General features: G+C 46.4%; 48 protein-coding genes, 1 tRNA gene and 1 pseudogene (1 of these 50 running past the window's edge). 21 read left to right on the forward strand and 29 right to left on the reverse strand.

Annotated elements, in window-relative coordinates; translation table 11 throughout:
* Positions 1 to 137: 137 nt before the first annotated feature.
* Positions 138 to 1,268, reverse strand: coding sequence for a peptidase C39 family protein (locus tag ACYVIC_RS03235; protein WP_460857233.1), 1,131 nt, complete (start codon positions 1,266 to 1,268; stop codon positions 138 to 140).
* Positions 1,269 to 1,432: 164 nt separating this feature from the next.
* Here ACYVIC_RS03235 and ACYVIC_RS03240 point away from each other — a divergent pair, with 164 nt between their 5' ends.
* Entirely contained in the window at positions 1,433 to 2,899 is a 1,467-nt protein-coding gene (locus ACYVIC_RS03240) for a RimK family protein (RefSeq protein WP_460857234.1), read from the forward strand.
* An 80-nt stretch (positions 2,900 to 2,979) separates the two neighbouring features.
* Here ACYVIC_RS03240 and ACYVIC_RS03245 read toward each other — a convergent pair.
* The 5 genes from ACYVIC_RS03245 to ACYVIC_RS03265 all read right to left on the reverse strand — a co-directional run bounded on the left by ACYVIC_RS03245 (position 2,980) and on the right by ACYVIC_RS03265 (position 9,267).
* Positions 2,980 to 3,065: transfer RNA gene (locus tag ACYVIC_RS03245), tRNA-Leu, on the reverse strand.
* Positions 3,066 to 3,187: 122 nt separating this feature from the next.
* Complete coding sequence (locus tag ACYVIC_RS03250) at positions 3,188 to 4,138, reverse strand: isopenicillin N synthase family dioxygenase (protein WP_460857236.1); 951 nt, start codon at positions 4,136 to 4,138, stop codon at positions 3,188 to 3,190.
* 16 nt (positions 4,139 to 4,154) lie between these two features.
* On the reverse strand, positions 4,155 to 5,363 hold the full coding sequence (locus tag ACYVIC_RS03255) for a NupC/NupG family nucleoside CNT transporter (RefSeq protein ID WP_460857238.1): 1,209 nt from the start codon (positions 5,361 to 5,363) through the stop codon (positions 4,155 to 4,157).
* 20 nt (positions 5,364 to 5,383) lie between these two features.
* Positions 5,384 to 6,016 (reverse strand): uridine kinase, encoded by a 633-nt coding sequence (gene udk / locus ACYVIC_RS03260; protein WP_460857240.1) that lies wholly within the window; start codon positions 6,014 to 6,016, stop codon positions 5,384 to 5,386.
* Positions 6,017 to 6,129: 113 nt separating this feature from the next.
* The gene (locus ACYVIC_RS03265; protein ID WP_460857242.1) at positions 6,130 to 9,267 is read right to left on the reverse strand and encodes a TonB-dependent receptor; all 3,138 of its coding nucleotides are present in this window, start codon (positions 9,265 to 9,267) and stop codon (positions 6,130 to 6,132) included.
* A gap of 315 nt (positions 9,268 to 9,582) precedes the next feature.
* Between ACYVIC_RS03265 and ACYVIC_RS03270 the strand changes: the two genes are divergently transcribed.
* Positions 9,583 to 10,770, forward strand: a complete 1,188-nt coding sequence (locus ACYVIC_RS03270; protein ID WP_460857244.1) for an endonuclease/exonuclease/phosphatase family protein — start codon at positions 9,583 to 9,585, stop codon at positions 10,768 to 10,770.
* 25 nt (positions 10,771 to 10,795) lie between these two features.
* Here ACYVIC_RS03270 and rlmM read toward each other — a convergent pair whose 3' ends face one another.
* From rlmM to mutY, 6 genes are all read right to left on the reverse strand, one after another.
* Positions 10,796 to 11,878 carry a 23S rRNA (cytidine(2498)-2'-O)-methyltransferase RlmM gene (rlmM, locus tag ACYVIC_RS03275; RefSeq protein WP_460857246.1) on the reverse strand — a complete coding sequence of 361 codons (1,083 nt, stop codon included), beginning with the start codon at positions 11,876 to 11,878 and terminating at the stop codon, positions 10,796 to 10,798.
* 1 nt (position 11,879) lies between these two features.
* Positions 11,880 to 12,254 carry a DUF423 domain-containing protein gene (locus ACYVIC_RS03280; protein WP_460857248.1) on the reverse strand — a complete coding sequence of 125 codons (375 nt, stop codon included), beginning with the start codon at positions 12,252 to 12,254 and terminating at the stop codon, positions 11,880 to 11,882.
* The gene (locus ACYVIC_RS03285; protein ID WP_460857250.1) at positions 12,229 to 12,867 is read right to left on the reverse strand and encodes an alpha/beta family hydrolase; all 639 of its coding nucleotides are present in this window, start codon (positions 12,865 to 12,867) and stop codon (positions 12,229 to 12,231) included. The genes ACYVIC_RS03280 and ACYVIC_RS03285 overlap by 26 nt, the downstream gene beginning before the upstream one ends.
* Entirely contained in the window at positions 12,848 to 13,783 is a 936-nt protein-coding gene (locus ACYVIC_RS03290) for a transcriptional regulator GcvA (RefSeq protein WP_460857252.1), read from the reverse strand. The genes ACYVIC_RS03285 and ACYVIC_RS03290 overlap by 20 nt, the downstream gene beginning before the upstream one ends.
* Before the next feature lie 94 nt (positions 13,784 to 13,877).
* Positions 13,878 to 14,150, reverse strand: coding sequence for an oxidative damage protection protein (locus ACYVIC_RS03295; RefSeq protein ID WP_460857254.1), 273 nt, complete (start codon positions 14,148 to 14,150; stop codon positions 13,878 to 13,880).
* Positions 14,147 to 15,232: an A/G-specific adenine glycosylase gene (mutY, locus tag ACYVIC_RS03300; RefSeq protein ID WP_460857255.1), complete on the reverse strand. Its 1,086-nt coding sequence runs from the start codon at positions 15,230 to 15,232 to the stop codon at positions 14,147 to 14,149. The genes ACYVIC_RS03295 and mutY overlap by 4 nt, the downstream gene beginning before the upstream one ends.
* Positions 15,233 to 15,361: 129 nt before the next feature.
* Here mutY and trmB point away from each other — a divergent pair, with 129 nt between their 5' ends.
* From trmB to ACYVIC_RS03315, 3 genes are read left to right on the forward strand one after another with little or no spacing between them, the layout of a single operon-like run.
* On the forward strand, positions 15,362 to 16,087 hold the full coding sequence (gene trmB, locus ACYVIC_RS03305) for a tRNA (guanosine(46)-N7)-methyltransferase TrmB (protein ID WP_460857257.1): 726 nt from the start codon (positions 15,362 to 15,364) through the stop codon (positions 16,085 to 16,087).
* Positions 16,088 to 17,098: a methyltransferase gene (locus tag ACYVIC_RS03310; protein ID WP_460857258.1), complete on the forward strand. Its 1,011-nt coding sequence runs from the start codon at positions 16,088 to 16,090 to the stop codon at positions 17,096 to 17,098.
* Between the two features lie 19 nt (positions 17,099 to 17,117).
* Positions 17,118 to 17,426, forward strand: a complete 309-nt coding sequence (locus ACYVIC_RS03315) for a hypothetical protein (RefSeq protein WP_460857260.1) — start codon at positions 17,118 to 17,120, stop codon at positions 17,424 to 17,426.
* Here the strand turns inward: ACYVIC_RS03315 and ACYVIC_RS03320 are convergent.
* A complete protein-coding gene (locus tag ACYVIC_RS03320; protein WP_460857262.1) occupies positions 17,423 to 17,821 on the reverse strand; it encodes a DUF3293 domain-containing protein in 399 nt (132 codons plus the stop codon). The genes ACYVIC_RS03315 and ACYVIC_RS03320 overlap by 4 nt on opposite strands.
* Before the next feature lie 255 nt (positions 17,822 to 18,076).
* Here ACYVIC_RS03320 and ACYVIC_RS03325 point away from each other — a divergent pair, with 255 nt between their 5' ends.
* Both ACYVIC_RS03325 and arcA read left to right on the forward strand, forming a co-directional pair.
* Entirely contained in the window at positions 18,077 to 19,594 is a 1,518-nt protein-coding gene (locus tag ACYVIC_RS03325) for a sensor histidine kinase (protein WP_460857562.1), read from the forward strand.
* Positions 19,595 to 19,771: 177 nt separating this feature from the next.
* A complete protein-coding gene (arcA, locus tag ACYVIC_RS03330; protein WP_335734792.1) occupies positions 19,772 to 20,479 on the forward strand; it encodes a two-component system response regulator ArcA in 708 nt (235 codons plus the stop codon).
* A gap of 4 nt (positions 20,480 to 20,483) precedes the next feature.
* On the opposite strand, the gene ACYVIC_RS03335 is transcribed toward arcA, so the two are convergent.
* Positions 20,484 to 22,772, reverse strand: coding sequence for an ATP-binding protein (locus tag ACYVIC_RS03335; protein ID WP_460857264.1), 2,289 nt, complete (start codon positions 22,770 to 22,772; stop codon positions 20,484 to 20,486).
* Between the two features lie 24 nt (positions 22,773 to 22,796).
* Positions 22,797 to 24,440, reverse strand: coding sequence for a cyanophycinase (locus ACYVIC_RS03340; RefSeq protein WP_460857266.1), 1,644 nt, complete (start codon positions 24,438 to 24,440; stop codon positions 22,797 to 22,799).
* 570 nt (positions 24,441 to 25,010) lie between these two features.
* Between ACYVIC_RS03340 and ACYVIC_RS03345 the strand changes: the two genes are divergently transcribed.
* The 8 genes from ACYVIC_RS03345 (at position 25,011) to rraA (ending at position 39,035) form a co-directional block, all read left to right on the forward strand.
* Positions 25,011 to 27,944, forward strand: coding sequence for a TonB-dependent receptor domain-containing protein (locus tag ACYVIC_RS03345; protein ID WP_460857268.1), 2,934 nt, complete (start codon positions 25,011 to 25,013; stop codon positions 27,942 to 27,944).
* A 60-nt stretch (positions 27,945 to 28,004) separates the two neighbouring features.
* Positions 28,005 to 29,489, forward strand: coding sequence for a putative basic amino acid antiporter YfcC (gene yfcC / locus ACYVIC_RS03350; protein WP_460857270.1), 1,485 nt, complete (start codon positions 28,005 to 28,007; stop codon positions 29,487 to 29,489).
* Positions 29,490 to 29,519: 30 nt separating this feature from the next.
* A complete protein-coding gene (iadA, locus tag ACYVIC_RS03355) occupies positions 29,520 to 30,701 on the forward strand; it encodes a beta-aspartyl-peptidase (protein WP_460857272.1) in 1,182 nt (393 codons plus the stop codon).
* Positions 30,702 to 31,121: 420 nt separating this feature from the next.
* Positions 31,122 to 35,582, forward strand: a complete 4,461-nt coding sequence (gltB, locus tag ACYVIC_RS03360) for a glutamate synthase large subunit (protein WP_460857274.1) — start codon at positions 31,122 to 31,124, stop codon at positions 35,580 to 35,582.
* Between the two features lie 9 nt (positions 35,583 to 35,591).
* On the forward strand, positions 35,592 to 37,004 hold the full coding sequence (locus ACYVIC_RS03365; protein WP_460857275.1) for an FAD-dependent oxidoreductase: 1,413 nt from the start codon (positions 35,592 to 35,594) through the stop codon (positions 37,002 to 37,004).
* Positions 37,005 to 37,163: 159 nt separating this feature from the next.
* Positions 37,164 to 38,228, forward strand: coding sequence for a sodium-dependent bicarbonate transport family permease (locus tag ACYVIC_RS03370; RefSeq protein ID WP_460857277.1), 1,065 nt, complete (start codon positions 37,164 to 37,166; stop codon positions 38,226 to 38,228).
* Complete coding sequence (locus ACYVIC_RS03375; RefSeq protein WP_460857279.1) at positions 38,225 to 38,539, forward strand: P-II family nitrogen regulator; 315 nt, start codon at positions 38,225 to 38,227, stop codon at positions 38,537 to 38,539. Before ACYVIC_RS03370 ends, ACYVIC_RS03375 begins: the two co-directional genes overlap by 4 nt.
* Positions 38,540 to 38,552: 13 nt before the next feature.
* Complete coding sequence (rraA, locus tag ACYVIC_RS03380; RefSeq protein ID WP_460857281.1) at positions 38,553 to 39,035, forward strand: ribonuclease E activity regulator RraA; 483 nt, start codon at positions 38,553 to 38,555, stop codon at positions 39,033 to 39,035.
* A gap of 51 nt (positions 39,036 to 39,086) precedes the next feature.
* Here rraA and ACYVIC_RS03385 read toward each other — a convergent pair whose 3' ends face one another.
* Positions 39,087 to 40,472, reverse strand: a complete 1,386-nt coding sequence (locus ACYVIC_RS03385; RefSeq protein ID WP_460857282.1) for a hypothetical protein — start codon at positions 40,470 to 40,472, stop codon at positions 39,087 to 39,089.
* Between the two features lie 142 nt (positions 40,473 to 40,614).
* On the opposite strand from ACYVIC_RS03385, the gene ACYVIC_RS03390 reads away from it, so the two are divergent.
* The gene (locus ACYVIC_RS03390; RefSeq protein WP_460857564.1) at positions 40,615 to 40,752 is read left to right on the forward strand and encodes an RraA family protein; all 138 of its coding nucleotides are present in this window, start codon (positions 40,615 to 40,617) and stop codon (positions 40,750 to 40,752) included.
* Between the two features lie 141 nt (positions 40,753 to 40,893).
* The gene (locus ACYVIC_RS03395) at positions 40,894 to 41,895 is read left to right on the forward strand and encodes a hypothetical protein (protein WP_460857284.1); all 1,002 of its coding nucleotides are present in this window, start codon (positions 40,894 to 40,896) and stop codon (positions 41,893 to 41,895) included.
* 68 nt (positions 41,896 to 41,963) lie between these two features.
* Here ACYVIC_RS03395 and ACYVIC_RS03400 read toward each other — a convergent pair whose 3' ends face one another.
* A complete protein-coding gene (locus ACYVIC_RS03400; RefSeq protein WP_460857286.1) occupies positions 41,964 to 42,338 on the reverse strand; it encodes a nuclear transport factor 2 family protein in 375 nt (124 codons plus the stop codon).
* Between the two features lie 186 nt (positions 42,339 to 42,524).
* On the opposite strand from ACYVIC_RS03400, the gene ACYVIC_RS03405 reads away from it, so the two are divergent.
* Positions 42,525 to 42,746: an addiction module protein gene (locus ACYVIC_RS03405; RefSeq protein ID WP_460857288.1), complete on the forward strand. Its 222-nt coding sequence runs from the start codon at positions 42,525 to 42,527 to the stop codon at positions 42,744 to 42,746.
* 262 nt (positions 42,747 to 43,008) lie between these two features.
* Here the strand turns inward: ACYVIC_RS03405 and drt3b are convergent, their stop codons facing one another.
* Both drt3b and drt3a read right to left on the reverse strand, forming a co-directional pair.
* Positions 43,009 to 44,952: an antiviral reverse transcriptase Drt3b gene (gene drt3b, locus ACYVIC_RS03410; RefSeq protein ID WP_460857289.1), complete on the reverse strand. Its 1,944-nt coding sequence runs from the start codon at positions 44,950 to 44,952 to the stop codon at positions 43,009 to 43,011.
* Positions 44,953 to 44,954: 2 nt separating this feature from the next.
* Positions 44,955 to 46,217, reverse strand: coding sequence for an antiviral reverse transcriptase Drt3a (gene drt3a, locus ACYVIC_RS03415; protein WP_460857291.1), 1,263 nt, complete (start codon positions 46,215 to 46,217; stop codon positions 44,955 to 44,957).
* Between the two features lie 455 nt (positions 46,218 to 46,672).
* On the opposite strand from drt3a, the gene ACYVIC_RS03420 reads away from it, so the two are divergent.
* Positions 46,673 to 46,846, forward strand: a complete 174-nt coding sequence (locus ACYVIC_RS03420) for a hypothetical protein (RefSeq protein WP_460857292.1) — start codon at positions 46,673 to 46,675, stop codon at positions 46,844 to 46,846.
* Here the strand turns inward: ACYVIC_RS03420 and ACYVIC_RS03425 are convergent, their stop codons facing one another.
* The 4 genes from ACYVIC_RS03425 to ACYVIC_RS03440 all read right to left on the reverse strand — a co-directional run bounded on the left by ACYVIC_RS03425 (position 46,847) and on the right by ACYVIC_RS03440 (position 48,642).
* On the reverse strand, positions 46,847 to 47,545 hold the full coding sequence (locus ACYVIC_RS03425; RefSeq protein WP_460857294.1) for a transposase: 699 nt from the start codon (positions 47,543 to 47,545) through the stop codon (positions 46,847 to 46,849). It lies immediately after the preceding gene.
* 105 nt (positions 47,546 to 47,650) lie between these two features.
* A complete protein-coding gene (locus ACYVIC_RS03430; RefSeq protein ID WP_460857296.1) occupies positions 47,651 to 47,944 on the reverse strand; it encodes an addiction module antidote protein in 294 nt (97 codons plus the stop codon).
* Positions 47,945 to 47,982: 38 nt separating this feature from the next.
* Positions 47,983 to 48,297, reverse strand: coding sequence for a helix-turn-helix transcriptional regulator (locus tag ACYVIC_RS03435; RefSeq protein WP_460857298.1), 315 nt, complete (start codon positions 48,295 to 48,297; stop codon positions 47,983 to 47,985).
* Between the two features lie 66 nt (positions 48,298 to 48,363).
* Positions 48,364 to 48,642, reverse strand: coding sequence for a hypothetical protein (locus tag ACYVIC_RS03440; RefSeq protein ID WP_460857300.1), 279 nt, complete (start codon positions 48,640 to 48,642; stop codon positions 48,364 to 48,366).
* A 258-nt stretch (positions 48,643 to 48,900) separates the two neighbouring features.
* On the opposite strand from ACYVIC_RS03440, the gene ACYVIC_RS03445 reads away from it, so the two are divergent.
* Positions 48,901 to 49,659: an alpha/beta hydrolase gene (locus tag ACYVIC_RS03445; protein WP_460857301.1), complete on the forward strand. Its 759-nt coding sequence runs from the start codon at positions 48,901 to 48,903 to the stop codon at positions 49,657 to 49,659.
* Positions 49,660 to 49,687: 28 nt separating this feature from the next.
* On the opposite strand, the pseudogene ACYVIC_RS03450 reads toward ACYVIC_RS03445, so the two are convergent.
* From ACYVIC_RS03450 to ACYVIC_RS03470, 5 genes and pseudogenes are all read right to left on the reverse strand, one after another.
* Positions 49,688 to 49,918 (reverse strand): annotated as a pseudogene (locus ACYVIC_RS03450) (DUF6500 family protein).
* A complete protein-coding gene (locus ACYVIC_RS03455; protein WP_460857303.1) occupies positions 49,903 to 50,502 on the reverse strand; it encodes a dienelactone hydrolase family protein in 600 nt (199 codons plus the stop codon). Before ACYVIC_RS03455 ends, ACYVIC_RS03450 begins: the two are co-directional and overlap by 16 nt.
* A gap of 60 nt (positions 50,503 to 50,562) precedes the next feature.
* Complete coding sequence (locus ACYVIC_RS03460) at positions 50,563 to 53,115, reverse strand: TonB-dependent receptor (protein WP_460857305.1); 2,553 nt, start codon at positions 53,113 to 53,115, stop codon at positions 50,563 to 50,565.
* A 63-nt stretch (positions 53,116 to 53,178) separates the two neighbouring features.
* The gene (locus ACYVIC_RS03465) at positions 53,179 to 55,671 is read right to left on the reverse strand and encodes a bifunctional diguanylate cyclase/phosphodiesterase (protein ID WP_460857307.1); all 2,493 of its coding nucleotides are present in this window, start codon (positions 55,669 to 55,671) and stop codon (positions 53,179 to 53,181) included.
* Positions 55,672 to 55,878: 207 nt separating this feature from the next.
* Positions 55,879 to 56,322, reverse strand: a complete 444-nt coding sequence (locus tag ACYVIC_RS03470; RefSeq protein ID WP_460857309.1) for a cache domain-containing protein — start codon at positions 56,320 to 56,322, stop codon at positions 55,879 to 55,881.
* A 376-nt stretch (positions 56,323 to 56,698) separates the two neighbouring features.
* Between ACYVIC_RS03470 and ACYVIC_RS03475 the strand changes: the two genes are divergently transcribed.
* Positions 56,699 to 57,319 carry an SOUL family heme-binding protein gene (locus ACYVIC_RS03475; protein ID WP_460857310.1) on the forward strand — a complete coding sequence of 207 codons (621 nt, stop codon included), beginning with the start codon at positions 56,699 to 56,701 and terminating at the stop codon, positions 57,317 to 57,319.
* A 111-nt stretch (positions 57,320 to 57,430) separates the two neighbouring features.
* On the opposite strand, the gene ACYVIC_RS03480 is transcribed toward ACYVIC_RS03475, so the two are convergent.
* Positions 57,431 to 57,671, reverse strand: partial view of a lysostaphin resistance A-like protein gene (locus ACYVIC_RS03480; protein WP_460857314.1) — the 3' end only. Its footprint extends 638 nt past the window's final position; only the last 241 of its 879 coding nucleotides appear in the window; the start codon falls outside the window, past its right edge — the gene reads right to left on this strand; the stop codon is at positions 57,431 to 57,433.

Genomic DNA, 57,671 nt, shown 5'->3' on the forward strand with positions numbered 1-57,671 from the left:
AACCGCAGCACCCCGTGGCATGGCGCGCATTATAGGGCGTTTTTAAACTGGCGCAAGCGGTTATTTGCGAAAAATGACAATCTCAATATCGTTCGCCGATTAATTGCACAAAACGCTATGAAAGCAGACAAAAAACGCTACTTTTTAGCCGCTCTGATTACAACAGCAGCCTTAAGCCGGTTTTTACCGTAACTGAAAGCTTTGATAAACACGCTGTGCTCTACCGGAATATATTGCCGCTCGGCAGTAGACAGCCAGGGGATATCTTCAGTGTCGGGATCATTAATATAGACAAAGTGCTCATTCACTGCACATACCACCACCCAATGTGGTGCTTTGCTTCTATCAAACTGCCAAGTGCTTATTAACACCAACAGCAGAGCAGCTTCCTGCAACAACTGTTTGATCTTGCTGATACCAAGCTCGCTAAGATGTATAGGTATAGCACTTTGTTCAACCTTTTGCCGGTATGAATCATGCACGCGCTGCAAAATTGTTTTTTTTACTTCGCTGCGCACGGTATCGGTAAACAAGGGCCCCTCTTTGTTTAAATAAATCTCTACATCAAAACCTCTGTTATAAGCAGCCAATGCCAAGCCTCTTGGCCCACAACAGCCATGGCCAGAGGTCATAAAGATGGTAGTTGCCTCGCGCCAGATATCTATTTCCAATGATAGCGGGTCATATTTTCCTGGCTCAAAGTAATTAAACGCCATCAACAGGCAAGCAGGCCCGCAGGTAAAAGGCGTGGTTTGCGCTATATAAGGTACTTGGCGACTTACTGACTCAGTATCAAACTGAATAATCTGCTTTTGCATGCAGATGGCATCAGAGTGATCCTCGTAGAAATCGTGCTTAACGGCAAACTCCTGGTAGTTCAGTTTTTGATATAAGTGAATAGCAGCAGCATTGTCATAGCGAACTTCCAGGCGCAGCAACACGCAACGTCGTTCTGCTGCAATTTGCTCAGCATTGTGCATAAGAAATTCAGCTATACCTTGTTTACGACAATCCGGGTCTACCGCCAGAGAATACAGACGGGCTAAACTGGTTCCTCTCCTATATATAAGAAGAAAGTATCCAACCACCTGCCCTGCGCGCTCGACCAACAGCAGATCGCTACGCTTTTCTGTGATAAAACGCTTAAAGCTACGCAAACTAATGCGATCAGCAGTAAAACATTTTTGCTCCAACGCTACTAAGTTAGCAGCATCGGACAAAATGGCATTTCTAATACACAACATAGCCGCAGCTGCGGTTGATACCATAACTACACTCACTATTGCCTTTGGCTGGTTTTTAACTAAGTTTAGGATAACAAGAGCTAAACAAATGAAAAGCCAACAAGAAATTTAACTGTTGTGGTAAAGATTTCTTCGCTTTCTTTTTTGATCACACCACGACATGCTTCAACAAACTTACAGGAGTGGCGATGGCCAAGCTAATAATCGTCGTCGACAAAGCACAGGATTGGGCACCTTTTCACCAATACGATGGCGTAATGACATTACCCGCCTATTTAAAATGGTCAGCGAAAAACAAACAGCGTACCCGCGTGATCAACTTATGCCGTCAAGCACAATATTTGGGCAGCGGCTACTATTGTTCCCTGCTGGCAGAGGCTCGCGGCCACAACGTGGTACCTTCGGTAAGAGCATTTAATAAATTTAACCGCCATGAAATCGCCGACATCGCCGAAGACATTCCAGGCAGCATTCTTAGCCAGCTAAACAAAGCGCTTATAGATGAGACTAGCACACAGCTGGTTTTTAACATTTACTTTGGTGAAACCGAACACAAGGCACTAAAAAAAGTGTCCGGTTATCTGTTTGACGCCTTTTCCGTACCTATACTACGCGTTGAGCTGCAAAAAAGAGCAAACTGGCAAGTTAAGACATTAAAAATTGGCAGCGTGCATAAACTGAATGACCAAGAACAAAGCTTGTTTGGTAATACATTAGAGCGCTACAGCCACAAGATTTGGCGGGTTGAGCCGACTAATCGTAAATACAAATATGATCTGGCAGTATTGGTTGATCCGAAAGAGAAATTCCCGCCCTGTACACCTAAATCTCTTGAGCTGTTTAGTAAAGCAGCAAAAAGAGCCGCAATGGACACCGAGCAAATTGCCGCCAAAGATATTCACCGGTTAGCAGAATTCGATGGTTTGTTTATTCGCGAGACCACAGGTGTAAACCATCACACCTTTCATATGGCACTAAAAGCCGAGCGCGAGGGCTTAGCAGTAATTGACGATCCTAACTCGATATTACGCTGTGGCAATAAGGTGTATCTGCAAACCTTATTCGAACAACATAAAGTACCTATGCCCGACGGCATTATGCTGTTTAAGCAAGATGAAGATAACTTAGAGCGCGCCGCCGACACTCTGGGGTTGCCCTTGGTGTTGAAAATTCCGGATGGTAGCTTTTCCCGTGGCGTGGTGAAAGTAAAAACGCTGACCGAGCTGCGCTCACAACTTGACGCCCTGTTTGAGCAAAGCGCTATTATTCTGGCGCAGCGCTACACCTTTACCGAATACGACTGGCGTATTGGTGTGTTAAACGGTATGGCCATTTTTGCCTGTAAGTACTTTATGGCGCGCAACCACTGGCAAATTTATAAACACGGCAAAGCCAAAACAGAAAGCGGTGGCTTTAGCACCTGCGCTATTACTGAAGTGCCGGCGCATGTACTGGATGCCGCTATTCGCGCCTGCGCCCCTATCGGCGATAGTTTATACGGCGTAGATATAAAACAAGACGGCGATAAAGTTTACGTTATCGAAGTAAACGACAATCCGAACATCGATGATGGTGTAGAAGATTTATACTTGGGTAATAAACTGTATGACATGCTGGTGGAAGATTTTATCCGCCGCATAGAACTAAAAAGATAGAATCTACAGCCGAAGGCTGGTCCCGAAGGGATGCCTGCAGGGATTGCAGGCACAAAAAAACCGGCCTTAGCCGGTTGATTTGGTGCAGATGGAGAGACTCGAACTCTCACGCCTTGTGGGCACAAACACCTGAAGCTTGCGTGTCTACCAATTCCACCACATCTGCGCTATGTTTACGCTACCGCGTTAACATGGCGTGCAGTATAGCGACTTTATAAAAGCAGTCAACTATGAAACTGCACATTTTGTATCGTTTTGCACCGTTCGGATAAATACTAAGCAAGATGCTTAGTATTTGCTCTTTTTCAGTAAACCAATCTCCTCTAAACGCTGCATTAAGTAGTCGTTAGAGTTAATCGGCTCAGGGTAACGATTGGGCCTTTCAGCACTGATACAGCTATCCAGAGTTTTTATTACGTAATCCGGGTTCGGGTGCATAAAAAACGGAATAGAATAACGCGGCTCACCTGCGGCTGCACCTGCCGGGTTCACCACCCGATGCGTGGTGGATGGCAATACATGGTTGGTCAAGCGCTGCAACATATCCCCAATGTTCACCACTATGGTGCCTTCAATGGTGGTTACCGGCAGCCAGCTGCCATCGCGGCGCAGAATTTCCAGCCCGGCTTCATTAGACCCTACCAGCAAAGTAATAAGGTTAATATCTTCATGCTGGCCGGCGCGGATAGACTGCGTACTGGTATCTTTAATCGGCGGATAATGGATCGGCCGCAAAATGGAGTTGCCGTAATTTACTTTATCGGCAAAGTAGCTTTGCTGTTGGCCTAAAAACAACGCCAGCGCTTCTAATACCGTATTGCCAAGCTTTTCCAACTCGCTATACAGCGCGTAAGTAGCTTGCTTAAAACCTTCTACCTCAGTCGGCCATACGTTAGGGTATAAACTCGGATGCGGCGCAGGACCATCCAGCTCACGACCAACATGCCAGAATTCTTTTAAATCCGGATGATTAGAGTCTTTGGCTTTTTCGACGCCAACCGCAGTATAACCGCGCGCGCCGCCCTGCCCCGGCTTATGGTATTTGGCTTTAACCTCATTGGGTAAAGCAAAAAACTGCTTAATTGCTGTGTAAGTATTTGCTACCACTTCATCCGGAATACCGTGGCCACTAATGCCGCAGAATCCAAACTCAGTGTAGGCCTTGCCAATTTCGGCAACAAAGTTATCTTTGTCGGTGGCAAACCGTCTTATATCTAACGTTGGAACTTGCTGTGTCATATAAAAGACCTGTTTTTTAGCCTAAAGAAAAAAAGAACCCTGCAATAGCAGCGCTCATTAAGTTGGCCAATGTTGCTGCTAGCAAGGCTTTTAAACCCAGCTCTGCAATATCAGCCCGGCGACCAGGAGCCATACCGCCCAAGCCGCCCAATAAAATAGCAATGGAAGAAAAGTTAGCAAAACCACACAGGGCGATAGTCACTATCACCTGAGTATGAGCGCTTAACTGCTCTTTCACTTGCACAAAGTCGAGGTATGCGACAAATTCATTAATTACCAACTTTTGGCCGATAAAACTGCCGGCAAGCCGCGCTTCATCCCAGGATACGCCAAGGATAAATGCCAGTGGCTGGAACACATAACCAAAAATTAGCTGCAGCGTTAAGTCATCTTTGCCAAACCAGCCGCCAATGCCGCCGACAATGCCATTAACCAGCGCGATTAAACCGACAAAGGCTAACAGCATAGCGCCAACATTCAGCGCCAGTTGCATGCCACTGGAAGCACCAGCTGCGGCGGCGTCGATCACATTAGTGTGCGGCTTATCAGCACTTATCTCAGTTAGCTCGTTTTTAGGCTGCTCAGTTTCCGGCAAAATTAACTTTGCCATTAAAAAACCGCCAGGCGCCGCCATAAAGCTGGCGGCAATAAGATACTTTAGCTCAATACCTAAACCGGCATAGCCAGCCAGTACCGAGCCGGCAACAGAGGCTAAACCTCCTACCATAACGGCAAACAGCTCAGAACGCGTCATAGTCGGAATAAAAGGCCGAACTATTAACGGTGCTTCGGTTTGGCCAACAAAGATATTTGCCGCCGCCGACATCGACTCCGGCCGGCTGGTGCCCAGCAGCTTTTGTAAGCCACCGCCAATAATACGGATAACCCAGGTCATAATGCCAACGTGATACAACACAGCTATCAATGACGAGAAGAAGATAATAATGGTAAGTACATGAATAGCGAAAATAAAGCCTTGCGAGAACCGGCCTAAATCCCCAAACAAAAATTGGATACCGGCGTTAGCATAGCCAATCACATTGGCCACCACCTGCGAAATGCTGTATAGCACGTCCTGACCAAAAGGCACGTACAATACAAATGCACCTATCGCCAATTGGATACTGAACGCACCGCCAACGGTGCGCCAGTTGATACGGCTGCGATTGGCAGACGCCACATACGCAACCAGTAACAGGGCGAAAATGCCCACTAATCCCATCATATGTTATTCCCTGATTATTATTATTCTGCCAGCAACTGGCGAATTTTTGCTTTTATAATGTCAATTGCAATCTGATTTTTACCACCGCGGGTCACCACCAAATCGGCATATTGCTTGGAAGGGGCGATAAACTCAAAAAAAGCCGGTCGCACTGAGGTTTCATATTGCTCTGTTACCGAGCTTAAGCTGCGGCCCCGGTCCTCTAAATCCCGCTTAATACGCCGCAACAAGCAAACATCTAATGGCGTATCCATAAACACGGTTATATCAAACTGCTCACGCAACTGTTCATCAGTCAGCAGTAAAATGCCTTCTACCAATATCACTTTGGCCGGTTGCACTGTTATGGTTTCGTCAGTACGGGTATGGTTTTTATAACTGTACTGCGGCATTTGTATGGCTTTACCGCTACGCAGTGCCCGCAAATGCGCCGCCAGTAATTCATGCTCAAACGCTGCCGGGTGGTCGTAGTTAGTTAAGGTACGCTGCTCAAACGATAAATGGCTTTGGTCGCGGTAATAGGCATCTTCAGACAAAATAGCGATACGCTCACCGCCTAATTCAGCCACCAATTCCTGGTATACCGTTGAAGCAAATAGGCTTTTACCTGATGCTGAAGCACCGGCAATAGCTATGATAGTGTTTTTTCCCACGGAGTAATTCACTTTGGCAAAATTAGCCGGTAATTATCGCTAAAAAACACTGATTATGAAATAAAAAAATGCCCGCATAACGCGGGCATTTCAATGTTTAACGCAGAATCAGATTAGAACTTGTATTCAATACCTATCTTCATGCGCCACAGCGAAGGTGTCGCGCGACGACCTTGAGGGTCACGGTTGGTAAACTGATTGAACACATACTGCCCCTGCTGGTTAACTGTTGCCGCAACCACTGATGTAGTCTGTGGGAAGTTTGCTTCGTACAATACGCCCCAGTCATCATTCAGCAGGTTAGTCAGGTTATCAATAACAAAGAAAGCCTTAGCTTTATGACCTTGCATGAAGCCTGGTAACTCCTGGGTGATACGCAAGTCAACCTTGGTCCACCAATCGCTGTAGAACTCGTTACGATCTGCAATACCACCAGCGAATTTGCTTAAACCACTTTCATTAACCAGCTTGAAGAAACCTTCGGTATCAAATGGTGTGTAGTTACCACTTCTGTCAGTTACACCACCCCATACTACGTTTGGATCATCCATACCAGTTGGCACATAAAGTAATTGGCGACCAGCTGTAGTATCACCAGCAACGTTACCTTCAAAAGTATAGCTGTAAGGGCGGCCTTTGTTATGCGAACCTAACAAGCTGAATGTCGTAGCATAACCATCAAAAAACTCATGCTTATAGCTGGTGCGCAACGTAAAGCGATGTGGTGTTTCATAGTTTGATGTTGCCGGCCGTGGGTCATTAAAGTCGGTACGTGCATAGCTGCCGAAGTTAGAACCTGCTACCGAGCTGGTCATTGGGTTAGAGTCTTCAGCTTGGATATAAGCGTAAGCTAACTGCATTTTAACGCCAGAATCAAAATCCTTCGTTACCGAAGTACTGAAAGATAATGTTTTAGCATCACTTGAAGCATTAGTTAGCAGGAAGTCACCGCTACGCCCACCAGTGCGGCTATATACCGGCCGGCCGTCAAACAAAGTACCCACTTTACCCAGTGCTAAGTCTTTAACTATTGACTGGTTCTGCGCCACCGAGTACATCAAATCTGCCATCACTATATAGCCAGAATCAAAGCTATAAGTACCGCCGAATGCGTACTTCCACTCACTTGGTAACTTGAATGATGGGTCAACAGCATTTACACCGCTATCAGCAGAAGCATTTGCTACCTGATCAAAGTAAGTCTGAGGGATATCAAACAAAGGACGACCTGCACCACTTAAAGGCTGCTCGAACACATTGCCTGGCGCACGGTCTTCGATCTGTATTTGGGTAATGCCGTCGTTTTGATAGCCGTTAGCTAACCAAACATTAGGATTGCCGCCTGAATATAAACCAACGCCACCACGTAGTTCTAACTCGTCACTCACGTTCCAGTTAATGCCTAAACGCGGCTGAATCAAGCCTTCGCCGTCAAAAGTCGTGTCGTTAGCAAAACCGTAGCGATTTACGAAATTATCATTAACGCGCGGCTTGTCACTGCTGCTGTACCAGTCGTAGCGCAAACCAAAGGTGACTGTCATATCCATATCATAGATATAATATTCATCCTGTGCATAAAGTGTGTGGTTGGCGTAGCCAAAATCAGCTGCAGCATCAGCGGCTACGTTAGTACCTGCGCCACTACCATAATAAATACGAGCTGGCTGACCGGCTTCAAAGTCATCTATGTCATCAAAACGATATTCACCGATTGAGTGCTGCACAAACATGTTGAATACATTGTATTCTTCGAACTCGTAACCAGCATAAATTACATGGTCGCCCGTGCTATAAGTACCAGCTAATTTAAGGAAAGTAGTATCATATTTGAGTTTGTTAGACTGACGCGAGTCATCAACGCCTAAAAATACAGTAGCAGCACGACCGTTGTTAACGGTGATTTGCACTTCACCCATCCCGCCTGGGCCAATATTAGCCTGACGGTTATCCAGCTCTGAGTAACCAGCACGAACTTCAGTAGAGAAGTTATCCGTCCAGTCAGAGAAGAACTGGGCTACGTAAGACGTGAACTCAGCACCACGATCATAGTAGTGGTCAGAGAACTCATAAGACCCTGCAAAAGTATCTGACTCACGAACAGAACCACCATCATTATAGTTGTATGTCAGAGCAGCACGATGCATATCATTGATATACCAGTCTAACTTCAGCATTAACTTTTCATCTTCTACCGGTGAAGAGCCTATAGGCGCTCCAACCTGATAGCCGTAAACATCAGCCGCAATTTGTGCAATACGATCTAAGTCGGCCTGATTTAAGCCGGCTACTGGCGTACCAGCATTGCTATCTTGCGGGCCGCGGGTAAAAGTATCAGCACCTTCGTATTTTTCGTAGGCAGCAAACCAGAACAATTTATCTGCAACTAAAGCTCCGCCCACATTCAAACCGTAGTTTTTTACGGTAAAGTCATCATTAGTCAGCTTAGTGCCTTCTAACTTGTCGCCGAGCATATCCTGGTTAGTATAATCAATGAAAACTGAACCTTTAACTTCGTTTGTACCAGATTTAGTTACAGCGTTGATGTTACAGGCAGTGAAACCACCGTACTTAACGTCAAACGGAGCGAACTCAACTGAAACCTGCTCCAATGCATCATACGAGAACGGCATACGCTCAGTCGGATAACCATTGTTATTTAAACCAAAGTTATCGTTCATTTTCACGCCGTCAACTGTCAGGCTGTTAAAGCGCGGGCTAGCGCCGTTACACTGAATACCACGCGAGAAACCAGCGTCAATATAAATACGCGGGTCTGCAGCAACAACGTCTGACAAATCACGGTTAATGGATGGAATGGTTTGTAAATCAGTCAAACTAAAGTTAGCTACCGGGCTTTTGCTGCCATAAGAAGAATTACTGATTGATGAACCAGTTACGGCTATACGCTCAATACCAGGCTGCTGAATGACCACGTTCAGATTTTGCGTATCACCTAACGTTAGAAAAACGTTGTCTATAGTCTCCGTGCGGCCTTCAGGACCTACCACCGTTAACAAATATGGACCACCGACTTGCAAACCGCGCGCAGAAAACGTACCAGTTTCATTAGTAGTTAATGTTCTTGTTGTACCGTTACGTTTATCTGTTATTTTTACAGTCGCATTTGTAACTGTGGTACCAGCTTCAGTGGTAACAACACCGCGCACAGCGGATGAGGTTTCTTGCGCCAAAGCAATATTGCTGACACCTAAGGCGAGCGTAACCGCAAGAGCTAGACTTTTAATTTTCATATCGTTTTTCACCTGGTAGTTGTAGGTATTTATCTAAATCCATTTGAATACAAAAGCTGCGTTCAATTTGGGTGATAATGGTAACTAAACCATATTACATTTTTCTTACGCCGATCCAAATAATGGGAACTTTTTATTCCTCTTGTTGTCGTAGGCGATTGCCACACAAGTGTAACATAGCTGGTCTGAGTTGCGCACTATGTAGCTGAATTTTGCTCATAAAATGGCACTTTATGAATTTTCATCTACACACTGGCTTTTCACAAGGCTTTGCCTTTATGCTAGGCGCCGGTTTAACACGTACCCACAGGTCTAATGAAAAAATTATCTGCTATCACCATACTTAGCGCCTTATTTAGCATTGGAGGTTCGCCTGTCATGCATGCCAAAGAAGTCACTTTTGCTACCTTTAATGTCAGCATGGAAGCGCAAAATTATTTGCCTTCAGGTGAACCTGGTGATGGCACTGTGCTGGCGTCGCTACTGCAAAATGGCGAACAGCCTCAAATTAAAAACATCGCTCATATTATCCAGTTGGTGCGCCCGGATGTGCTGCTGTTAAATGAATTTGATTATATTGCCGATGCCGATAATGGCATTACGGCTTTTATTAATAACTATCTGAAGCAGCCTCAAGGCTCTGCTGCTGCAATTGACTACCCATACTTCTATTACAGTACGGTAAATACCGGCCAGCCCAGCCCTTATGATCTGGATAACGACGGCAAAGCAACAGGCGTTGGAGCTGATGCCTGGGGTTATGGTTTTTACCCGGGCCAATACGGCATGGTACTGCTATCTAAATACCCGATAGACACCGCCAATGTACGCACCTTTGGGCAATTTAAATGGCAAGATATGCCAGGCTACATACCAACGAAAAAAGCCGATGGCGGCCCATGGTACAGCCCGGATGCCTGGGCAGAGTTTCCGCTATCGTCAAAAAGCCACTGGGACATTCCACTGAATATCAATGGAAAAACGATACACATACTGGCCAGCCACCCGACACCACCGGTGTTTGATGGCGCAGAAAACCGTAACGGCATCCGTAACCATGATGAAATCCGTTTGTGGGTAGATTATTTAACGCCGCAAAACGCCGGCTATATCTATGATTACAACGGCAATAAAGGTGGTTTAGCTGCCGATGCAAGCTTTGTATTGCTGGGCGATTTAAATGCTTCTGCCGATGGCGAAGGCGATGCATTAAATGCTGCTATCAGTGCCCTTTACAACCATCCACGCATTAACAATGGCATGCCGCCACAAAGTAAAGGCGCTGCTGAAAATGCACCAGGCAACCCAAAAGCCGCCTTTCATACCGCCGGTTGGCGCATGCGGGCAGATTACGTACTGCCATCTAAAGCAGGTTTTGTAATAAAAGACAGTGGCGTATTTTGGCCGGAAAAAGCCAGCCCGTTGTATCCGTTGGTAGGGTCGCGAGGCGCCAGCTCAGATCATCGTTTGGTATGGGTTAAGCTTGAACTCAGCGCTGAATAGTCAGCACTGAGTCATCAGACAAGTTTCAGAACTTCAGTACCAGGTTTTGCACATGTACCGTAACTTCTTCACGGTCATGGTATAGGTGCTTAACTTGTAAGCGGAATTTAATATCGGCATCTACCAGACGCTGCTCAAGCTGCGCCAATATCTCGGTTACCGTTTCATAGCGTTTTTTCATTGGCAGTTTTAAATTGAATATCGTTTCCTGACACCAGCCGTTAATCAGCCAATCGCCCATTCGCTCTGCCACCCGCTGCGGCTGTTCAATCATATCGCAGACAACCCAATACACATTTTTCTTTTGCGGTTCAAACTTAAACCCATCAACCGTTAAATGCTTAACCTGGCCGGTTTCCAGCAACGACTCTGCCATAGGGCCGTTGTCGATAGCGGTAACCATCATGCTGCGCTTGACCAGTTGATAAGTCCAGCCGCCTGGGCTGGCGCCCAAATCAACCGCATTTAAACCACCGCCCAAACGTTTGTCCCATTCCTGTTTTGGAATAAACTGCAAAAAAGCTTCTTCGAGCTTTAAGGTACTGCGACTTGGTGCCTCGTTAGGAAATTTAAGCCGCATAATGCCGTTTTCCAGCGAGCTGTTATTCTCCGGATAGGACAAACCAATATAACCCTGCTGGCCGGTTAATAAAAACACATGCAGCACCGGTGCGCGTTTTTGCTCTTTCGCCAGCATTACGCCAGCCTGACGCAGTGTCTGGCGCAGCGGTACTGTTAGTTTGCGCGCCAGCGTAGACAATGTTTTGCCGTCGTTAGTTTCCGGATACTCTACTCTTAGTTCGCCACAGCCAGTCAATTCAGCTGCAACTAACGCGTCGAGTACCGGCGCGATACGATCAGCAGGCGGCAGCTCAAGCAATTCTGCCTGTAGCAAACACCACTGACGGATAAAAATAAACTGCTCAAACGGATAATCTCGGTAAAACTGCGCCAAACTATCGGCATCGTAGGCTTCAAAAATGACAAAAGCACTGTTGGCGCTGAGCTTACAAAAGCCAAACACATCATACTGGCCGGCCTTATCTTGAATTTCTGCCGCACATTCTTTTTCAAAACCGGCGCGACAGTATAGTAATAGTTGTTTCATGTTAACTCCGCCGCCAGGCGCTTATTGCAAGCAACAGCCAGGCAGCTATAAGGAGCTGGCCACCTATTGGCGCCAACTGTGAATAATAAAACGGCAAGGCAAATACGCCCGCCAGTATAGTCCAGACAAAACACCACAGCCCCAGATGCCAGACAACAGCAACTAACTGTGTCAATTTTGCCCCGCTGTGTTGCCGGCCCAGCGCCAACAGCGCCAGACAATGAAATGCCAGCATGCCCAAAGCGCTCAATACGCGGGCCAAAGCCTCTGCACTTAACTGCCCCTGCCACAAATGCATCACTAGCGCGCTTAAGCCGACTACGGCAGCGCCATACAAAGCGGTTACGCTGTTACTGCTTTGCCAAAAGTACTTCATCAATTTTCCTGCTACAAAATTGTGCCGCCTGCGCTATCAATTTTTGCTGTGTCAGGCCGCTTTTAACTCTGGGTTTAAAATCATGATCGCCATCTGTCAGCCAGTGCAATGACACTTTGGGCCATTGCATGGATGCCAGTTCAGTTTTAGTGCCAAAAGCATCCCGCTCCCCCTGCGCAATAAACAACGGGCAAGCCAAAGCGGCAAAATGCTCAGTACGCCAACTGTGCTTTTTCGGCGGGTGAAACGGATAACCAAAAGCAAATACCGCCTGCACGCCAGGCTGAGCACTCAAAAAACTAGCGACCCGCCCGCCCATAGACTTACCGCCGACAAATAAAGCTAAATCAGCCGGGCATTTGCCGAGCTGTTGCATAAACTCTTGCTGCAACAGCGGCATTTTCGCCGGTAAGCTACGCTTGCCGGTATCAATAAAACGCTGCATGTAAGCAAAGTCAAAGCGCCATACTTCTATATTGTGCGCAGCCAACTGCCGCGCCAATTGCTGCAGAAACTCACTCTGTGCACCGGCACCGGCGCCATGCGCCAGCAGCAAGCGGGCTTTGGGCTCGCGGGTGTGATCAATAATTACGTCAGTCAAGCGCCACCGCATTGGTAAACTGCTGCTCGGCAAAAGCAGCTTGCTCAGCTTCTACCATCGACACCATCCACTGGCGGAAGGCGGTTATTTTACCCAGTTCAGTTTGGCTTTCACGACAGACTAAATAATAGGCATCTTTTGAAATCAACACATGATTAAACGGCACTATTAAACGGCCGGAGTTAATATCCGGCCGCGCCAGCACGTTGTGCGCCAGTGCCACGCCCTGGCCATGAATGGCAGCTTGCAACACCATAGAAGAGTGGCTGAATATCGGCCCCTGATTCACATTGAAATGTTTAAAGTTTTGCGTGGTAAACCATGCCTTCCATGCCCGGCGAGAGCCATCATGCAATAAATTATGGTATTGCAGATCGGTTGGCTCCTGCAGCGGCTTAGTGCTGTTTAATAACAGCGGCGAACATACCGGCAATAAATACTCCGTGTGTAGCTTATCAGCGTGCAAATTGCGCCAACTGCCGCGGCCATAGTAAATGGCGACGTCGACATCGTCAGTTAACGAGCCTTCGTCTAAATCAACTGCCTTGATACGCACATCAATATCCGGGTGTTGCTCACTAAACTGATTTAGCCGGGGTACTAGCCACTGAATAGCAAAACTCGGCTGCAGGCTTACTGTTAACGAACCTTTGGCGCCGCGAGCCAGCAGCTTTTCGGTCGATTCATGCAGCTGCAGGAATATTTCTTTAATATCCAGAAAATAGCTTTGCCCCTCTTCGGTAAGCAACAAAGAGCGGTTTTTGCGCATAAACAGTTTCAGGCCCAGATGATCTTCCAGCGCTTTAATCTGATGGCTGATAGCAGCCTGAGTAACGTACATTTCTTCTGCTGCCTTGGTAAAACTCAAATGCCGGGCGGCAGTTTCAAAGGCTTTTAAAGCATTTAGCGGAGGCAGGCGACGCGCCATAATATCTCTTAGATGAATAAATCAGTGATTAAATTTTCTAATCCGAATTATAGCGCCGCTGTCGCCACGACGCCAGCAAAGAGCTAAGCTAAGTTTACTTCTCTACCGGCTTGTAACCCTCGATTTCAACGTCTTCACCTTTAAACAGGAAGGCTTCCATTTGCGTTTCCAAAAACTGACGATGCTCAGTATTCATCATGTTCAGCTTTTTTTCATTAATCAGCATAATCTGTTTTGCCTGCCACAGGGCAAAGGCTTCTTTGCTAATACTGTTAAAAATCTTCTTGCCTAAATCGCCTGGATACAGCTGAAAATCCAGCCCCGGGGCTTCTTTTTTAAGGTATTCGCAAAATACGCTACGGCTCATAATTGTTTATCCTTGTTACCCGTGCTTGCAGCTAATAACTGCTGAAACAGTTGTTTTGCCGGTGCCGACAAACCAACCTGTGGAATGCGCTCTATTGTAAACCAAGTCGCCCCTGATTGCTCCTGTACTATATCAGGCTTGCATTTAAGCTTTAGCAATTGTGGTTGGATCCATAAATGAAAATGGCTAAAAGTATGCCGAAAGCCTGTCAGCTCTTCGCTGCTTGTGGTCTGCAAGGCATTTAGCGTGACATACTGATCGCGCTCAGCTGCTGAGGCAAACTCGATAAAACCAAACAGCCCGCCCCACAGCCCCGATGCCGGGCGCTGTGCCAACAACACTTGTGTGTCATGCTGCAACAACAGCCAGAAACTCTGCTTTTCCGGCAGAGCTTTTTTCGCTCTTTTGCCAGGATACAACGTCTGATCACCAGCTAATGCAGCCTGGCATTTTAGTTTCAGTGGGCACTCTACGCAGCGCGGTTTACTGCGGCTGCAAAGTGTTGCCCCCAGGTCCATCATTGCCTGGTTAAATTCCCCTACGCTGCCTTTTGGCGTTAACTGCTCTGCCAGTTGCCATAACTGTTGCTCGGTTTTCTTTTCACCGGGCCAACCGGATACAGCAGCAAAGCGCGCCAGTACCCTTTTGCAGTTTCCATCTAAAATCGGATAATGCTGCCCCAAGGCCAAAGACAACACCGCACCGGCAGTCGAACGCCCTATGCCGGGCAGCGCCAGCACCTGGTCAAACTGTGTCGGAAAGACGCCGTTATACTGCGCCGCTATAGTTTGCGCAGCTTTATGTAAATTACGCGCCCTGGCGTAATAGCCAAGCCCGGTCCATAAATGCAGCACCTCATCCAGCGGCGCTGCGGCCAGCGCATTAATATCTCTAAAGCGTTCTGTAAAGCGCTCAAAGTAAGGAATAACAGTAGCAACCTGGGTTTGCTGCAGCATCACTTCACTGAGCCAGGTTTTATACGGGCTTTTATTCAACTGCCAGGGTAGTGTTTTGCGCCCGTGTTGCTGATACCAGCTAACCAACTGATTTGAAAACCAAACTGCGTCCTCTTGCGGCAACATAGCAGCCCCTGTATAAACATTTGCGCGCAGTATAAGCAGCACGCTTTAGCTTGCCAACCATAATCGCGGTTGAGCAAAGCAGCTAATACAAGGATAATACGCGCCGTTAACGATTATGCGGAGCAACAGATGACAGACACTACCGGCCACCAGCAAGATGATCAGGCTGAAAACACCACCTACATGCGCAGGATTCGCTCTTTTGTGCTGCGTGAAGGCCGACTGACCAAAGGCCAGCAACATGCACTTGATACTTACTGGGCCGATTACGGCTTAAGCTATCAGGCACAGCCGCTGCAATTAGCTGAGGTATTTGGCCGCGACAACCACAAGGTGCTGGAAATTGGCTTTGGTATGGGTAAATCGCTGGTGCAAATGGCAAAAGAAGCGCCGGAAAAAGATTTTATTGGCATTGAAGTACACCGGCCGGGTGTGGGCGCCTGCTTATCTGAAGCCATAGCACAGCAGGTTAAGAACTTAAAAGTATTTGAGCACGACGCCGTAGAAGTACTGGAGCACAGTATTGCCGACAATAGCCTGGACACCGTGCAGCTGTTTTTCCCCGACCCGTGGCATAAAAAGCGCCACCATAAGCGCCGCATAGTGCAGGGCGAATTTGTACAACTGCTCAGGCGTAAGCTAAAACCAGGTGGTGTGTTTCATATGGCTACCGACTGGCAAAACTACGCTGAACATATGCTCGAAGTGATGTCAGCTGCTGAGGGGTTCAGCAATTTATCTGCCGACAATACCTATGTCGAGCGGCCAGAGCAGCGGCCACTGACTAAATTCGAGCAGCGTGGCCAGCGTTTGGGCCATGGTGTTTGGGATCTGATGTTTAAAAAGGAAAGCTAAATGCTAGCAACAGCCAGTCAACTGGTATTACGTAACATCGACGATCTAACAGGCAAAGTACTGCTGGTTGAACCCTTAGCCGATAGTTTAGCCACTGAACTGCAACATTTGGCACCACAGCTTACACTGAGCTGTTACAGCACTGATGCAGCCGTAGCAGCCAGCTGGAGTCACGACAAGGTAACGCTGTACCGCGACGTTAGCCCGGCATTTAGCGACAGCTTTGACACCGTGGTGCTGTTTTACCCGAAAAGCAAAGAGCAGCTGGCCTTTACCCTGGCTCAACTTAAACCGGTGCTTAGCGCAACCACTGCAGTGTTTGTTACCGGCGACAATAAAGGCGGCATTAAGAGCCTGAGCAGCCATGCTCAAAAGCTTGGCTTAAATGCCAATAAATTGGACAACGCCAAGCACTGTTTATGGTTTGCCTTGCATGGTGATTTTCAGCAGTTGCCACAAGCTAAGGCAGTAAGTTTTGACATTACTGCTGCCGGTGAAACCTTAACACTGCATTCACTGCCGGGCGTATTTAACCACGGTAAGCTGGATATTGGCACCGCACTGTTGCTGGATAATCTACCGGATGTCAGCAAAGGCAAAGTACTCGACTTCGCCTGTGGTTGTGGTGTGGTCGGTGCTATGTTAAAACGCAAACAGCCTGGAATTGAGCTGTTTTGTTCTGATATCAGCCAGTTGGCAGTTAAGGCCACTGAACTGACTTTGGCTGCTAATGACTTAAGCGGTACCGTTATCGCCGCCGATGGCTTACCTGCACAGCCAAAACAGTTCGACTGTATTGTCAGCAACCCGCCGTTTCACACGGGCATAAAAACCGACTACAGTATTGTTGAGACTTTTATCCGCGACAGCGCTGCCCGCTTAACCAGCAATGGCAGTTTAACCATAGTCGCTAATAGCCATCTGGCTTACCTGGAATTACTCCAAAAGGTATTTAAAAAAGTCAGCATTATCGCCAAAGCTAACGGTTTTACCGTATATAAAGCGAGCTAACACAGCAAAGGAAAAGCACATGCAAAAACTGTCTGTCTTGCTACTACTGATCTGGTTGACGCCAGCTACAGCGGCAGACAGTTTAGGCTGTATTCAGGCGCCGAAGCGGCAAAAAGCTTGTCCAAATTTGTTGTATCGGGTAGCCCAACTACCGACAATGCCAACGCCTGCAGTAATCTGTATTTGCGCCACTGACTTCGCCCCGTTGTTAACGCAACCCGTTACCGAAGCAGAGAAAGTAAAACAGAATATGGCCAGGCGCCAAATGGAAGTGGTACACGGTGAAAAACTACAAAGCGTCTTGGACATTCTGCAACGGCGTCTTTAGTCATTTAATAACACCAGTCGCGAGCTAAAAGCGCCCAGGCTTTCTTCTTGTTGCAACATTAACACCGGCACCAAAAATAACTCGCCCTGCTCTACCCAATAAATCGCATTTTGCTCAAACTGCAATGCCAACTGAATGGCAAGCGCTTTATCACATAACACAATCCAGCTTTTTTCCTGAAAGGTTAAATCTGGCGCACTGCCGATTACCGAGCGATAAGGCAAGCGTTGCTGATTAAGATAAGCCTGTAATTCATTGTCACGACGTAGATTAAGATAAGGGTGTTCGGTGTTTCCGGCGGGGTTTTGTGCACTGATAATAGCAAAATCGATATCACATTTAAGTGCCTGATGGCACAGGAAGATACTCGTTTTATAGCTTTCCCACAGGCTCATAACCACACCCAAAACAAACAAGTGTTCTTACTATAAACGGCTTTATTAATTTTGCCACTGCAGTTTGCTAAAAACATCTAATGTGCATAACATCAATGTAGCCGCATAATTTTGCGCGTAATACAGTAGGACTAAGATAAGCAGATGATTGCAATAGATAAAACCACATCGATAAAAAGCGCATTAATTTGGGTCATCATGCTGATATGCAGCCTGACTCTATGTCTTGCTATGATGGTCTCAACCCTACAGGATGTGAAATTGCAACGCAGCAAACTGGTATCTCAGTTGCAGGGCTATGCCAGTATTATTGCCTTTAATGCCCGCGACAGCATCCAAAAAGACGATGCTGACATAGAAGACAATCGGCTTAATTCTTTTAAAGCCGTGACTATGCTGCACAATATACATATTTATAAATTGCTACCTGACAGCAATGAGCTAAGCTTTTTTGCCAGTTACAATCGCGACGGCATTGGCCCTTTTCCGGTACAATTTGGCCGTATTGAGCAATTTGCCAAACCCTATATCAGTGACAACCATATTGAGCTTATCCGCGAAGTAAAACAAGACGAGACCATTATCGGCTATATCTATGTTCGGGCTAATCAGGAAGAACTAAACAGCTATATCCAGACCCGGATCCTCTTAGATATCCTTATTGCCCTGATAGCGCTGGGCAGTGCTTACTTTATCAGTTCCAGATTGCAGCAACGCTTTACCACACCGATTGATACACTGTTAAATCTGGTGCAAAAAGTTGCCAAAGAAAAAGACTACCGCATTCGCGCGCCTGTTGCGCCAATCAAAGAATACAATATGCTCAGTCGCGCTTTTAACATCATGCTGGACAGAATTGAACAGCAAATTAGCAAGTTACAACAAGCCGAACAAGAAAATCGCCAGCTAACACTCAGTTTGGAGCAAAAAATTGAGCAACGCACCGATGCGCTTAAAACGTCCAACCAGGAGCTGCTAAATACCTTAGCCACCTTACATCAGTATCAAAATCAAATAGTTGAAACTGAAAAAATGGCCAGTCTCGGCCAAATGGTCGCTGGCGTGGCGCATGAGGTTAATACGCCGATTGGCCTTGGTGTTACAGCCTCTACTTTAATGCAAGACAAACTGACAGACATCCAGAAAGCGTTTGATGAAAAAAAACTAACGTCATCTCAACTGGCTAAATTTCTGGCAGAAAGCAAAGAAAACCTGGGCATTATTTATCGCAATATGGAGCGTGCTGCCAGCCTGATCTCCAGCTTTAAACGGGTAGCAGTAGACCAGTCAAATGATAACCGCCGTCAATTTAATATGCTGCAGCTTATCAACGAAGTATTGCTGTCGTTGCGGCCAAATTTAAAGAAAACCCAACATCAGCTTGTGGTTAATTGTGCAGCAGAGTTGGAGCTTGACAGCAAACCCGGGCCGATAAATCAGATCCTGATTAATTTAATTATGAATAGCCTTATCCATGCTTTTGAGCATACCGAGCAGGGCACAATGACCATCGATGTGGCAGTAAAAGATAATAACTGCATTTTGCAATATTCTGATAATGGCACCGGCGTTCCGGAAAACATTAAAAAACGTATTTTCGATCCCTTTGTTACCACCAAACGCGGTGAAGGCGGCAGCGGCCTTGGACTGCATTTAGTATACAACCTGGTTACTCAGGCACTAAACGGAAAAATCTTGTTGGAAAGCACATTGGGCCAAGGTGTTAGTATAAAAATTGAATTTCCGGTGATCGTAATAAGCAAAACGGCGTAAGCAAAGCAAACCGCTGCTAGCCAGCCACAACAGATAACCAGCAGTCCAATTGTTAACAAAAAACTTGTTAACAATTGGACTGCTGGTTATAATCACGTATTATTTGACAAGTGCAAGTCATCTATAAAACGCAATTTCGCCATAAAACCAACAAAATTTACATAAGGTTTAAATCCTATGCAAACACCTGTGATTCTTATCGTTGAAGACGAAGAAGTAACCCGGTTAAATCTGGTCAGTCTGTTCCAAGGTGAAGGTTATGACGTCATTGAAGCCATAAACGGCGAAGAAATGAACCAGAAACTTACAGACAATAAAGTAAATTTGGTGGTGATGGATATTAATCTGCCTGGCAAAAACGGCCTTATCCTAGCCCGGGAACTGCGTCAGAAAGAAAATATCGGCCTTATTTTCTTAACCGGTCGCGACAGTGAAGTCGACCGCATTCTAGGCCTGGAAATCGGTGCAGATGACTATTTAACCAAACCATTTAACCCGCGTGAACTTACTATCCGTGCCCGTAACTTGCTAAGCCGCACTGTAGCTCAGCCAGTGGTAGAAGAGCATAAAAGCATCGTTAAATTTAATGGTTGGACGCTGGATGAAAATAGCCGCAATCTGACCTCGCCAAAAGGTGTTGCCCGTCGTTTGCCAAAAGGCGAATACCGTGCATTACGTTTAATGCTGGATACACCGGGTAAAATATTCACCCGTGAACAGTTAATCCGCCACATGACTGGCCGCGATTTGCGCCCGAACGACCGTACAGTAGATGTTACTATCCGCCGCATTCGTAAGCATTTTGAATCGGACATCGATAGCCCTGAATTAATCAGCACTATTCACGGTGAAGGCTACCGCTTCGTAGGTAAGTTAGAAAAATAAGCGCTTACGCCATTTCAATATAATCAGACAGAGCAGCCAGGTGCTGCTCTGTTTTTAAATGAAAATCAACCAGCTGTCGCTCCATCCCTTGCCAGTTAACTTCTTCGTGCTCTAATCTTTTTGCCTGCTGTTGCACCCACAATAAACCAACTGATGCAGCCGCACCCTTAAGTTTATGTGCCGCTTCCTGAAACTCTTTTAACTGACGTTGCACCGCTGTTTCCATCAGACGGTTCATATATCCGGGCAATAACTGAGCAAACAATTGAGTACTGCGTTTAACCGTATCCTTACCCAATGATTGCAGATAGTCATTTAGAATATGGGTGTCCAGCGCCGCTGATTCGGTGGTTTTTTGTTCTGTTACCGACCTTTGTAATTTAACTGCACTGGGCGAAAACAACTGCGCCAGTACAGCATCAAGTTTGCTGGTACTAATGGGTTTAGCCAATGCGTTATCAATATGCAGCCCCTGTAACTGCTGTTCTGCTTTACGCACATTAGCACTTAACACCACTATCGGCAGTGCTGCTAAGCGTGGCTCCTGACGGATAAACTGTGCTATCTGTTCACCACTCATATCAGGCAATTGCATATCCAGCAGCACCAGGTCTATATCGTCCTCAGTTTCCAGCAATGCCATGGCATCCTCGCCTGTTTCCGCGTGTATTACGGTATGGCCGCGCTGCTCCAGCAAGCCGGTGGCTATTTCTGCATTTAACGGTACATCTTCTATCAGTAAGATAGTCAGCTCAGGGCAGCTTATCTGTGTCTGCGGCTCTGACGCTGAGCGCTCAGCAGGCAATCTGACTTCAAAACAACTGCCCTGGCCAAGCTCGCTGCTTAAAACAATATTGCCTTTCATTGCTTCAACCAACGCACGCGAAACTGACAAACCAATACCTGAGCCTATGATACTTAAACGGCGCCCATCGCTGGACTTGTAGTACATATCAAAGATCCGTTCTTGCTCCTTTTCAGCAATACCAATACCAGTATCAGTTACCAGAAAGATTAACTCAGATTTTTCCGGCGCAACTTTACAGGTTAATGCTACCCGCCCGGCGGCAGTAAACTTGACGGCATTATTTAGCAGATTCCACAATACCTGACGTAAACGGGTAGGGTCCAAACGTAAATCCAGTTCAGTATCACCCTGGCAGTTTAATTCAAATGTCAGGCCTTTTTGCTGACACAGTAACTCAGCAAAATTAGCAATGTCGTTGATAAACTGACGCAATGACACGCTCTGATAGACAATGTCGAGGTCCTGGCGGTCAATTTTATCCAGATCGATAATATCGTTGAAAATATTACCCAGCGTCTCTGCGCTGCTAAAAATAGTATTAGCCCAGCCATGCTGTTGTTTTGTCAGCTTACTTTCCAGCAAACGCCGGCTTAAACCCACAATACCGTTTAGCGGAGTGCGCAGTTCATGGCTTAAGGTAGCAATAAACTGGCCTTTATCCTGATAGGCTTTTTCCAAAGCCTGCTCTGCCAGCTTACGTGAGGTGATATCGCGGCCAAAGCCCAACAAGCCGATGTAGCGGCCGTGCCGGTCATAAAAGGGTACCTTACGCATTTCCAGCCATAATATCTGGCCGTCTTCTTTAACAAACTCAACGTCAAGGGTTAGCTCTGATGGCGGCATATTGACTTCATATTCAGTCAATATCACGGCTTGTGCGCTTTTAGCGCTGTAAATTTCTGCCGGATACCGACCAAGTAGTTCAGTGGCAGATTTGCCCATAATCTGTTCAAACATCTTATTACAGCTGGCAAAACGGCCGGTTTCATCGCGGTAGTAAAATAAATCCGGCGAGCTATCGACGATAGAGCGTATCAATAAACTTTGCTCTTCCAGCTCTATCTGGGCTTTTTTGCGTTCGGCAATTTCTTTACGCAGTTCATCAATAGCTCTGCGTTTGGCTTGAAACGCTTTTTTTCTCTCTTCTATTTCGTAGTTTAATTGGCGGATATTTTCCTGCATGCCTTCGTTTAACAAGCGTTCCTGATGGGCAGAATCTTCCAGGTATGACAGTGCCGCATCTAAATGCAACACCAGATAGAACAGAAAGGCAATAGACACAGGGCCCAGCACTGCTGCAGCTAAGGTTGCGCCTCTAACCCACTCCCAATCAATTTGGTTGTTCAGCACCACCGACACTACAGCCGAAAAAACAGCCAAGCCAACAGACAGAAACAGCTGACACAACAATGCCAACTTTAGCTTGCCCCAGTTGCGTATCCATCTGGCGAAGGTTTTAACCTGAGGATGAACAGGTCCTTGCATCAGGTATTACCTCGCATTTTACGCTCAGTTGGCAGGCGTAATATCCAACATCAAATTGCTGTAAGAGCAATACTGGATCTCAGCATTTTGCAAGCGTTGCAAGCCTTGCCGGGTGTGAGACGTCGTACTTTTATACAGCATGATACTGTGGCCCTGACCAACCTTTACCGCTCGGCCATCAGCCTGACGGCTTTGCGTAGTGCACAACAATTGGGCCAGCTGTCTGTAATTATCCCGTTCAAACAGATCGCCGGAACTTAGTAGCGGTGTCAGACTATTATTTGTCGCAAACTTCCAATCGGCAAAGCGGGTACGCATCACACCATCTTTAATATCCAGACGATCGTCGCGGGTAAGGTAGTGTGTTGCCACTTGAGTTATGTTAGCCACTGCGCCTTCACCAGCTCGCCCAACCTCAGCCGTGTCAACAATAAAAACACCATTGGCACCAATAACCTGCATATTTACTTGCGGGGCATTATCGCTGTCGGTAAAGCCAACCAGCAGGGCGGTGTTTTCGTCAATGCCAAAACCATACCGGCTTTGTGTATCATTCAGCAACCGCACCAGCCGGCCCTGCCTGCCGCGCTCTGAGAAATGGGTATCCAAGACCCCAAAGTTGAACAGGCCCAAACCGCCTGCTGACGAATAAGTAAGGTGACCTTCTGCCAGGCCATTGCTGCAGCTTTGATCTTTATCACAGCCGCGTTTAGGCGCCGGTAAGTCGAAAGCACCAAATTGCATCGCACTGTAGCTGTCACCATTAGTGATCATGGGTATTCTGCTGCCGGCAAAACTGCCGCCACTCATCACCGCAGTACCTGCACTGGTACCGGCAATTATCATATCGCCATTTCTTAACATGGTTTCAATCTGCTGCAGCTCTGGGCTGGCGCGGCCATCTTCAAAGCGCAATGCCTGTAGCGTCAAACTCTGATCGCCGCCATTGAAGAATATCACATCTGAACGCCGGATCAATTCTACAGCGTCTTCCGTGCCTTGCTGACAAAACTTAGTTAGCTGCTGCATCAAATCAGGGTAGATCCGTGCTCGCTGATAACTGCCATGGTATTGCTCAAGATACTGCGGCAGCTTGTCACAGGAGGCCTTCCCCGCTGTTTTATTGGCCTGCGCAGCCTGATAGGCAGCGTTAATAGGCAACCAGCTAACATCTGCACCGGCTTCTTCAAATAAGTTGGTGTAAAAATCTACTGCGGCAAAAGGGTCACGACCAGAAGCAGTAACTACCAGCAACCTCGGCTTACGCTGTGGCCCAGCGACTTGCTGTGCCAAACTGACAATTTTTTGATAAATTTCAACACTAAATGGATCTGCCGTTCTGGCTAAATCAGCAAATTCTTTTTGCCGTGGCGGCGAAGATCGCCGACCGGTATTTGGCGAGATAGCCATAACCTGCAACTGATCCAGTACAAAATTCAGCTCACGCTCAGTCAAAGAGCCGTAATTAGTCCGGCCGGATACCCAAATACCATCCATCTCGGTCTCAGCAGAGCGCCACAAACGTAATAACTCACGTTCGGAGATGCGCTCTGACGACACTCTACTGCGCATAAACTCTAACACCGCCAGCGTTTGTTGCTGTTCGATGACGCGTTCTTCTCCCCAGAATAGCTTGTCACTGACATTAGCAATATTTTCAGCAGACAATTGAAACAAATCTGCTGACTTAGCTGCAGCAGAAAAAATGTCTGGTTCGCTACAATGCCTTACATTTGTTGAACTGCAGGTTTTGAGCCCACCGCCAACTAATACCATAGAGTAGTCGGGAAATTTATTGCTATTTGCATGTGCTGCGAAAACAGAGCAGGCCAATGCGGCTGCAGATATATAAAAGCTCAGTGATTTCATTAATCTAGTTCTTATCATTTGAGTACAGAAGTGTTCAACTACCAATACTACAGATAGCGGCCAAAATTCAAAGGCTATAGATTAGCCTGTATTGACTTCATTGCCAATTAGCAGTATTTGTATTAGTAATGATTTATTAAGCAGCAATTCATTTTTGGTAGCGGTATGTTGAAAAAAGCCTTTACGCTAAGTTCATATCACTACTCGTCTTACTACCTGTCAGAGTGGTTTAACGAGTAGACACACGTCAGACACTAAACCGTGTCTGGCAGGCGTTTATTCCTGCACCACAACAACTAACATCAATAATTGTAAGCACACCAATGCGGACTATACCGCAGGCTGTGCCATGTTAAGACAGGTGTATCTATGCGCAAATTATCTCCTTTAGCGCTGGCGGTTGCCGGCAGCTTTTTTGCAACTCCGCTGGTTTTCGCTGCTGAAGAAGTAGTAAAAGAAGAGCAGAAAATTGAAAAAATTCAGGTAACTGGCTCGCGTATACGCGGTGTAGATTTAGAAGGCACCCAGCCACTTACGGTTATTTCCGCCGACGATATTAAAAACTCTGGCGCCAGCTCAGTGTATGAACTGCTTAAAGACTTAGGCCAGGTGCGCGGCGGTAACGGCACGTTTTCTACGTCAGAAAGCGGCGCAACATCTACATCGACCCCAGCAGGCCAGGCCGCCGCGTCTTTAAGGGGTTTAGGCCCCTCATCTACTCTTACTCTGATTAACGGACGCCGGGTCGCGGCATCGTCGTTTGCAGCCGGCACGCAAAACTTTGTTGATATAAACAGTATCCCGCTGGCAGCCATTGAGCGGGTTGAAATTCTGGCTACCGGCGCCTCAGCAATTTACGGCGCTGATGCGGTTGCCGGTGTCATAAACTACATTTTGAAAAAAGACTACGAAGGGGCCGAAGTTAGCCTGTCTTATGCCAACAGCACGGCATCGTCAAATGATGCCAAAGTTAATGCTAACCTGTTATTTGGTACCACCTTTGCCGGTGGTAACCTAACCTTGTTTGCCGATCTTTTCGATCGTAAAGGCTATATGGCCACAGACCGGGCCTTTACGTCACAAACGGCTTTGCAAAGCAATTATTCCTATTTGCCCAAATTGCGCGATGGCGCCAATATCAATTTCTTCTCAGCCCGCAGCGGTAATGAAATTGGCAATCCAAATTGTACCAGCCCGTTAGTCACGACCGAATTTGGTGAAGACATTTGTGCGTACTATGCCAATCAGGACGACCAACTGGAAAGCCCGTTTGAAAGCCAATCTGCTGGCTTTATTTTTACCAAAGATGTAAACGGTTTAGTTTGGAACACCGACTTTTTCTACAGCACAACGGATTCTACCGCCGTCTCCTCGCCGGCACCTATAGAGCAGGTAGAGCAAATCAACGCGGATCATGGTGCCTGGATACCAGAAACCGCGCTGGATATTTACCCATCTGACTATGTAGACTTTTTATATGACGAACTGTGGATAGACCCGTTTGACACTGTCGCAGGACAACGCTTGTGGGGGTTCCAGTACAGTGCCCGCTTTAACGACCCGCGCACCATACAAAACAAAACCGATTCATTCCGTTTAACCAGTTCAATTGCCGGCGACCTGGCTAATTGGCAGTGGGAGGCAGCTATTCTGCTGTCACAATCGCAATCTAAGCAAAAAGCCATAGCCGGCGTTTACAACCGTTATAAATACAGTGCTCTGGTGCATGGTGAATTATGCAGCAACGGCACTATCGCCAGCTTTGACGCAGATAACGGTTTAACCTGTTCAGCGGGTAACCTGCTGGCCGCTTTTAATCCGCTGCTGCAAAATGACCCGACTAATGACGCCTTGTTAGCCAATGCGCAAGAAGTACCCACCCGCGATGGTAAGAGCACCGTTTACGGTTGGGACCTGCGCTTTAGCGGCGATTTAATGCAGTTCAATGATGACGTTATCCGCGCTGCCTTTGGTATTGAAGCACGTAAAGAAGAAATTACTGATACACCATCATTAAACGCCCGTGCCCGGCCGGAAAATCGCTACCTGGTTGACGTCTTAGGCTTTGGCTCCAGTGTATCTGCCGCAGACCGAACCCAGGCTGCTGCCTATGCCGAGATTTATGCGCCGTTAAGCAGTACGGTTGAACTGCAACTGGCCGGACGGTATGACTATTACGACGACTTTGGCAGCACCTTTAACCCCAAAGTAGGCCTGACCTGGCGCCCGCTGGACAGCTTAGTGGTGCGCGGTTCCTGGGCAACCTCATTCAGAGCACCGTCGCTTACGCAAGCAGGGGTAAAACTCAGAACCACTACTGCTACCTATGACTGCAGTGCCAATCAAACAGTTTCCGATTTGTACTGTGAAGGCTTTGGCGATGTACGCCGGCCAAATGTGCTGGAGCTGGGTAACCCGGATTTACAGGCAGAGACCTCAGAATCAGTCAGCGTAGGTTTTGCCTGGAGCCCAACTCAGGATACCACCTTAACGGTAGATTATTGGCAGTTTAGCCATGAAAAGCTGGTAGACACCGACCTTACCGCCATGTTGGCAAGAACAGCAACCGACGCATCAGTGCGCCATTGCGGCTTAGTGCCTGAAGGTGAAACAGGCATCGCCTATAACCCGGATTTATGTCTGGTAACTGATAACGCTGGCCTCACCATAGAAGACGACGGCGCCAATATGCAGCAAATACTCGATGCCTGGGTAGACTTCGATGCGCCTCGTTTTGACGAATTGCCATTGCTACGTGACCATGTAATCCAGCTAGAAAACGTTGGTCAGCAAGATGTCAAAGGCGTGGATGTACGCTTTTCACACACCTTTGATTTTGTCGGCGGGCGCTTAGGCTTAGATGCCGACTGGACACATTACGTTAGTTTTAAACGTAACAAAGCCGGCTCAGATGAAATCGAATCACTGATTGGCAGCTTCCGTTACCCCCAAAACATCGCCAGCGCACGTATTTCCTGGAGCGGCGAAGCGCTTTATTTAGGGCTAACGGCACTTTATACCTCGTCTTACAACGACGACATCAGCAGACTAAGAGGCCGCAATATTGCTGAGTTAACTGACCTTGGCTTGTTAGATGAGAATGGTGAGCGTGAAGTTGCCGCCTGGACAATTTTACGCGCCAATATAGGTTACGACTTTGAAAATGCCAGTATTAACCTTAGCATCGACAATCTGCTGGATCGTGATCCGCCAGCGGTTTATGGCTCTGCACGCGGTTTTGATTCACTAAACCACAACGCTTTTGGCCGCAACTATAAACTATCTTTTAGTTACTTTTTTTAAGCTTTCGTAGCAAAGGGAGAGTTCGCTCTCCCTTTTTTCAAGCTTGATATAGGTTAAGTTATGACGATAACAAATAAAAAACCGGTCTCGATGCCGGACGCCTTTGTCATCCTGTTCTTTGTGATGATATTGGCTGCTGTGGCATCGCATCTGGTACCCGCCGGCTCTTTTGCACTTACTGAACCCGCACCAGTGGCAGAAGGTGCGGCTAAGCTTAAAGGTAAAATAGACCCGAACAGCTTTACGCTGCACACCGACAGCCAGCAAGGCGTGCCTTTATTTGCTGAGGGCGGCGGCATTGGCTTTTTTAACTATGCCTTTGAAGGTTTAGTGTCGGGCAATAAATGGGGCTCGGCCATTGGCGTAGTGGCTTTTATTCTGCTTACCGGTGGTGCCTTTGGCATTATCATGAAAACCGGTGCTATCCATAACGGCATACTGGCGCTGATAGCCAAAACCCAAAGCATGCAGTTTTTATTTATTCCGCTGATGTTTGGCTTGTTTTCCTTAGGCGGCGCCGTGTTTGGTATGGGCGAAGAAGCCATCGCTTTTTGTATTGTGCTGTTGCCGCTAATGCTGGCATTAGGCTATGACGCCATTACCACAGTGCTGGTTACTTATGTTGCCACCCAAATTGGCTTTGCCACCTCCTGGATGAACCCGTTTAACGTAGCTATTGCGCAGGGAATTGCCGAAATACCGCTGCTGTCAGGCAGTGATTTACGCATTGTTATGTGGGCAGTATTTACCCTGTTTGGCATTATTTTTACCATGCGCTATGCCGCAAAAGTGAAAGCCACGCCTGAGCTGTCATTAAGTTACGCTACAGATCAAAAACTGCGGGCCCAGCAAAGCGCTGAAGCGAAAAACAGCTATAGCCGGCTTGATTCAGTGATCCTGCTGGCATTTTTTGCCGGTTTAATTTGGATTATCTGGGGCGTAACAACGCGCCAGTATTACATTCCGGAAATTGCCAGCCAGTTTTTTACCATCGGTATTGTGATTGCCGTGATTGCCGTACTGGGTAAACGCCTGAGCATGAACGACGCTGCCGATGGTTTTAAACATGGCGCCGCCGAGTTATTGCCAGCAGCGCTTATTGTCGGTATGGCCAAAGGCATAGTGTTGTTGCTCGGTGGCGATAACCCTGAGTCACCCTCAGTATTAAACACCCTGCTGTATTACAGTGGCCAGGCGCTGGGCGATTTACCGGCGTTTTTATCCGCCTGGTTAATGCTGATTATCCAATCGGTGATTAACTTCTTTGTCGCCTCCGGCTCCGGTCAGGCGGCGCTGACTATGCCACTTATTGCACCACTGGCCGATTTAGTCGGACTTTCGCGCCAAATTGCGGTATTGGCTTTTCAACTAGGCGATGGCTTAACCAACTGCATTATCCCCACGTCGGCGGCGTTAATCGGCTGTTTGGGCGTGGTGCGGGTTGACTGGACAGTGTGGTTCCGCTTTGTCTGGAAATTACAACTATGGCTATTCGCGTTAGCTAGCGCCTTTATGTTTCTGGCCGTGGCCATAGGTTATCAATAGCCACAGTGTGGCTGTTTTGAGGTTACTATTTTGAATAATATTATACTTATAAAAAATGCTGAGCTGATTGCACCGCAGCGACTTGGCAAAATGGACGTAGTGATAGCCGGTGGCCGAATTGCCGCCGTCGGCAGCGACTTTAACCTGGCGGGCAGCAACTTGCCGGTAACGGTAATAGACGCCGGCGATTTTTATTTAACACCGGGCTTTGTAGATTCGTTAGTGCACTTTATCGGCGGTGGCGGTGAAGGTGGCTTTGCTACCCGCACACCGGAGATGCAACTCACCGATGCGACTTTGGGCGGTGTTACCACTGCCATAGGCGTATTGGGCACCGATGCTACAACGCGCACCCTAACTAACTTACTGGCCAAAGCCCATGCACTGGATAGTGAAGGTATTACCACTTACTGCCATACCGGCTCGTACGAAATCCCCTGTCGCACCCTGACCGGCAATATCACTGATGATCTGATCCTGATTGACAAGTTTATCGGTGTCGGCGAGATAGCCATCAGCGATCACCGCTCATCACAACCTACCACCGATGAAATTCGTAAAGTGGCTGCCGCAGCCCGCGTCGGTGGCATTTTGTCCGGTAAAAGCGGCATAGTCAGCGTGCATATGGGCGCTGGCGAGCGTATTTTACAGCCGATTTATCAGGCCGTAGCCGGTACCGAGCTAAAGCTGAAACAGTTTTACCCCACCCATATGAACCGCAACCGCCGGGTATTTGAGGCCGCGCTGGAATTTGCCACTAAAGGCGGCGTCATTGACTTTACCACCAGCACCACCGACTTTGACTTAAAGCACGGTGAAGTGGCCGCTGCGGCGGCGCTGGCAGAAGCGCTGGCATTTGGTGTTAAGCCAATGCAGCTGACATTAAGCTCAGATGGCAACGCCAGTCTGCCGATTTACAATGACGATGGCGACTTACTCGGTTTACAGGTAGGCAGTGTACAAAGCCTGTATCAGTCGGCGCGCGAGGCAATAACCCAGCATAAGGTCAGTATCAGTGACGCTATCTGTAGTATTAGCGCGGCGCCGGCAGCCATACTGGGCTTAAAGCAAAAAGGTCGTATTGCCGCCGGGTTGGATGCTGATATGGTATTGCTGCGCCGTGATGATCTGGCCATCGACAGTGTTATCGCCAAAGGTAAGCTGTTGGTACAACAAGGCGAAGCCCTGGTAAAAGGCACTTTTGAGCAATAAGTGTTTGTGGCAGCATAAAAGCAAATAAGACAAATTCGCATAAATATGGCGCATCGCACCATAGCTATCGAGGCTAAAAAGCTGCTACGGCAGCTTTTTTTATTGCCGGCAAGGGTATTAATGGCAAAAATATCGCCAATTCATGTAATTTATTTTCATTTTCAAAAGTTAGCTTTCTGCGACATTCGCACACTACAACACTGCAAAGTCAGCTTGCTTTTTATCGCAAATAACGGTATACCTGTACGCTCTTGAACGTTTAGATGGCTAAACATTTCCAGAGCAAATACTCTACAACGCATTGACCTCTGAAAGAGTAACCGTTATTTTCTTTCAGCAGCAGCAAAAACCAAATAAAAGAATAATAATTCACAAATAATAAATATTTATTAAATATCAGGACAAGTGTGGAGGTTAGTCATGGCGTTGTACCAGCACAGTCAGGCAAGAGAAAACTGTGGCTTCGGTCTGATAGCGCATCTGGAAGGCGCTGCCAGCCACCGGATCGTCAGAACCGCAATTAACGGCCTTGACCGTATGCAGCACCGCGGCGGTATTTCTGCCGACGGTAAAACCGGTGATGGTTGTGGTTTATTAATGCAAAAACCAGACAGTTTCTTTCGTGCTATCGCCGAAGAAAACGGTTGGAATCTGGCAAAGAAATACGGCGTCGGCATGATTTTCTTCAGCCAGGACCCGGTAAAAGCCGCCTTAGCAAAAAAGATTATCGCACAGGAAATTGCCCGCGAAACCCTGACTTTAGTGGCCTGGCGCACAGTGCCGGTAGACAGCAGCGTGTTGGGCCCGTTAGCGCTCAGCTCTATGCCCACTATTGAGCAGGTTATAGTAAATGCGCCGCACGGCTGGGGCGATCACGACTTAGAGCGCCGCCTGTATATGGTGCGCCGCCGCATTGAAAAACAACTAAGCGACGATGCCGATTTTTATATCCCCAGCTTCTCATCCTTGGTTACCGTATTTAAAGGCCTGATGATGCCGGCAGATTTGCCGCGTTATTATCTCGACTTAGCCGATATTCGTATGGAAACCGCCATTTGCGTGTTCCACCAGCGTTTTTCTACCAACACCATGCCGCGCTGGCAGTTGGCACAGCCGTTTCGCTTTTTAGCCCATAACGGTGAAATTAATACTATTACCGGCAACCGCCAATGGGCCCGGGCCCGGCAGTACAAGTTTTCCTCGCCGCTGTTAAGCGATTTACAAGATGCCGCGCCCTTTGTCAGCCAAAGCGGCTCAGACTCCAGCTCGCTGGACAATATGCTGGAGCTGTTATTAGCCGGCGGTATGGACTTATTCCGCGCCATGCGTTTGTTAGTGCCACCAGCCTGGCAAGGCAACCGCGTAATGGATGACAACTTAAAGGCGTTTTACGAATTTAACTCCATGCATATGGAGCCGTGGGACGGCCCTGCCGGTATTGTAATGACCAACGGGCAACACGTAGCCTGTAACCTGGACCGTAACGGCCTGCGCCCTGCCCGCTTTGTTATTACCCGCGATAAATTAATTACACTGGCGTCAGAAGTGGGCATTTGGGATTACACCCCGGACGAAGTGGTCGAAAAAGGCCGCGTGGGCCCGGGCGAAATGCTGGCGGTAGACACGACCACCGGCAAAATCTGGCGCTCCAATGAAATAGACAGCGACTTAATGGCACGCCACACCTACCGTGATTGGCTAAATAGCAACGTGCAGCGGCTGGTACCCTACGAGCAGTACGAAACCGACTTAATCGGCAAGCGTGTATTCTCCGATGACGATATGCTGGTGTACCACAAGCTGTTTAACTACAGCTATGAAGAAATTGATCAGGTAATGACCGTCCTGGCCAAAGACGCTCAGGAAGCGGTGGGCTCTATGGGCGACGATACGCCGATGGCGGTATTATCGCGCAAGCCGCGCACCCTATACGATTATTTCCGCCAGCAGTTCGCCCAGGTGACTAACCCGCCTATCGATCCGCTGCGCGAGTCACACGTAATGTCACTGGCCACCAGTATCGGCCGCGAGCACAACGTATTTAAAGAAACCGCCGGTTACGCCCGCCGTATTCAGTTTGAATCGCCTGTGATGATGTACTCCGACTTAAAGCAGTTAAAACAAGCTGACGAGAAGTACTACAAGCATCAGATTTTTTCGCTTAACTTCGACCCGGCACAGCACAGCCTGCAACAAGCGGTAGAGCAATTGTGCGCCGACGTTATTACTGCCGTGCGCGATAACAACGTGGTGCTGGTAATGTTAACAGACCGGCGTATTGAGCAAGGCAAGTTACCCATTCCGGCCGCGATGGCAGTGGGTGCGGTGCAGCATGCGCTGGTTAATGCCCAGCTGCGCTGCGATTCCAACATTATTGTTGAAACCGCCTCAGCGCGTGACTCACACCACTTTGCCGTACTGATTGGTCTGGGCGCCACCGGCGTTTATCCTTTTATGGCCTACGAAACAGTAGAGCAACTGGTCGAAAAAGGTGTTATTACCTTAACCGCACGTCAGGCGGTGCTGAATTACCGTAAAGGCATTAATAAAGGCCTGTACAAAATTATGTCGAAAATGGGCATTTCAACAGTGGCCAGCTACCGCTGCTCCAATCTGTTTGAAGCCGTCGGCATCGATAAAGCGGTAATGCGGCAGTGTTTTGCCGATATCCCATCGCGTTTGGGCGGTGCCGGCTTTACTGACTTTGAACAAGACATACAGCAACTGGCCAAAGTCGCCTGGTTAAAACGTAAACCGTTGAACCACGGTGGCTTATTAAAATACGTGCACGACGGCGAATACCACGCCTACAACCCGGATGTGGTGCAAACCCTGCAAAAGGCCGTGCGCTCGGGCAAGTACGAAGATTATCAGCAGTACAGCAGTATTGTGAACCAGCGCCCGGTGGCACATTTACGTGACTTATTTAAACTGGCTGACAGCACTCCGGTAGCGCTGGATCAGGTGGAGAGCGAGCAAAACCTGTACCCACGCTTTGACAGCGCAGCCATGTCTATCGGCGCCTTAAGCCCGGAAGCACATGAAGCCTTAGCGATTGCAATGAACCGTTTGGGCGGGCGCTCAAACTCGGGTGAAGGTGGTGAAGATCCACGCCGCTTTGGCACCGAGAAAAACTCGAAAATTAAACAAGTCGCCTCCGGCCGTTTTGGTGTTACGCCGCATTACCTGGTTAATGCTGAAGTGATCCAGATTAAAGTGGCTCAGGGCGCCAAGCCCGGCGAAGGCGGCCAGTTACCCGGCGAGAAAGTGACTGCCGAAATTGCCCGCTTACGCTATTCAGTGCCTGGGGTAACCTTAATCTCGCCACCGCCACACCATGATATTTACTCAATTGAAGATTTAGCCCAGCTGATTTTCGATTTAAAGCAGGTGAATCCGCAGGCGCTGATCTCGGTAAAACTGGTATCAGAGCCCGGCATCGGCACCATCGCTGCCGGTGTGGCCAAAGCTTATGCCGATCTGATTACCGTATCCGGTTATGACGGCGGCACCGGTGCCAGCCCGTTAACTTCAGTAAAATACGCCGGCAGCCCGTGGGAGCTTGGCCTTGCCGAAGTACACCAGGCCTTAGTAGAAAACGGCCTGCGCGACCGCGTAAGGCTGCAGGTAGACGGCGGCTTAAAAACAGGGTTGGATGTGATTAAAGCGGCTATTTTAGGCGCAGAAAGCTTCGGCTTTGGTACCGGCCCTATGGTGGCGCTGGGCTGTAAGTTCCTGCGTATTTGCCATTTAAATAACTGCGCCACCGGTGTAGCAACCCAGGATGCCACCCTGCGCCGCGATCATTTTACCGGCTTGCCGGAAATGGTAATGAACTACTTTAAGTTCTTAGCCTTTGAAGTGCGCGAGTTGATGGCACAGCTGGGGGTAACTGAGCTTACCCAGCTGATTGGCCGCACTGATTTGTTGGCGGTAAAAGACAGCGAAACGCAAAAACAAGCCCGCTTAGATTTAACACCAATACTGCAGGCCAGCGGCGTGCAATCAGACAAGGCGCTGTACTGTGTGCAAAACAATACGCCGTTTGATGAGGGCGCCCTTAACCAGCAACTGCTGAAAAGCTGCGAGCAAATGGTACTGAACAAAAGCGGCGGCCAGCTTAACCTGAGTATCCGCAATACCGACCGCTCGGTTGGCGCGGCGCTGTCGGGCTTTATTGCCCGCCAGCACGGTAATCAGGGTATGGCAACCGATCCTATCCGCATCCGTTTTACCGGCACCGCCGGCCAAAGCTTTGGTGTATGGAATGCCGGCGGCCTGCATATGTCGCTGCAGGGCGATGCTAACGATTATGTCGGTAAAGGCATGACCGGCGGCCAGTTAGCTATATTCCCCGCCAAGGGCGCCAGCTTTGCCAAAAACGGCTTTACCATTGCCGGTAATACCTGTTTATACGGCGCCACCGGCGGCCGTTTATATGCAGCAGGCCAGGTCGGCGAGCGTTTTGCCGTGCGAAATTCGGGCGCCTTAGCGGTGGTAGAAGGCACCGGCGATAACTGCTGCGAATATATGACCGGCGGCGTGGTAGTGGTATTGGGCTGCACCGGGGTGAACTTTGGTGCCGGTATGACCGGCGGCTTTGCCTACCTGCTGGATGAGCAAAATGACTTAGAGCTGAGGTTAAACCCCGAGCTGGTAGAGGCGCTGGAAGTCAGTACGCCAATACTGCAGGAACACCTGCGCAGCTTATTGCACCAGCACGTAGAAGAAACCGGCAGCGAAAAAGCGCAGAAGATCTTAAACGACTTTAACCGTTACTTAAGCCAATTTAAGCTGGTTAAACCAAAAACCAGCGATGTAAACACCTTGCTGGGACACCGCGCACGCTCGTCAGCCGAGCTGCGGGTTCAGGCGATGTAGGGAGGCGTTATGGCACAGAATGTATACCAGTTTATTGACGTAAAACGGATTGATCCGCCAAAACGCTCGCATAGTGAACGTACCATCGAGTTTGTTGAAATTTATCAGCCGATGACCCACACCCAGGTTGAAGGCCAGGCCGATCGTTGCCTGGACTGCGGTAACCCTTACTGCGAATGGAAGTGCCCGGTGCACAACTATATTCCGCAGTGGTTAAAGCTGGCCAACGAAGGCAAAATTATTGAAGCGGCCGAGCTGGCGCATAAAACCAACAGCCTGCCGGAAGTATGCGGCCGGGTATGCCCGCAGGATCGTTTATGCGAAGGCGCCTGTACGCTAAACGAAGGCTTTGGCGCGGTAACCATCGGCAGTATTGAAAAATACATTACCGATAAAGCCTTTGAAATGGGCTGGCGGCCGGATTTATCCGCGGTAGTAAAAACCGAACGTCGCGTTGCCGTTATCGGCGCCGGCCCGGCCGGCCTCGCCTGTGCCGATGTGCTGGTACGCAATGGCGTAACCCCGGTGGTGTTCGACCGCTACCCGGAAATCGGCGGCCTGTTAACCTTTGGTATTCCGCCGTTTAAGCTGGAAAAAAGCGTACTGAGCCTGCGCCGTGAAATTTTTACCGATATGGGTATCGAGTTTCGCTTAAACACTAACGTCGGTGTCGATGTCAGCTTTGACAGCTTACTCAGCGAATACGACGCAGTGTTTTTAGCACTTGGTACCTATACGCCGATGAAAGGCGGTTTAACCAATGAAGACGCGCCTGGCGTATACGAAGCCCTGCCGTTTTTAATCGGTAATATCAATAATTTAATGGGCTGGCAAACCGAGCACCCGTACGTTAGCTTAAAAGATAAAACCGTAGTGGTATTAGGCGGTGGCGACACGGCAATGGACTGCGTACGCACCTCCATTCGCCAGGGCGCAACCAAGGTAAGCTGCGCCTACCGGCGCGACGAAGCCAATATGCCGGGCTCACGTAAGGAAGTACAAAACGCGCGCGAAGAAGGCGTGGAGTTTTTGTTTAACTTACAACCATTGGGTATCGAAGTAGACAGCAGCGGCAAGGTGTGTGGCGTTAAGGTAGTCACTACCGAGATGGGCGCGCCGGATAGCAAAGGCCGCAGAAGCCCGCAGCCGGTAGAGGGCTCCGAGCAAATACTGCCGGCCGATGCAGTGGTAATCGCCTTTGGTTTCCAACCCAGCCCGCCACAGTGGTTAGTAGACATGGGTGTTGAGCTGGACGCTAAAGGCCGTGTTATCGCCAGTGAAAAGAGTACCTATGCTATGCAAACCAACGAGCATAAAATCTTCGCCGGCGGCGATATGGTATTAGGCTCAGACTTAGTAGTAACCGCTATCGCTCAGGGCCGTAAGGCTGCTGAAGGTATTTTAGATTACCTGGAAGTGTAATAGCAGCCAACGGGCCCACAGCTGTGGCAAGGCCTTGGCTTAAAACAGATAATAGCTCCGATTGGGGCTATTTTTTTGCTGCCACAACAGAGTGTCAGACCAGTTTGCGCATTGTTGGCTTTAGCTATACCCTTGCGCCAGGTAAAAACAGAGGTAACTATGGAACAGATACTTAGCGTGGTCGATTTTTTTATTGCCAGCCTGCAAAAGCCCACCCTGGGCTTTTTGCTTGGCGGTATGCTTATCGCTGCGATGGGCAGCCGCTTAAGCATTCCCGAGCAGGTATATAAGTTTATTGTCATTGTGCTGCTGCTGAAAATTGGCTTGCAAGGCGGTATGGAAATTCGCAATGCCAATCTTACAGAGCTGCTGCTACCCGCATTTTTAGCCATGGTGACCGGTATTATTATTGTTGGTATTGGTAAATTTACCCTGGCAAAATTGCCCGGCGTAAAGGAGGCTGATGCCATTGCTACCGCAGGCTTATTTGGCGCGGTGTCAGCCTCTACCTTCGCAGCTGCCATGCTACACCTTGACGACGTCGGCATGAAATATGAAGCCTGGGTATCGGCACTTTATCCCTTTATGGATATACCGGCGCTGGTACTGGCTATTGTATTAGGCCGCCTGGCGAGCGAGCGCGATAAAGCCAAAACCAACAGCCAGTCAACACCGGGTACGGCTACAAAGCACAGTGAGCGCAAGCCGGTAAAAATTAAAGACATCATCGTTGAGAGTTTACAAGGTTCGGCGTTATCGGCTTTGGTGCTGGGTCTGTTTTTAGGTTTATTAACCAAACCAGAGCCGGTATTTGCATCGTTTTATGAGCCGCTATTTCGTGGTTTTCTATCAATACTGATGCTGATCATGGGCATCGAAGCCTGGCAGCGTTTAAGTGAACTGCGCCGCGTGGCCCACTGGTACGCCGTATATGCTTTAATCGCACCAATACTGCATGGTTTTGTTGGGTTTGGTTTAGGTATTATCGCCCACTACTTAACCGGTTTTAGCGCGGGTGGCACAGTTTTACTAGCAGTAATGGCCGCATCCAGTTCTGACATTTCCGGCCCGCCAACCCTGCGTGCCGGTATTCCTAAAGCAAACCCGTCAGCGTATATTGGTTCATCGACCAGTATTGGTACCCCTATCGCTATCGCCATTTGTATTCCGCTTTTTACGGCATTAGCAGAATGGTTTTTTAACACCCCGGGAGTGTCGCAATGAAACACAGTGCTTACCAGGTAAATATTCTGGCTGAAAAAATACTTGAAGAAGACATTATCGCCATGCTTGATGAAGAAGGTGCCAAGGGCTATACGGTATTAGAAGCCGGAGGTAACAGCGCATTGCATTTGCATCCTGCACAGCACGCATCCTTGATGGATGCCCTGCACATTATGAAAATTGAAGTAATAGTGCGTGAACCAGCCAAAGCCGAACATATAGCCGAGCGCCTGATGGACGAGTTTTTCAGTGATCAGCCCGGCATTGTTACCTTGTCTGAAGTTTGGGTGTACCGCACACAAAAATTCTAACCCGGAGCAACCTATGGCCAACTTTACCCTACCCGACCTCTGCGACGCCCATGCAGCTTTCATCCGTGTAGCTGAGCCTGTATTTCAAAACTACGGTGGCAAAACCGCCTTTGGTGGGCAAATTGTTACGGTGAAATGCTTTGAAGATAACTCCAAAGTAAAACAGCTGGTGGCGACACCGGGCCGGGGCAAGGTGCTGGTGGTTGACGGTGGCGGCTCTAAACGCCATGCACTGCTCGGCGATATGCTGGCCGAACAAGCGGCAGCCAATGGCTGGGAAGGTATTATTATCAACGGCTGTATTCGCGATATAGACGAGATACGCCAAACCCCGCTCGGCGTGCAGGCGCTGGGTATTCACCCGATGAAAACCGATAAGCGGGACTTAGGCGATATTAACGTAACAGTGACCTTCGCCGGGGTAGATTTTATCCCCGGCCAGTTTGTTTATGCCGATAATAATGGCGTGCTGGTGGCGACCAAACAGTTGGTGTAAGTAGTTACTTTAGCGCGTTAATACGCGCTAAAACCTGCCCAGTCCCGATGTCTACTGTTCATTCACAACGCGCAAATATACAGAGTTTTGTTCTGTCCACCTCCCGGCAAGGCGTTGTATACGAGGCAGTTTACTACGCGTAACATTATCCTTTAAATATTGTTCATAATCTTGCGATTGCTTATATCCCGTTAGACCAACCGAAAACTGCATAGGTTGAGCTGTGTTTATCTCGTTAAACACACTACCGTCTTCAGGCATCGGATCACGCGGGAACAAACTTTGCTTAGGGCCTGTAAACGTCCAACTAAACTCGCTGCCATCGTTTAATGTTGTTGTTAGCGATGTATAGACTGCAACATAATTAGTCATGTTACGTAAATCGTAATCAGCGCCATTTAATAAAACTATCTCCGTCAACAACTGTTCTAATTCAGTTTGCGGATTATCGTCCAGCAGAGATATTTCTAATTGCTCGGTTAGTGGCAAAGCATAATTGCGTATTTGAGTACGGTTGAACCAAAACCTAAACTTTTCAAAGTCATGACCAAATATATTGACGTTTTCTCTAACTGCCTGTTCATCATTAGCTAACGCGAATAAGCTGAGTACCTTATCTCCGTCTAATTCATCAAAAACCATAATTTTAGATTCCCAAAATGGAACATCTTGGCTTGAGCTTCCGTTTACAACGTTGTGTGATTGACGAACCCAGTTTAAGTTTGAGCCAGAGTCTATCGCAACATCAACAAACTTGGCATTTTGATTTAGATTTATTTCAAGTAGTTGACCAGGCTGATACCCTTTAAGATTACCTGCTGCTCCCACATATGAACCAGCACCCGATGTAGCTGTAAGAAGGGGCCAGTTTTTGCCAATTTCTCTGCAGATTGATACATCATCAGCTCTTTTCTGTCCAGGCATACCAGGCACAGTAAGATAGAAATTGTCTGTGCCTTTTACATGCCCTACTAATTGAGTATTCAAAAAAAGATCCGTCAAATCTGAGGTTAGCTGAATGCTTGTTTTGACACATTCACAACCTTCAGTCGCTGTTCCCGGGATAACAAATACTCCCAAGTCTCCTACTGGGTGTTGGGCAAAGGTGTTAACCAAAATATTGCGAACATCATTGCTGGTATTTTCGCTGATTATGCTGAAATTAATAACACTAGTTTGCTTAGGTATCGATACGCTAATTTGCCCCGCGGGGTCAGCCTGAGTTGTGCTAATAATTTGCCAATCATTATCGTATATAACTAGCTCAGCATTAGATGTCGGACGCTGAGTTTCACACACCGTGTTTTGCATTATTCTTGCGGTCAAATTTATAGTATCTGTTCCGGTTCCTGTTCCTGTTCCTGCGCCAGCATCTGGGCTTGAACCGCCGCAAGCTGTTAACAGCAATACAGCAAATGCAACTATAATTTTATTCATTAAGCTCACACTATCCCTGGTTGGTAAAAAAAACGCTCAGAGTATATTCGTTTGTATATAAATTTGTATATTCAATTAAAAATACAATCGGTGGAATAAATTTAACCCCTCGTTCGAACAACAGCGTTTCGACCGTTATCTAATTTGCTTTTATAGACGACCGACCTGTTTAGGCGATATCAACTTAACGGTAACCTTCGCCGGGGTCGATTTTATCCCCGGCCAGTTTGTTTATGCCGATAACAATGGCGTGTTGGTGGCAACTAAGCAGTTACTGTAACGCATGTTACTTAACGCTGCTTTTAATGCGGCTTTCCTGTAGCTGGCTGTTATTGTTTGAATTTTGTTACATTTCAACAGTGTAATTTAGTGTTTGGTTCATCTAAACTGCCCACCATTCATTCTGCGAGAGTGGTACAAGATGAAAATATTTTTAGGTTTACTGGCTGTTGTGGTCAGCTTTTCGAGCCTTGGCACAACCGTCAGACAGCAAGTCGATAAGTACTGGCAAGACAAGCAACTCACTGAAGCGGTAAGTTATTTAGCACCGTTGGCAAAGCAAAACCCTGATGATGCAGAGACGTTGGCATTGCTTGGTTATACCCAGGCAAAACATGCCTTGCAAACTAAAGATATGAGCTTACTAAAGCCTGCAGCGAAGAACTTGTCCAAAGCCGTTAGTCTGGATAACGATAATGCAGAATTCCAAAAATGGCATGCAAAAACAGTGTGTTTACAAATCGCTGAGTCTGGCATTTTTAGTGTGCGAAGTGCACTGAAGAGCTGCATGGCAAAATTGGAACGAGTGCTCGAGCTTACCCCCGCAGATACGGAAGTTATTGAGCGCCTTGCGATGCTTCATGTGACATTACCCTCTTTTATGGGTGGGCAGCTGGAGCGGGCATTAGAATTAACCGATATATTAAGAGGATTTGATGTGTTACGGGCTGACATTCTGCTGTTTGATATTCTAGCCGCGCAAAATAAACCGGCAGAGTTTAATCAGTTACTGGCGCAGTCTGAAGCATTAAGCAATAGACCTGAACCGTACTTAACCCGGGCAAAATTTTATCTTGAACAGCAAAAGTTTGACGAAGCGCTAGCTGATTTCCGTTTAGCGATTAGCTACGCTTCTCCAGATGACGAACAAACTAGAGCTACCAGGCTAAAAGCACTACTAGGCTTCGCCAGCGCAGCCATCGAGAATCAGTTACAGCTGGCAGATGGCGCTGAATATCTGCGCCAGTTTCAGCAACTCAATACTGATTTACACGACGCTGAGCAAGCAATGTTATTGCAAAGCCAGTTGCAGCTGTTGCAAGGCGAAACAGCTGCGGCCAAATTAGCTCTGACTGCTCTTAGTAAAGAGAGTACTTTTAAACATGTCCGGCAACAAAGCCGTAAGCTGTTAAAACAAATCTAATGTCGGCATAGTGCGTTGGTGGCGACTAAGCAGCTGGTGTTAGTTGCAGATTTATTTTTAGAGTGATTTTAGAATGGCTGGCACTGTGTGCCTTGATGAAACACCATCTGCCATTTTTCACCATCAAAACGGTAGAGTGAGCTTCGCACCGAGTAGCTTGGGCTATCGTTTTCTGGGCGCTGTATGGTGGCGCGGTAAGTCAACTGCGCTAGGCCTTCAACCAAAACTCTGCAGTCAAAATCTTGCTGGCTAATAACAGGCGGCATTTCAGCTGGCAGGCGCTCAAGCACATCGGCTTTACCAAAACAGCGGCCGGTAGCGGCAATCTCATAAAAATCATCGGCCAGATGGCGGTTTAGCAGTTCAACTGACAACCGCGTAGCGGGCTGAACCAACAACTGTTCCATTTCAATTAAATGCTGTTTAATGGTGTCGGTATGCACTTTTTATACTGCCCCCAGTTTAGCCAATCGAACCTGTTACGTTCACCGGAGTATATTCCATCCCTGCTCAGTATTGCTATGCGGACAACAACGGCAGAATGTTGGCAACAGCAAAACCGTTGCTGGTTTGAGTTATCCGAGCGCTGTTGCTAAGCTCCACTTAGGTTATTTACAACGGCCAGTTTTATGATTACCGCTGAACAAATCAAACAACTTTCTACCGCCGAAAAACTACAGGTGATGGAAACCTTGTGGCAAGAGCTTACCGCTGAAGGTGCCGACCAGCTGGCCTCCGCAGCCTGGCATAAGCAGGCTTTGCAGCAGACTGAGTATGCCGGCAGAGAAGGTGATGAAGTTACCCACGATTGGGAGCTGGCAAAACATAGTTTGCGTAGTAAATTCCGCTGAAAATACAGGCTTACTTGCGTAGTTTTGACCTTTGCGATTTTAGTTAGCTACGATCCCATTCTCCTAGCTTGAATATGTCTGTAGTATGTGAGGGGAAAGTAGAGAATGATGGCGCTGTAAGGTGTGTGTACTTGCGTACCGCCAAACCATACATCTTTTCATCTGTAATAATTTGTGGAGCACCTAATGGTGCTTAAAATCAAAGATTGCTAACACAATTCATTGATTTGATACAGTCGCCATCGAAAACAAAATTAATACATCAATAACCAAATAGCAAGTTGTTTTTGGACGCAAGTCCATCTAACACAATTTGGTCATCCCAACAAACAAACCATCTGTTAGTAACAAGCTGTTCGAGAAAATGAGCAGACTCCTCCGTAGAAAGTGCTCGTCCATATAGAACCTTCTCAAGTTTTAATGCCCATGATTTTCTGTTTTTAATATCAATATACGGGCATGACATTGAGTCAAGGAGCAGGAAACAGATTCTAGCATCAAAACTAACCCGGTCAATTCGAGTAAGCCTTTTGTTAATTTCTTTAGTAATTTCGGATCTTATTTGATTGTATTCTTCGTGATTCTTTATATAAAAAAGTACAGCCATTATGTTGAAATAGTCAAAACAATCCTCTCGATCTATGTAGTTATTGGCGCTGCTTTTAAGACTATCCAAACCAAACACTTCTTTAACTTTTTTAGGAGATAGAAGGTATTCACTCCCCATGGAGCTGGAGACACAGAGCAGGTTAGCAAATTCAATAGGAACGAAAAAATTAGAACTATTTTCTCGCTGTGTTACAACGCAGCTTTCAAAAAATTCTTTAATAAGCGAGCTAACCTCTAATACTAAAGCATCAACTTCCTCTGGGCTTCTCTCTTTATACAAAGTGTGCAAGATATTGCATATCGAACACAACTTAACACTGTTATTAGATGTCGAAGAAACGTTAAAAAGATGAAATGCGATATCAAGGAGTATCAGAAGTGCATTTCTGACATCTGGAAAGTTTTCATGTACATAATATTTCCCACTCGCCACTTCCAAAAATTTATTATGCAATGCTGCGATAACATACCCACACATAACAGCGTAAGCCTTTTTGTCTTGAAATGCTGCCGCCATCACCTTATCAATAAACTTCCTCTTTATTTTACCTGGTTTTCTAACCTCAATAGCTTTTCCATCTTTAAACTCAAAAACCGTATTGAACAACCAAGAAATAGCTTCACCAGTCTGCAACTTTGCTCTCGTAACTCCAGTAATAAATGGCCTTTCGCTTTTTACGGTTTTACTCTCATTAAGATGTAGTTTATAAAATCTAAGCTTACTCTCTAGAACTGAGAAAATTTTTTCCAAGACTGAGTCTTTTGAAGCAAATATCAAATAATCATCAAGGTAACGCTTTATGTCATAATCAACCGACATTTCATACCCATATTTTTTAAGCTCTTCCAACACTTCATTATCAATAGCTTGCAATATGATTTCAGCAAATATCCTACTAACCTCATTACCAATTATTATGCCATTTGTTTCATTAAAATTTGACCTCTGCATAAGCTGATCAAAAAACTTAGCAAAATCTGAATTGGCTCTGGTTTCTTTTGCAAAAGCTTTGCCTTTGACTGCCCAGGAAATCGAGTGAGTATAAATATTTTCAAAAAACCTAGAGATATCTAAAGACCAGAATTTGGCATATTTACGCTCCAAAGCCAGAAACTCTTTTGACTCAAAAAACTTGTTAAGCCGAGTGTAGCGTTGATAAGAAAAATACGTTGACGCAGGTCTATCTTGGCTTGCAGCAGGCTTAGACTCATCGTAATAACACAAAGTTGATACTTTAAAAGGCGCTCTAATGGTAAATCCACTTGCCGTAGTATTATTAATAATTCTCTGCTCAAACGTCTGATATAAATCAACCATTTGATTCTGTGATGCGGGATGCAGTATACCTAAATGCCTTAATCCACCGTTAGATTTTAGAATTGAATATTTTAGTGGTACAAAGTCCCTGTCATCAGATTTTGATATAAAAATAGACTCAATTAATTTTTTCTTAAACTCGCTAACTTCTTCAGACTTATGATATCCATCCATATGAGAATAAAACCAATAGTTACTGAATATCACAGGAACATCTTCCGGAGAAGTCTCTGATAACAATACTCGATTGAAATCACTTTTTTTGACTAAAAATTTCATAATCAGCTCCAAGCCCTCTTTATTTCTTTGAAGTCTAGGTAGCTTAATCTGCAAAACTCCCTGTTTTGAAACCCCCTTTCAAAACTGTGCTTGGCCAATCCCTTTCTAGTGCTATACGCGAGAGATCTTTTAATTCTTTTGCTCAATCTAGAGCGATTCCCAAACAGTAAATTCTTATAAAAATTATCAAGCTCCTTCAGGCCTTCGTATTGATCGATGAAGTTGTAGTTGTGATAAATACCAGAGTATATATTTGGCGCACTTGATGAACTTTCGAGAAGAAAGTTTTTTGAAAGAAACTTCATCCTCTTATTCAGCAGCTGAATATCTGCATCATTCGCTCTATTGGATGAAAGAGCTGCGGCAAAACTACAAACTATACGTTTTTTTATTTTTTTTATTTTATTTTTCGCTATAGAAACTTTCACACTCCGTCTTTTAAATTCAATATTTCGTCCGACTGAATCCTCTGCTCTTTCTATGTTGAATTGATATCCAAGAAAGTCAAAAGAGATCTCTTTAGCTTGCTTTGAAGGCGCTTTTTCGATTTGTTCGAAAGTAACTTTATCGCCGGAAGTGTGAAATTCCAATGTAAGAGGGAGAGATGAATCTTGTAACCTCTCCTTCATGAGGTTCCTATTTAGCAAAGGTGTAGAGATAACAATAATGTCATCCACAAATCTCGCGTAAAAAAGCACTTCTTTCATGGATTTGAGTTTAACATCGAAGTTATTCATCATAAGCTCAGACAAAGTTGAACTTATGCCCATCCCCCTTGGTAACCCCTTGACCCCAATCGAATCTAACTCTTCAAAAAGAGCTTCTAATATTTTCAGAGACTTTTTACTTAAAATAGAATCTGATTTTAACTTTCTAATTATCTCTCGCCTATCAAAAGACTCATAAAAGGATTTTACATCTAATCTATGAACTGAATAGTTGTAGCAATCTTTGAGATGTGAAAGCAAAAGCTGTATCGTGAACTTTCTATCATTGCAACGCGTGCTATAGTTCCTTTCGATGTTTTTCACTAATAAATTGTGCGCCAAAATAGCTTTCGGTTCATTAAGCATCCACGCATCTTTCCCTTTCACTTTTACGTTAGAGATTGCTGCAGTCCAGATCGAATTATTATTAATATCAAAGACAGAATTCACAGCGACTGTGTCAAGAGTTGCCGGATGCTTAAATTCACTTATTTTTAAAAGATTTCTATAGCGGACAGCTTTCCTCAAATTTCCCGCAATGTAAGCCTTCTCGTTCATTCTCGCTCCTTGCCCTACTCTAATATTGGTATCCCTCAGAGGTCAGATCTGGCCTTTTGCCACAAAGCCGCCAGTTCGATATATCAGCCGAAAAACAACTACCACCTTTACCTTAAACTTAAACACCGTCAAGTATTTAAATCAGCTAAGTCTTTTATGGCTTTAATTTGCTTTGCCACGGCCAACGGTAACAAAGCCATGTTGCTATTTTGGCACCGAATAAAACCAACGAACTTCTGATTTAATGCTGATATTGTCGTTTTCTGGTTATTTTTTATTCTAAAAGTTTATTCAGGCGTTAATTAAAACCTGCTTCAATAAGAATAGAATTTTCTACTCCGTGTAATCCCAGTTTATTAAGCAACCGCAAAACCCGGCTAGAAAGCTATTTTTCTGCTTGCTCACCACAGCCAAAATAGTTACTATTTTTTAACTTTTATTTACAAGGATGAAGCATGAAACAAGCAAGCCACCAACGTGCCGATCGCACTTACGCTCAGTTAAGAGAGCAAAGCCGGATGCTGATTACCGAGGAATTACCGGTACGGTTCCGTGACTCGGTTACTTTTGATGATATTAACGGCCGCGCTATGGCGCAGTTATCCCGCGGAAAAAGGGGTCGGAGCTAATTAAGCTCCATCCCGTTTCGCTGCTGGTCTACCTGGCCCGCATTTACCCAGCCGCACACCGAGCGCTTGCTCGATTTCAGCTCGAAAGCGCTCGCCACCTAATGGGTAATTGTGCGTTAAACTCTGGCGGATATTCTCAAGTTCAACCGAGTTGAGTTCTGTTGAAAACAGCGCTTGGTAAGCCTGATATCGGCTTTCACTGTTATCGCCCAATCCAAGGTACAACGGATGTGGTGTCAGACAGCTAATCGGCTTGCCTAATCCATGATGCTGATAGCTTGACCAATGATACTCTGCCGGATGCAGCACCATTTTTGCCCGAACCGGGTTTAGCTCTATGTAGCGCTGGCATTGCAGTAAATATTGCTCACTATCTATCAGGCTGGCTTTGTGCCGCCCCTCAAACAGGGTGCCACTTCTCCGGTAGTGTTTGTTAATATAACGTACATAGTCTCGACCAACACTTTGCATCACTCGCGAGATACCTTCTGCGTCGTTTGGTGTCATTAACAGGTGAACGTGATTGGTCATTAACACAAAAGCATGCAAGTGCACGTTGTATCGCTGCAATGCTGCCTGCAGGCTGTTTATGTAATAACCAAAATCGTCATCACAGAAAAAGCAGGCTTGGCGATTGTTACCGCGTTGTACGATATGACAAGGAATATTTTTGAGGTAAAACCGGGGTTTTCGAGCCATCTTGACAAACCATTGTTACTATTATGCAACAAGTGTAGACTACGCGCTATTTATTAGCTCCGACCCCTTTTTCAACCCCTTTTTCACTTTTTCACGACCCCTTTTTCAACTAATTGTTTGCACAGTAATTTGCAGCCACAGCGCTTTGGCTACCTTGGCAACAGTAGCAAAGGTTGGGTTACCGTCCGGGGAAAAAGCTTTATACAAACCTTCGCGGCTGATGCCGGTATCGCGCGCCAGTTGGCTCATATTTTTCGCTTTGGCAATTACACCTAACGCATGCACAATAAACGCCGGATCGTCACCCGCTTCTTCAATACAGGCTTCGAGATAAAACTGAATATCTTCGTCAGTTTTTAAATGCTCTGCACTGTCCCAGCGCATGGTTTTAATAGCCATAACCTACACCTCTGCCCATATCGTTTGACTACAGCAGCTTACGCCACTGATTTACTGATATTCTGCGCAACAACATAGGCTTTGTACTGGGCGTCAATTTTAAAAAACACCTCTACCGGCGCGTTATAAACCCGCTTTATCTTGGTTGCCAGGTCAATGCTTAACTCACTTTCGCCGTTGATAAAACGGGTAATGGTGGATTTGGCTACATTAAGATCACGGGCTGCGTCGGCTGCAGTCAGGTTTTTGCGCTGCAGATAGCGTTTAAAATGTGCGCCGGCGGCTTTTGGCGGGCCAATCAGGCCCATCTCACGCAGGTTTTCACTGCTTAGCAATTCAGTATTGTTTGTCATTTCAAATATTACCATAACGTTGAAACGCGCGTTGAAATTACACGGCTAACCTTATGCAGACATAGCTTAGTCATAGCGAATAACCTCTATCATCAGCATGTCTCCACCCTCGCTTTCGCCCAACAATCCCGCTACCACAAACTGAAAATTTTCCTTTATCGACACACTGAAACTGTTGCCCTCTATCACCATGTCGTCTAATAAGATTTCCTTGGCTTCCTGCAGTGACATCGCATTGACCAGAATATCAATCACGTCAGTTACCTCCTCCCTGGCAAGTGATGGCAGGCTGCCAATTGCTGCGGTTGTGCTGGCTTCTTTTCCTGGCTTAATAACTACCTGCAATAAACACCTCCCTGTTGATCATTACACAGCGATGCCATCATTCTAGACGCAAGTTGCGCAACCCGCAACTCAGTCTACTAATCTGTGCGGTATAATTAGTTGCTGCTGATAACCCTTTTTTAAACGCCTTTGACGCCAGGTTGATAAGCTCATTCGCATCGGGTGTGTTTATAGCAGTGGCACTGTTGACGGCCGTTTGCTTTAACCCCGCTATCCGCTAAGCTGCTTTACACCCTTTCATCTGGTGCCGGATTTAGCATGCGTATGCTGTTTACTCTGACAGGCTATGTGCTGGCGGGTTATTGCCTGCTGTGTTTACTGTTGTATTTGCTGCAGCGGCAGTTAATTTATTTCCCTGTGCCGGCCCAGTTGCCACCAACCGAGCCGCTGTTGCTGCAACAAGCCGATGCCACTGTGCTGGTAAGCCAAAAGCCGCGCGAAACCAGCCAGGCACTGCTGTATTTTGGCGGCAATGCCGAGGATGTCAGTGTGTCTTTGCCGGAATTTGCCGCGGTATTTCCTAACCATGCGGTTTATTTAATGCACTATCGCGGTTATGGCGGCAGTTCCGGCAAGCCCTCAGAGCAGGCATTGGTAGCCGATGCGCTGGCGCTTTATGACCAGCTGCACAGCAAACACAGTGATGTTACGGTAATTGGCCGCAGCTTAGGCTCTGGTGTAGCGGTGCAACTGGCGGCACAGCGTAAGGTAGCGCAGCTGGTGTTAATTACCCCGTTTGACAGCCTGAGCGCCCTGGCGCAGCGGCAGTTTCCGCTATTTCCGGTTAAGTGGTTGCTAAAAGATACTTATAACTCTGTCGCCTATGCGCCAGCCATTAACAGCCCCACTCTACTGTTACTGGCAGAACAAGATGAAATTATCGGCCGTGCCCACAGCGAGGCGCTGTACCGCGCCTTTGCGCCCGGTATCGCCAAGCTGAAAAGCTACTGCGGCAGCCATAACAGCGAATTGCCTGCCAGCCAGCTTGCCGCCTGGCTTGCCGCTGTAACATTCTGATGCAAGATCCTGATAGAAAATTATGATGCTACAGATGCTGTTGCAGCCCATCCAGCACCAGCTGTTTTATCTTCAGCGCTTTTTCAAAATGATCCAGCCGGTGGGTTTGGATCCATCAGGTTGCCGCTTCCATTAATAGCGCCGGGTCGTCGTTTTTGTTGGCAAAAAAAGCGTAAAATGACACGCCGACGCTCTCGCCTTTGGCGAGGATTTTCTTGTCACAAACGGCAATAATCTTTTGTCTTAATACATCGCGCATAGTGCGGTCGTTCCTGTGGTTACAAAGTTATTAAGCTTAACCAGATAGTGCTGATAAGCAGCTTCATTAAACGCCTTTGATGCCGGATTGATAAAACCATGCGCGTACGTTGTACTAACAGCGCTTACGCCCGGCTTTTGTTGTAGCTGAGTGCAGATCTCCGCTACGGCAAAATGTGGCTCGCTGTGGCCAAAGCTAACCTGCGTCGGTATTTGCGGTGTCAGCGTTAAATGCTGATGAATTTGGCCGGGGTAAAACAGTATCGCTTGTTTAAGCTGCTTGCTGTCAATATTAGCTAAAGCGCACCACAGCGCGCTGGCACCGGCGCTAAAACCGATGGCCAGATCAAAGGGCTGGGGGTTGTTTTGCAGTATCTGCGCTGCGATAGCAGCATAAGCATCATGGCCGCACTGTGCACTATAAGCCGTATACGCCTGAGCCTCATCGGCAAACTGCCGGCATGTCCCGTGGTAAAGGTCGATAACCTGAACGACTGCTCCAGCTTGGTTTAAATCAGCCAGCAAACGGTTTATACCTGGACATAAACCGAAGATATCGCTTAACACTACTGCACGCGTTGTCAATTTGACCACTTTGGCGTAATACCGCTACAACCCCGAACTGACAAACCAGCTGCTGAAATGTTAAAAGAAGGTCATTTCGAATGTTAACCCCCATGTCCTGGTCATGCCTGGATACGCCGCTACCATTTCATTATTCTTAACGACACTAGAAAAATAATATTCGTCCGACAAATTTTTTATCCACAAATACGCGCGCCAATCCCCTTTGCTGCTTTCGACGCCTAACCTTGCATTTGCAATAAAATAATCTGGTTGCGTAAAGCGACTATCGTACTCATAAGGCTCTGCTGGAATGAATACTTCTACCGGGCTGCCAATAAAATCTGCCACTGGGTTGGTTTGACTGACATTAGCTTTAAAATCAGCATTAAACTCACTACTAAAGGCACCTTCAACAGCAGCAAACATGCTGTATTCTTGCTGCAAATTCCATTCATATTTTGCTAACAGATTAGCTTGATAGCTTGATGTAAAGGGTAAGGGGGAGCCAGTAAAATCCAGCGACTGGCCCAGCTGGTTAAAGCCATTACCGCGGGTTACTTCTGAGTCAATATAACTGGCTGTAGCGCCAATAAATAACCTGCTTGTTGCAAACCATTGCAGGTCCAACTCCAGGCCCCGGATATAAGATTCGTCAATATTACCCAGGGTAAAAGCCGTTCTAAATACCGGAATGGTTTTTTTGGTCAGCAGTTGCTTGTCTTTATAATCGTAGTAAAAAGCGGCGAGGTTAAGTTGCGCGGTATTCTCTGCCAGCGAGGCTTTAATACCCAATTCAAAGGCGTCTAACTGCTCTTGCACAACCGGATCGAGTTGGTTAGCCACAATCGCGGCTAAAGACGGGTAACTGCCGGCTTTAAAGCCGCGATTGTACGAAGCATAAACAGATATAGTGGGCGACCATTGGTAATTTGCGGCAAAACGCCATGACAGAGAGTCTTCTTTTAATGAGTCGGCTATGCTACCGACTCGTTGGCCTGGCAGCCCAAAGTCTATAACAGTCACGCATCCTTTAACAGCGCCGCCAGAATCGTTTCCGCCGAAAAAAAACTGGTTAAATAACGCCAATCCTGCGCCGTCTATGTCTTCTGTACAACCATCGTATTTGGCAACATCATACGAATAGCGCAAGCCAAAGGTGTAGGTTAACGCGTCATTGTAATGCCAATCAACACTGGTGAATGCCGAACGTGTTGATGTGTCCTGCACCACAACATTACGTAATTTATTAAAGCCAAAGCCCAGTGCTGGCAATATATTAACGTTTGTCGCTAAACCCCAATCCTGCGTTGTACGGTAGTCTACTGTGCTGTTGCTTAAATAAACGCCGGCAATCCAGACATGGCTTGGCAGCTCTTTTATAAACCTGAATTCTTGTGAGAATGAGTCAATTTCACCCTGCTGAAAAACATAGTCTGATGTGACATATTCCCCATCTTGTATAAAAGCGTAATCTCCATGTAAATGGCCTTCGTAGAAATCTTGATATACCCCATTAAAAACAGTGTCTAACGAGCCACCGGTTAAATTCCGAATATATCCTGCGGTAACGCCAGCGGCGCCGCCCCTTTCGTATTCAGAACCATTGTCTTCAAATCGATGCAAACCGGTTAATGACACAAGGCGCAAGGTGTCCGAATACACATGCTGTACATTTAGCGATAATGAATACATGTTATGTGCAAGTGCGGGTTTTCTATCTGCGGTCCAATCTGCTGCGCGAATGTCACGGCGATTTCCGGGGAAAAACTGTGGGTTTGCAACAGGATCGAGTATCGGGCCAAAAATATCAAAAGAGCCATTAATCGCATTGCCCGCTTTTGCTGCTATATATTCTATGGCTTGAGGCGCAAGTGTTTCTGAGCGATCGCGGTTGTAATTCACCGCAATGTGCGCAGTGGTTTTGCTGTTAACTGTCCAGTCGAAGCTCACTCTGGCAGCAAGCCGGTCTTTTTCACCCAGCTGATCATCTCTGGATACGCTTTGTTGCCAGCCTTCGCCGGAATAAATTGCCCGTATTGCTGCACGTGCATTTAAATTTTCCTTTAATGCACCAGTAACAAAGCCCTCGGTACTAATCGATTGAAAACTGCCGACACTGGCAATAACACCGCTTTCAAAACTCTCGGCAGGTTTAGCGGCAATATAATTAATCGCACCGGCGGTAGCGTTACGACCAAACAGGGTACCTTGTGGTCCTTTTAAAATTTCCACTCTGGCCAGGTCAAGGTTCGCGGCTTTGGTCATAATAGGAAATGGAATGGTAATCTCATCAATATAGATACCGACTGTAGAGGTTGCCTGAGCGCTTGATTCGTTAAAGCCAACACCTCTTAACGTATATACCGGTGGTCCAAAAGCAGTATCGCTATAATTAAAGCCCGGTACTACCATTGCCAGATCGGTAGTATCTTCAATACCTAATTCTTGTAACTGCTTATCATTAAAGGCAGATATGGCCATCGGAATTTCATTGATAGATTGGCTACGTTTTTGCGCGGTAACTTCAATAACTTCAATTTTGGAAATATCACTTTGTGCTTCAGCATTAGCTGTTGCAGCTGCAAACAACACAAGCAGCACAAGCGGGTGCAGATTAAACTTTGCCATCATACACAACATCCAATCCTATTTGTTTATTGGCAATTGTAGCCGATAACAAACGTTGTCTGCGCACTAATCACAACGAACATTGCAAGATTGATATTTAGCGACTAAGTCGGTGTAGGCAAGTGGCTTATCAAAATAGTAACCCTGAATAAGGTCACAATTAAATTGCCTAAGCCTTTCAAGTTGTGCCTTAGTTTCAACGCCCTCTGCCACCACGGTAAAGTCGCAAAAGTCACCTATGGCGATGATCGTTTTTACTAGTGATTCACTCTGGTGATTCGTCAGAAACTTATCTATGAAAGTACGATCAATTTTTATTTCGTTGATTGGCAGGTTACTTAAGTAGCTTAACGAAGAGTAACCGGTACCAAAATCATCTAACGACAATTTAAAATTGTTCTCTCTAAGCGCAAGCAGAATAGGCAGCACTACTGATAAATCGGTAATAAGAACATTCTCGGTGATTTCCAGGGTGATAAATTGCCGATCAAATGCGATATCGTCACTAGCCTGCACCACACTCTCAACAAAGTTAGGCTCCAGTAATTGTTTTGGCGAAATATTGATAGAAAGGTTCAGTTTAAAGGCGTTATTGATGTTAAAAGCATTGATATCGAACAGTGCTTTATAAATTACATAATCGCCTAACTCATTAATTGTACCGCTATTTTCTGCGATGGGGATAAATTCAGCGGGCGATACAAACCCCAACTTTTTGCTATGCCAACGCGCAAGCGCCTCAACACCAACAATGTTTCCGGTTTTCACACAAATTTGCGGCTGATATAAAATGCTAATCTCTTCATTTAACAGTGCCGTTCGCAATTCAGTTTCTATCGCAAAACTTCTCTTTACGGCTTCGTCGACACGACCATTAAAAAACAATGACCTTCCTTTCGCCGTCGATTTTGACTTATATAACGCAATGTCTGCTTTGCTAATTAACTGTTCGGCTTCAGTACCATCTTTAGGGTAAACTGATACACCAATACTACAGGTAGAATAAAATGATTTACCTGCCACTTCAAATTTCTGTTGAAAAATTGACAGTATTTCTCTAACTTTATTTTCTGCCTCACCTAAGTCTGCAATGTCAGGGCAGCAGAAAATAAATTCATCCCCTCCAAATCGAGCAACAGAATCTTTTTCACTCTTAACTTTGTGAAATAACTCGCCCATCCGCTTTAAAAATTGATCACCTATTGAATGCCCGTAAGAGTCGTTTATTTTTTTAAAATCATCAAGATCAACAAAGATCACAGCCAACAAGCTGTTATTTTTTCGAGACAGATTAATCCCCTGAAAAATGTGATCTTCTAGTAACACCCTGTTAGGTAATCTGGTTAATGAATCATGCAAGGCCTGATACTGCATCTGCACTTTTACTTTATTTAATTCATAAAAATCATTGTTAATTTTTTCTTCATAGTCCATAAAGCTCTTTGAAAGCCTTTTCGTGAAATACAATGAAATAATAATAAACGACATTGCAACAAGTACACTCAACCACAACAACTCAATTAATTGCTGTCTGTTTTCTTGTAGCATTTCTGATTCACGTTTATTGAGAGGGGCTTCAATTTCGCTTTCATAGAACCCCATGCCTAACGCCCATTCCCACTCTGGGATACCTCTAATAAAGCTCGTTTTATTCTCTGACTTGCTGGTTGATGGCTTACTGTAGCTAACAAAACCTCCGCCTTGTTGTGCTGTCGAAATTATCGTTATTCCCGCTTCCCGTATCAGCGGATCTTTATGGTTGTATAAATCGCCATCTTGAAAATTTTCATCAAAATGCGCCAACACAATGCCATTGTAATCAAACAAAAAAGCGTAACCATGCTCACCAAACCTTATATTCGAGATGTTATCTATAACCGTATTTTTAATGTCATTTTCTACATCAACAATGTACTCTCCAGTACCAATAAACCAGTCGTATGGTTCGAAGTGTTTACCAAAGCCAATTTTTTTAAACTCTACATCCTTATTTTCTGGCTTCACAAACCACCAGGTGTAATAAGTTTCACCATTATTTTTAGCTAAACTGCCCATGTCACGAACAATGTAATTTCCTCTGACATCCTGCAAACCAATCTGTTGAGTCCCTTCCATAGACGGAATAACAGGATGCATAATGCTTTCGCCATTTGTCTTATAGATAAAAAAATAACCACGGCCGTTATTAAAACGAATGTCGCGCAAGGCTGATTTAATTAGCTTTGTAACAACCTGCTCAGATTTATCGCTGTTTTCATTGAATATATTCATTGCTATTGCATGAGCATTGTATATTTGATGCTTTATATCTTCTTTTAAAATAAATTCCGTTCTGCTTTTTTCGTAATCTATTTGTTGCACAAGCTGTTCAACCTGTGCTTTTACCATGCTTTTTCTTGATGAAATGAAATCGTCACGAAGAGTTTTTAAATCGTTTTCCAGCTTTATCTGATTATTATCGACGACAATAAATATGAACATGACAGCAAACGCTGTCACTAGCAGCGGTGGCACAATATTAAGTAAACGTAAAAGTTTTACGTTATGCGCAATTTTCATAAATAACGCCTGTCAACTTGCACGAAATAGTGCCATTTATAACTGATTTACTCGCGAGTTTTGCATCAGTTTTTATCTATATCAATGAGTATTCACTATTATTGCACTGTGTTCCAGTTTGCCTGACGGATCCTCAGATATTTCGTCATAAACGCCGGTTTAATGTAATAAAAGGCCTCTAAATCAATGGTAATCAATTGGGTAAACTCATGTGGTTTTCGGCTTTTCGCAAGTATTAAGATCAATTATGCAAGCGTTTGATGGGTCATTCAATCGCAAAAATGAGGTAGCCGGAGCGATGTGAAACTGGCCTTGCTTTACACCAAAGCTTTTATTGGCACTGCGATAAAACGGCAAGGTAAGTTCTTGCAAGCCTGCACGGTCTTGCTCGGCAAAACGTGCCTGTATAACGGGGGACTTAGCAAAGCTTTCTGATAACGCGGTGGCTAAACGTCCTTCTGAGGCAATTTCTGACAATACAGCATTATACAATTGACCGAGTTCACGCAGTTCTGCGGTTTTAGACATCTTTTGCAGTGTATTAAGTGATGAATATGCCAGCACGCCTGTTATTAACAGCACCAGAATAGTCACTATACTGATCAGTACATTCGTCATCTTAAACTGCTGCAACGCATTAAGTAGTTTCATATAAGTCCTGTTAATTACAACGTGTTTTGCTCAGCAAACCCGCTAACATAGGGTTAGCGACCTTGCAGGCACTGAATCCGGCTGCACAAACGTCAGTCGTATTGTTATGTCTGAAAATATCAATGGAAAATTGGTATCGATAACGGCCAAAAGCCACACTTGGCAATACCAGTTTAAAAGTAGCAGCAATTAGCAAAAAGTGCTTGTTGTGCCAGTCGTTTAATACCACACGGCCTTAACGGTTCAATGGCGGATTAATGATATAACTAAAGTTAAATTTATCTTAGTCATTTACAAGCCCTTTGATTCAGCATTGCACTTTTATCTGTTAGCGGCCGTATAAGCCGTAAAGCTGCTAACGATTAGAGGAACTACCGTGAAAGTATTATTGCCATTGTTTACTGCGTTATTAACTGCCGGTTGTTCGGTGTTTGGCCAGAGTAATGTTGAAACAGCGCCCTATACCCTGCTTAAAGCCGATATCAGCCAGAATATTGAGGTACGTAACTATGACAGCATGGTGTTGGTATCAACCGATATGTCAGGCGATGGCCGCAACAGTGCCTTTCGAAAGTTATTCCGCTATATCGGTGGTGAAAATGACGGCGCAGTCGCTATAGCCATGACGGCGCCGGTGATCATGGACAACAACAGCAAAGGCGAAAAAATTGCCATGACAGCGCCGGTGTTTATGAGTAACCGCCCCGGGGACTCGATGATGTCTTTTGTGATGCCAAAAGACTTTACCCTGCAAACCACACCCAAACCGACTAACCCGGATTTAGTGGTTACTGAGGTTAAAGATTACAAAGTGGCCGCCATTCAGTTTAGCGGCACGCTAAGCCAAGGCAACGTGGCCAAACACACCGAATTATTGCAAGCCTGGCTTAACACGAATGGCTATACCGTGAAAGGCCAGCCGATAGAAGCAGGCTATAACGGCCCGCTCACCCTGCCCATGCTCAGGCGCAATGAAGTGTTAATTGAAATAGACTAACCATGGTCCCAAAGTAAAACCCACAATAAACGCTAAATAAATCGGTTGCTATGTGTCGCTGAACGACGCTGTCTTCGTTTTAGTAAAAATGTCAGCACAAGGTCCAGTTAATTATTGGCCAAGGCGCACCGCGGCTGATGGATAGAGCCGCTGATTTTTTTTCGCCAACCATAGTAAAGCCCCTACCGAGATAATTACCATAACTATGGTAACAACGGAGTCTTCCGGCCCTACCACGCCGCCGGTTAGCCAGTTTGGCCCATGGTACACACTTTGCAATGGCGCCATAGCTTGCCAGTCGTCCAGGCCGGATAACGGTAAACCGGTTAGCACTATAGTGAAGTTCCAGGCG

Source organism: Rheinheimera gaetbuli (genome assembly GCF_054781935.1).

Excerpts from the sequence above, each read along its gene's own strand:
- ACYVIC_RS03235 (WP_460857233.1), bottom strand. The coding sequence starts at position 1,268 with ATGGTATCAACCGCAGCTGCGGCTATGTTGTGTATTAGAAATGCCATT.
- ACYVIC_RS03240 (WP_460857234.1), top strand. The coding sequence starts at position 1,433 with ATGGCCAAGCTAATAATCGTCGTCGACAAAGCACAGGATTGGGCACCT.
- ACYVIC_RS03250 (WP_460857236.1), bottom strand. The coding sequence starts at position 4,138 with ATGACACAGCAAGTTCCAACGTTAGATATAAGACGGTTTGCCACCGAC.
- ACYVIC_RS03255 (WP_460857238.1), bottom strand. The coding sequence starts at position 5,363 with ATGATGGGATTAGTGGGCATTTTCGCCCTGTTACTGGTTGCGTATGTG.
- ACYVIC_RS03265 (WP_460857242.1), bottom strand. The coding sequence starts at position 9,267 with ATGAAAATTAAAAGTCTAGCTCTTGCGGTTACGCTCGCCTTAGGTGTC.
- ACYVIC_RS03270 (WP_460857244.1), top strand. The coding sequence starts at position 9,583 with ATGAAAAAATTATCTGCTATCACCATACTTAGCGCCTTATTTAGCATT.
- rlmM (WP_460857246.1), bottom strand. The coding sequence starts at position 11,878 with ATGAAACAACTATTACTATACTGTCGCGCCGGTTTTGAAAAAGAATGT.
- ACYVIC_RS03280 (WP_460857248.1), bottom strand. The coding sequence starts at position 12,254 with ATGAAGTACTTTTGGCAAAGCAGTAACAGCGTAACCGCTTTGTATGGC.
- ACYVIC_RS03285 (WP_460857250.1), bottom strand. The coding sequence starts at position 12,867 with ATGCGGTGGCGCTTGACTGACGTAATTATTGATCACACCCGCGAGCCC.
- ACYVIC_RS03290 (WP_460857252.1), bottom strand. The coding sequence starts at position 13,783 with ATGGCGCGTCGCCTGCCTCCGCTAAATGCTTTAAAAGCCTTTGAAACT.
- ACYVIC_RS03295 (WP_460857254.1), bottom strand. The coding sequence starts at position 14,150 with ATGAGCCGTAGCGTATTTTGCGAATACCTTAAAAAAGAAGCCCCGGGG.
- mutY (WP_460857255.1), bottom strand. The coding sequence starts at position 15,232 with ATGTTGCCGCAAGAGGACGCAGTTTGGTTTTCAAATCAGTTGGTTAGC.
- trmB (WP_460857257.1), top strand. The coding sequence starts at position 15,362 with ATGACAGACACTACCGGCCACCAGCAAGATGATCAGGCTGAAAACACC.
- ACYVIC_RS03310 (WP_460857258.1), top strand. The coding sequence starts at position 16,088 with ATGCTAGCAACAGCCAGTCAACTGGTATTACGTAACATCGACGATCTA.
- ACYVIC_RS03315 (WP_460857260.1), top strand. The coding sequence starts at position 17,118 with ATGCAAAAACTGTCTGTCTTGCTACTACTGATCTGGTTGACGCCAGCT.
- ACYVIC_RS03320 (WP_460857262.1), bottom strand. The coding sequence starts at position 17,821 with ATGAGCCTGTGGGAAAGCTATAAAACGAGTATCTTCCTGTGCCATCAG.
- arcA (WP_335734792.1), top strand. The coding sequence starts at position 19,772 with ATGCAAACACCTGTGATTCTTATCGTTGAAGACGAAGAAGTAACCCGG.
- ACYVIC_RS03335 (WP_460857264.1), bottom strand. The coding sequence starts at position 22,772 with ATGCAAGGACCTGTTCATCCTCAGGTTAAAACCTTCGCCAGATGGATA.
- ACYVIC_RS03345 (WP_460857268.1), top strand. The coding sequence starts at position 25,011 with ATGCGCAAATTATCTCCTTTAGCGCTGGCGGTTGCCGGCAGCTTTTTT.
- yfcC (WP_460857270.1), top strand. The coding sequence starts at position 28,005 with ATGACGATAACAAATAAAAAACCGGTCTCGATGCCGGACGCCTTTGTC.
- gltB (WP_460857274.1), top strand. The coding sequence starts at position 31,122 with ATGGCGTTGTACCAGCACAGTCAGGCAAGAGAAAACTGTGGCTTCGGT.
- ACYVIC_RS03365 (WP_460857275.1), top strand. The coding sequence starts at position 35,592 with ATGGCACAGAATGTATACCAGTTTATTGACGTAAAACGGATTGATCCG.
- ACYVIC_RS03370 (WP_460857277.1), top strand. The coding sequence starts at position 37,164 with ATGGAACAGATACTTAGCGTGGTCGATTTTTTTATTGCCAGCCTGCAA.
- ACYVIC_RS03375 (WP_460857279.1), top strand. The coding sequence starts at position 38,225 with ATGAAACACAGTGCTTACCAGGTAAATATTCTGGCTGAAAAAATACTT.
- rraA (WP_460857281.1), top strand. The coding sequence starts at position 38,553 with ATGGCCAACTTTACCCTACCCGACCTCTGCGACGCCCATGCAGCTTTC.
- ACYVIC_RS03385 (WP_460857282.1), bottom strand. The coding sequence starts at position 40,472 with ATGAATAAAATTATAGTTGCATTTGCTGTATTGCTGTTAACAGCTTGC.
- ACYVIC_RS03395 (WP_460857284.1), top strand. The coding sequence starts at position 40,894 with ATGAAAATATTTTTAGGTTTACTGGCTGTTGTGGTCAGCTTTTCGAGC.
- ACYVIC_RS03405 (WP_460857288.1), top strand. The coding sequence starts at position 42,525 with ATGATTACCGCTGAACAAATCAAACAACTTTCTACCGCCGAAAAACTA.
- drt3b (WP_460857289.1), bottom strand. The coding sequence starts at position 44,952 with ATGAAATTTTTAGTCAAAAAAAGTGATTTCAATCGAGTATTGTTATCA.
- drt3a (WP_460857291.1), bottom strand. The coding sequence starts at position 46,217 with ATGAACGAGAAGGCTTACATTGCGGGAAATTTGAGGAAAGCTGTCCGC.
- ACYVIC_RS03420 (WP_460857292.1), top strand. The coding sequence starts at position 46,673 with ATGAAACAAGCAAGCCACCAACGTGCCGATCGCACTTACGCTCAGTTA.
- ACYVIC_RS03425 (WP_460857294.1), bottom strand. The coding sequence starts at position 47,545 with ATGGCTCGAAAACCCCGGTTTTACCTCAAAAATATTCCTTGTCATATC.
- ACYVIC_RS03430 (WP_460857296.1), bottom strand. The coding sequence starts at position 47,944 with ATGGCTATTAAAACCATGCGCTGGGACAGTGCAGAGCATTTAAAAACT.
- ACYVIC_RS03435 (WP_460857298.1), bottom strand. The coding sequence starts at position 48,297 with ATGACAAACAATACTGAATTGCTAAGCAGTGAAAACCTGCGTGAGATG.
- ACYVIC_RS03445 (WP_460857301.1), top strand. The coding sequence starts at position 48,901 with ATGCGTATGCTGTTTACTCTGACAGGCTATGTGCTGGCGGGTTATTGC.
- ACYVIC_RS03460 (WP_460857305.1), bottom strand. The coding sequence starts at position 53,115 with ATGATGGCAAAGTTTAATCTGCACCCGCTTGTGCTGCTTGTGTTGTTT.
- ACYVIC_RS03465 (WP_460857307.1), bottom strand. The coding sequence starts at position 55,671 with ATGAAAATTGCGCATAACGTAAAACTTTTACGTTTACTTAATATTGTG.
- ACYVIC_RS03470 (WP_460857309.1), bottom strand. The coding sequence starts at position 56,322 with ATGAAACTACTTAATGCGTTGCAGCAGTTTAAGATGACGAATGTACTG.